Here is a 57,671-nt window from a genome sequence, read left to right as displayed (position 1 = left end):
AGGATATGTCCCATTTCAGGGTGTGAAAGCCCTTGAAGGAGTTTCTCCTGAACAATAGCTCCTGCTCCAATTCCTGTACCAACGGTAATGTACAAGCAGCTGTCCAATCCTTTAGCAGCGCCAAAGGTAGCTTCTCCCAAGGCTGCAGCATTAACGTCTGTATTGAATCCAATTGGTACAGAAAAGGAGTCTTTTAATGCTTGCACAAAAGGATAATCTTTCCATGCCGTTTTAGGCGTCGATGTAATATATCCGTAAGTAGAACTATCTTGGTTTACATCGATTGGCCCGAATGATCCAATCCCAATTGCTTTAACAGGATATTTATTAAAAAAGTCAAACACCTTTGGCATTGTTTCCGCTGGTACAGTGGTTGAAATCTGAATTCGATCTGTAATTATTCCATTTTCATCACCAACAGCACAAACAAACTTTGTTCCACCTGCTTCGATTGCACCTAACATACTTAAATCCCTCCAAATGAAAATATATCCTATAATACTTTCAAATTACCTTATTTCTATATTTCACTAGAACTCACCACGAGTCCCTTTTTTGGTTTTTTCCAGATAAAATATAGTGATGGAATTATTATGACATATACAATAGGAAAGAAACTAAACGAAATAGGTAATAGCGCCTCTATATCGAAGTATTTTTTCATAGCTAGAAACAAAAATACACCGATAATTCTTCCAACACCGAGTGGAATTTCTCGAATAATAATATAGTCCAGTCTCTTTTCCTTATATTGAGGGTCCTTTTCAATTGACTCATAGATCATTGCATTCATTGAGGTGGTAATCATATTCATTGCTACAGGTGAAACGATTCCAAAAATAACCAACGAAATGAACACAGGAAGGGCAGATAGTAAAACAGAACTCAAAAATATACTAACCGAACCAATCGCAAAAATTGCCAGACGATATTTCTGATTAGAGAATTTAGCAAGCACATAGAAAGCAGCAATTGCAACAATCTCAGCTGCTGTATTATAAACACCTAAGCTCAATTCTCCCCCAGCTACTTTGAACGTTATCATCGTAATCAAAAAGGTCGAGTACACTCCAGATACAATTCCATCGGCAAACATAACCTTGTACATCTTCTTCCATTCTTTTGATGGATACTTGATGACATCCCAAAAATAACTTTTTGTTGTAACTGGATTTCCTTTCACTTTTAGTGAGATCAAAAATGAAATAAAAAAGAATACACATGTAGCAATAAAAACGACATAATAACCAATCATACCTTGAAATTGCGAGATTAAAATCCCTGATAGAAGCGGCGCGATTACTCCTCCGATGGTAAGTAATATTCCTTGTACATATAAAAATTGATCCCGTTTATCATTTGTTGTTAAATCTAATACAGCCATATGCACGCCTACATAGTATAGGCTCATTGCAAAGCCAGTTGTGCTTCCCAGCAAAATGATATGATCACTTAATGTGTTGTGAAAAATAAGCATGATTAAATAAGTAATCAAATAAAAGATAAACCCTAAACGCATCGTAATCATCGGGCTTGTTTTTCTGGCAATCCACGCACAAAGCCCAAAAGAAAAGATGATAGCGATTGACCAATATAAACTATAATAGGCAAGCAGTGAATAAGTTTTATCTAGTTTCCACAGAAACACACTTTGAAAGATACCTGATAATGCACCGCCAAAGGAAAAAAAGGTATTCATGAGTAAATAAAACTTTAATTCCTTAGAAAAAGACTTGAAAATTTGAAACATTCTTTTAAACTCCTTTTGCAGTAGAATCAGCCCTTTAGACTGACAACTACTGCAACTAGTGGTTAATGATCGCTTTTGAAACGTTAAGATTTCGGAAGTTAGCCATTTCTTCTGATAACTCTTCAATTGTAAAACGATGAGAAATGAGCGACCCGACATCCACCACTTTTTTCGCAATAAGTGAAATAGCTTCTTCGTGCGTAAATGGGTTCACGAACGAGCCCTTAATGGTAAGCTCCTTTGAAAAAATGTCAAAGGGTGAAACCGAAATCATTGTATTCGGTGCAGAAACCCCAAAAAGTAACACTTGGCCGCCCTTTGCCGCTGATTTGACAGCCAATTCCATGCTCTCCGGCCTGCCCACACATTCAATTACCACGTCTGCCTCTAACTTTCCAGCATTCATTGGATGGATCACTTCATCGGCACCCAACTTATATAGCAGCTCCCTTTTGTTATCAGCAGGTTCACTTACTAAGATGGATTGAACATTTTGCTGTTTTACCAATTGTAAAAATAATTGTCCAATAAAACCGCCACCAATAAGAAGTACCTTACTTAAGGAAGACAAGTGAATTTTCTTAAAACCATGTAGAACACAGCCTAATGGCTCAACAAGAGCAGCTTCTTCAAACGTCATATGGCCTGGGATCTTGTAACAATTAGCTGCTGGTACAACACAATACTCTCCCATTCCACCATCTCTTGTTACACCGACTGCCTGAAGATGATTGCATAAATGAGCTCGGTTGCTGCGACAATACTCACATGTCCCGCAATAAATGTTCGGATCAATTGAAACACGGTCCCCTTTTTGCAAGATAGATACTTCAGTACCTACCTCATCCACTTCTCCGGCTAATTCGTGCCCAAGAACGATCGGTGGATGGACTTCAGCAGAACCAGGATGGCCATGGTAAATATGCTGATCTGTTCCACAAATACCACAGCTTTTTACTCTTACGATTACCTCTTTCGGGGATGGTGATCGATAGTTCCAATCCATCACTTCTATTTGCTTTGTTCCTTGTAAAACCGCTGCTTTCATAATAACGCCCCCTTTGGTTTCACACTATTAATAGCCTTGACTCTCAAAGTCTCCCAAGGAACTTCTTTTCCCTCTGCCTGCGCGACCCTAAGAGTTCTGCTCTCATTAGGAAGTAGGTCAAAGAAATTATCCTCGATTACCAATTGCTCCATATCCATTTCAATCGTTACCATCCGCGATAGCACATTTGCGGAAACGGTCAACTCATTTTTCTCTTGGTCTATGGAGACTGTTAATTCCGAATCACCAAGTTTCAAATCCTTTTGATCGCAGAAATAATAGAAGTTTTCATAGGTTCTATCATTCTTTGAGCGGATGACGAAAACAGCTTCATCTGGTTGAAGTCTGCCTAAAGCATCTTGTTCTAAAACTGCTGCCACTTGTTTCGACACATTTGCCTCAATTGAAACCATCCATTGCTTTGAAAATACTTTTTCACCATTAAATAGATAAACAGCCAGCTCAATTTCGTCCTGATAGGTTTCTAAGCGATCATTAACAACCCAAATAGATAAATCTCTCCCTGGGATATAATCCACTGTCAATAGAACTGGGCTGTAGAATTTTCTGGCATAATGATAGGAAGCCTTAGGCAATAAATAATAGTCGATGACGGACCAGCTTGTACCCGGCCAGCAGTCGTTAAGCTGCCAAAATAGTGCGCCGCTTGTATGTGGTTTATTCCGTCGATAATGTTCGATTCCATATTTCAATCCTTCTGCCTGCGTTAACATTGAAAAAGCAATGTACTCATCTAAATCCTTCGGAACTCCTGTATATCCTTCCATTAACAAAATTCCTTTTGGATGATGGATATCTTTATTGCGGTAAGCCATTTCTTCGCTTCCCCAGAAAAATTGGTCCTTAGGGATATTTCGCTCTAATGTATAGCGATTGGAAGAAGCGTGCATACCAAATTCACTTGCAAAGGTTGTGGTATCATTTTTAAAATTTTTAAACGACAGCCCTTCGATACTATAATCCACCGTCTGGGGCTCCCCAAATGTTCTCGGTTCAATATTACCATGCCAAACTTGCCAATTATGTGTATCTCCCTGGTCTCTAGAATTGTGGTCATTTCCTCCAAATGGGGAACTTGGCCAAAACAAGCGAGTTGGATCGAGTTCTTCTAACAATTCCGGCATTAATTCATGATAGATTTTTTCACCGTAAAAAGGATGGCTAATTTCCCCTGACGAAAACAACGCTTCATACAGCCAGTCATTTTCATTGTTGCCGCACCATAAAGCCAAGCTAGGATGATTCCGAAGCCTTTTAACAACATGAATAATTTCCTCTTTGACATTAGCCATAAAATTCTTATTGTAATCGGGGTAAAGAGCACATGAAAACATAAAATCCTGCCAGACTAAAATGCCAAGTCGATTACACTCGTTATAAAACACATCTTTTTCATAGATGCCGCCGCCCCATACGCGAAGCATATTCATATTCGCGTCTTTGGACATCTTGATTAAATGCTTATAACGAGAATCCGGGACTGCTCCAATGAAACTATCAATCGGAATCCAATTAGCGCCTTTCGCAAATACCTTTTCTCCATTTAAAACAAAGGTAAAACAATGATTTCCTTCCTCATCTTTTCGAAGCACTTCAATGGTTCTAATCCCGAACTCTTTCTGTCTATCATCAACTTTCACACCATCGGCAAACAATTCAACAGTTAGTAGATAAAGATGAGGCGTCCCAATGTCATGTGTCCACCATAGCTTAGGATTTTCCACTTCCAATACAGCTGTTGCTTTTTTGCGATCCACTCTAACTTTGGCTGCAAACCTTTCTTCCCCATAGGAAAGATTTACATAGAGTTCATAATCTTTTAATCTCCTAAAAGAATCGACTTCTACATCCACTTCGACAATCGCTCTGTCTTGTGATATAAATTTTGTTTTCGCAAACACATTATTGATTTTGGCAAAGGTTCTTTTCTTTAAATGAACATCTTTCCAAATCCCTGCAGTAACCAAGCGCGGGCCCCAGTCCCAGCCATAATGACTTTGAGCTTTTCGTGTCCATATCCTTTTCTTGCTGAATCCTGACCAGTAATATTGGACCTTATCTTTTACATGAACATGTACTGGATCAAATTTTATGGCCAGAACATTTTTTCCTCTCTTAAGTTCCCTTGCCACTTCAAAAGTGTGACTAATAAACATATTTTCTGTTGAACCTAGCTCTACACCGTTTAAATAAACCGTAGCAAACGTATCAAGCCCCTCGAAGATCAACTCATAGCGGTCGTCTTTCGTGACGTCATCATAGAACTCAAAGGTGTTGCGATACCACCACACGTTTTCTTCTACCCACTGACATTTGAGATCATTGTGTCCGTAAAAAGGGTCCTCAATCAATTTTCGGTCAATTAAGGTTGAATGAACATCACCAGGTACAGATGCTGTCATCCAAAAATAATCAATATATTCAGGAGAAGCCACTTCCAGGTCACGAGCAGTCCCCACATCAAATTGTTTTATTTTCCAGTTTTCATTTATTTTCATAGGAACGTCACCTGCCTTGATAATTTGCATATAAAAGAAAAGGAGGATGTCTCAATAAGGAACAACGCCTCACCATTCACAATAAAAGCGGTAATTCAGTATATTGTGGGTTGAGGGGTTTGTCCCTTTGCTTTGAGTCATCCTCACAACAAAAGCTCTCTATTTAATATAAGTCAATGAATCAAGAATTTCTTGTAAGCTTAATTCAGCACAAGCCATCGATGTGTCTGCAACACCGTAAAACATTTTGACAACATCGCCTTCAACGATGGCCCCGCATGAAAAGACTACATTTCCAAAGAACCCTTCTACTTCATAATCAGTTTCAGGTTCTAGAATCGGTTGATCGGAGCGAGCAATGACCTTTGTCGGATCTTCTAAATCAAGTAATACAGCTCCCATACAATAGCGATGGTCTTTGGTTGCACCATGGTAAAGCTCAAGCCAGCCTTTTTTCGTTTTAAAAGGAACAGCTCCTCCGCCCATACGCGCACTATCCCACATACCTTCACGTAATCCTAGCAAATGCTTGTGATTTCCCCAGTGTAAGAGATTGGTCGATTCAGCAATCCACATCTCTGGCTCTCCGACACTTTTCGGTACTGGACGATGAATGGCATAATATTTTCCGTTTATTTTTTCAGGGAAGATTAAAACATCTTTGTTTTCCGGCGCAAAAATCATACCATGATGTTCAGTAGTTACAAAATCTTTAGTGGAAACCATTGATTCTCCAACGCCTACTGGTGAAATAGCACTAAAGTAAATATAATAGGTATCTTCTATTTGTGTAATCCGCGGGTCTTCAATTCCAAAGGTTTCTAATTCATTGGATGGGTAAACAAATGGGTTGTCATCAATGGTGAACTGATGACCATCTTTGCTTCGTGCAATACGTAAATACGACAAAGAAGTTAAGTACTTAAAACCTTGTTTATCGCCATTTTCCCGAATCACACGCGGATCAGAGAAATCATAAGCAGGATCATTTAAATTAAAATCTATAATCTCTAGTTCATTCGTTTGCGGGCGATAAATAGGTGCTTTTACAATATTTAAATCATCACTAATTGGTCGTTCAGCAACACGGAGCAGCATAATAATTTCATCATTATATGTTGCAATCCCTGCATTAAAGGCACCAATCACTTCAAAATCAGGTCGATGCGGTTTTACATGTGCTGGTGTGACCAATGGGTTCTCTTCATATCTATATACGTTCATTTTGATTTCTCCTTAATACTGAATTTTTGCTCAAATGGTAAAAACGGATCGGTTATGGTGATTTTTTGAGCTTCAGCATCACTAATGCCTGCATAAAGATCAGCCGTGCCATCTGATTTTCGAACTAACCCCCCACTAAACACAACATCTGCTAAGTCTGGGCGCTTCGATGGACCAGGAAGGAACTGGCTTCTTGTTGCGATTAGCTCCATATCAGAAAATGCACCTGTTTCCGGATCAAGTACAAATACCATTGGATAGTAGTGGCGGTTTCCTTCCTCATCAAAAGATGCAATATGCCCAAGTACGCCTATGAGACCATTAGCTAAAAGGTGCGCTTCGTTCCCACCGCCCCATTGTTCGTCAATAAACTGGTCTTCAAGTAAAGGTGCTTCGTCGATCACTTCAATTGTCAAATCAGATAATGAAGAGATACGGGTCCACCCAATTTTTCCTCTTCCGCCTTTTTCTCCTTGAGGTCTTGTTAATACACCGATACTTCCATCCTCAAGCTCCACAAGTCGAAGGTCTTTCATTCCATCTGGGCCTTTAGCAAACTCTTTTAAGCTAGCAATCGATCGGCCTTTATAAAAAACTGTTCGCCAGCCAAGTTTTCCTTCGAGTGTTGGATGAGGGAAGATTTGAACGCCTCCCAATACTAACTCTCCTGCTATTTTAGTGAAGAAAGGATCTTGCATTTCAAGAACAGGTGCATTTTCTCTTGGCACCCACTCACCGTTTTTCATGACAAAAAAATAAACATTGGAGTGTTCACTATCCCGTGATTCAACTCGTCCTGCAATCACAAGCTCCCCTTCATCTTCAAACGGTGCGCTGATATTATAGACATCATTTACACCAATACCAGAGAATACAATTTTTTCTGGATTGGTTGGTTGAGCTTTAGAAGTGAATTCCTCTACTAGCTGTTCACAAGTTTGAGTGTTTCCTTTACTTAATAGGTTCATCTCTTATATCCCCCTTTAGGATCATTGCTTCATTTGCTAAAATTGTTACCACTTTCCCACTTTCTAAGCTCGTTCGCTTTGATGAAAGCAGCATTTCTATATCCGAGGCAAAGCAGGCAGCTATATTGAGAGATTTTGATTGATCAGAAAAATTCAAGATAACTAATATTTTTTCAAATTGATCTTTTCTTACGAAATAGATCATTCCATTTTCATTACGTAAAAATTCATAATCCCCTAAACTTAATGAAGAATGTACTTTTCGCAGCTTCAGCAGCCTTTTATAAAAAGAAAGCATTGAATTCGGATCACTTTGCTGGTTTTCAACATTAATTTTGTAAGCATGAGTCGGAATTGTAATCCAGGGTGTAGCCTCTGAAAACCCTATATTAGAATGTGAATTCCATTGCATCGGGGTACGTGACTTATCCCTCGATTTCTCATTAGCTGCAGCTAATGCCTTCTCATGCGACTGGTTTAACTGAATTTCTAACTCATAAGCCATTAATCCTTGGACATCCTTCATTTTCACGATGTCATCGGCAACCCAATCTCTCATCCCAATTTCATTGCCATAATAAATGAAAGGAACACCCTTCGCCGTAAGCATCAAAGCAGCAACTAGCTTGGCTCGGTCCTCATCGCCGCCAAACCTTGAAATATGTCGAGATATATCATGACTTGAAAAGAACAAGGTTGGAATTTGGGCTGGATGATAAACTTGCTCCGTTTCCTCTAATTGCTGAAAGATTTTATCCGAATCAAACTCCCCGATACTCCCGATATTAAAATTAAAGACAACATCTAATTTGTTAAGACCAGAATATTGTTTTAGAATCTTCAGGTCCTCGGAACCAACCTCACCAACAAGGAATTTATCGGGAAACTGATGCACAAACTTGGCGATTTCTGTAATAATCCGTAAAATACCTTCTTGGTCTTTATCGTATAAGTGATTTTGTTCATTCTTTTCATGGTCATATGGATTGTCTTTGAAAGAATCATTGACCTTTAAGAAATTGATGACATCAAGCCGGAAACCATCGACTCCCTTTTCAAGCCAAAATTTCATCACATCAAACATAGCTTGCTTCACTTCAGGATTGGCCCAATTTAAATCAGCCTGTTCCTTCGCAAACGCGTGGTAATAATATTGGTTTGTCACTTCATTATATTCCCATGCAGAGCCTCCAAAGAACGATTCCCAATTGTTCGGCTCATCTCTCCAAATATACCACTCACGTTTCGGATGATTCTTTGTCGCCTTTGACTCTTGGAACCATTTATGATCAGTTGAGGTATGGTTCAAAACTAAATCGGCAATCACTCGGATACCACGCTGATGTGCTTCCTTAATGAAAACCTCAAAATCCTCCATCGTTCCATAATCAGGATCAATAGATTTGTATTCGGAAATGTCATAACCGTTATCGACCTTTGGAGAAGGATAAAAGGGAGTGAGCCACAGTCCATCAATCCCTAACTCTTTTAGATAGTCAAGTTTAGAGGTGATTCCAGCAAAATCACCAATTCCATCGCCATTTCCGTCTTTAAAGCTTGGCATATAGATTTCATAAAAAGTCGATTGTTTCCACCAATTAACCATTGTGTAAGAACTCCAGTCTTGGATTACTTAAGTGTAAATTGCATACCTTCTTGGAACTTTTTCGCGAAAAGCAAGAAAATAATTAAGATCGGCATTGTTAATATTACAGATGCGGCATACAACGGGCCTGGATATCCGCCATATGGACCGAACATTTGAGATAAAAGGACATTCAGCGTTAGCATATCGTCACTCTTTGCAACTATCATATCCCATAATAGTTCTGTCCATCTTTCCATAAACAGGAATAAGAAAATAACAGTAGTAATCGATTTAGACATTGGCATGACGACTTTGAACATAATTTGCCATTCGTTTGCACCATCTAATTTTGCAGCTTCAATAAACGTGTCTGGAATCGCCTTGAAAAAGTTCGTATACATAAATACAGCCCATAGACTCATTGCTTTCGGCAAAATCATTCCCCAATATGAGTCATACATTCCGATTTTTTGAATGACAAGGAACGTTGGGATCAGCAATATAATTGCCGGAAAGAACATTTGAAATAAAATAAAGTTATTAATGGTGTCTCTTCCTTTAAACGGAATTTTTGCTAATGCATATGCAACCATTACCGCAGAAACCATCATTAACAAAGTAGAACCAGTAGAGACAATAAAACTGTTAAAAAACGCATTCACCCATGGCCTTGGAATTAGTGCTTCTCCACCGCCTAACAGCCATTGATACGATTTCAAAGAGTATTCTGTCGGAATTAGCTTCTTATCTACTTGATTCCAATCAGCAAAAGAATTTAGCACCATATAAATATACGGAAAGATCATCATCAGTAAGAGAACAATGGCAATTAGGTAACGTAACCATAATCCATTTTTCTTAGCTCCACCCATATCGTTTTCCCCACATTTCTAAGAGTTTTCGAATGATAAAAATCGAAATAAACGTTACAACGGAAGCAATAATCGCAATCGCTGAAGCATAACCTGCTTGAAGATTTGAGAACGCTCTTGTGAAAATCTCCATTTGCCATGTATTGGTTGCAAAATTTGGTCCTCCGCCTGTTAATTGATAAACCTCAGTGAAAATACCAAACGTAACACCAATCGATAAAATTAAAACCGTAAATAAAGCAGGGTAAAGGAGCGGAAAAGTAATCTTCCAAAAACGCTGCCAACCATTTACCCCATCAATCATCGCCGCTTCATATACTTCCTTATTAATGCTCTCAAACCCGGATGTCAAAATCAGCGCATAGTATCCGGTGAATTTCCAGGCGATAATCACCGCTACAACGAAGAGTGCTCCAAATGGTGAACCAAGCCAGTTAATATCCAAGCCAAAGGCATTACGCAAAAATTCATTAATCGGACTGTTGTAAGATAATAGTCCTTTTATGATCAGTGAGGAAACAACTCCGGAAGCTAAGTACGGCAGGAAAAATCCAATTAAAAACAGCCCTTTAAATTTTGGTAATCCCTGAACGATTAGGGCCACAATAATTGAAGAAGCAATAACTAATGGCACAAAAACAGCCATAAATTTAAAGGTCACGAAAAAAGCACTTTGGACACCAGCACTTCGAAAAGCCTCTGCATAATTTTCTAATCCAACAAAACTAAAAGTTGGTGCAATTAAATTCCAATCAGTCATAGATAAAAACAGTGACCACACGAGTGGTATTAGAAAGAAAACGATTGCATATAAAAGATAAGGACTGGCAAAAAGCCAGCCCATCCTTCCTTGTTTTGTGCTCATTATTTGAGAGCCTCCTCAATGGCCGCTTTCATATCCTTCCAAGCAGTTTTGGGATTTTTATCACCCTTTACCACTGGATTGAAAGCATGTTGACCAATAAACGTTTGAATATCATTATATTTAGCGTTATCCATTGGCGGAATTGCATTTGGAACGGCTGCTGCATATGGTTGTAATGCTGGATTTTTATCAAGGAACGGCTTAAATGTTTCATTTGTTGTTAAATCGTCACGTGCTGGCGGTAAGTTCGTCTTTTCAAGCCATTTCAAATCATTTTCAGGGTTTGAGTATACCCAGTTAATGAATTTCATGGCTGCTTTTTGTTGTTCTTTCGTTGCAGAAGCGTAAACGACTATACCTTTTGTATCAGCGAAAGTTTTAACTTCTTTTGTATCCATTTCATCTGGAACAGGAGGTGGGGCTAATGTATAAGTTTCGTTATATTTCATTTCCGGGAATTTTTCTGCCCAGTATGGAATAGTCCAAGGACCAACATCTACGAAAATCCCTAAACCAGATTCAAAAGGATCTTTTGACTGCCTTGTTAATAATGCGTCTGCTTGACGTAAATCATCCATAAACCCTAGTACTTGTACACCTGCATTTTCATCGCCTGTAAATTTAGTACCTTCAACAAACTTGTTACCGTCTGAGGCCGCATTATACAACATGAAGAAGTCGAACCATCTCTTCCAAGCTGTTGGATCAGCAAGGTCTGCTTTTGCCCACACATACTTATCAGGATATTTTTCTTTTAATTTCTTAGCCACATCTAACATTTCACTGTAAGTTTTCGGTGGTTCGTTAAATCCAAGTTCTTTTAAAATGTCTAATCTCCAGCCAAACAACATCGCATTTGAGTAAATTGGCAATACATATTGGCGGCCGTCAGCAAATTCCCAACCCTTCATTGTATTTTCCATCTTACGGCTTTCTTTTACTTTATCCCATCCATCTAATTCATCTAACGGTACAAGGGCTTTACTATCTGCTAACTGAGCGGCAAAACCACGGTTAATGTTTTCAGACATTGTAGGCGCACTTCCACCAGCAATCGCAGATTGAATACTTGCTTCAGAAGTTGGGCTTTCCTTCATTGGACTAACATTAACTTTTATTTCAGGATTTTCTTTTGTAAACTCTTCCGCTACTTCCTTCCAATACACTTGCTGTGTTGGGTTCGGAGCAGCCCAAAATTCAATCGTTGTTACCCCATCTTTTGTGCCGCTGTTTTGTTCTTTATTACCTGTACTACAGGCAGCCAGCCCGGAAACAGTAAGTGAAGCTGCAAACAAGATCGACGCTACTTTTTTTATCTTCATCCCAAATTCCTCCAATTACTAATTATCTTTTCCATACTTCACAACAAATAGTATTTCCCTGAAGGGTAATACTATTTAAGTCAAAAAAACAAACAAGAAAATGGCTAATCTCACACTTGGGAGCGCTATCATTTCTTTTCAAAAATTGTATTAATGCATCTAACCAAATGTAAAAAAAATAAGTTGTTTTTACTAATCACCCGTCTTTCCACAAAGATAGATATAATTACAAAAACAAAAAATAATTGTTAAATAACGTTATTATCAACCTTTCGAAATAATTATTACACCTAACTTCAGTAATGTCAATTACTGTTTCGACAAAATTATAAAGTTTTTCCGTTATACATTGAAATGATGCTATTGTGTTTTCCGTTTTGTAACGTTACAATAAAATTACGAACTTAGATCAAAGGAGAACGTTAATATATATGAAGAAAAAAGTGACGATGCAGGATATAGCGGATCACCTAAATATTTCGAAAAACTCTGTTTCCCAAGCTTTAACTGGAAAACCCGGAGTTAGCGAAGTGACAAGAAGGCTTGTACAAGATACAGCAAATGAATTAGGTTATGACTATTCAAATAGTCGAAAACAAAAACTAGCGGAGAAAAAGATGACCAGAAATATCGCTTTAATCGCTTCTGATTATGCTTTTTCACTTAAAAGCTTTTTTGGTGAAATTTATTTAAGTAGTGAAAAAGAAGTTCGGGCTCGCGGCATGAATTTGTTTATTGAACCGATTGATAGCGAATCAAAAAAGAATCTAACTTTGCCTTCCGTGTTATCGAGCCATGAAATTGATGGAATTTTAATTTTATCTCATATTAGTACAGAATATATTTCAAAAATTATTAGTACAGGCATCCCTACTGTTTTAATTGATCATCACTCACCATATCTGCAGGCCGATTCAATTTTAACAAATAACCGCTTTGGGGCGTTTATGGCCGTAGAACATTTAATCCAATTAGGACATCGTGATATAGCGTTTGTAGGCAATGTTGACATTTCTCCAAGCTATCAAGAAAGATTAGAAGGATACTTACTTGCTTTAAGAAGATATGGGATAAAGCCTAATGAAAACTTTATGTTAACAAACACACAGGAAAATCAAGCTGAAATCAGTTTATTCCTCGATAACCTTCAAGACCAGCCTTCAGCATGGTTTTGTGTGAATGATGGTCATGGTTTCCTTGTTTCATCCGTTTTACAGCAAAGAGGATTCAAAGTGCCTGAGAATGTATCTATATGCAGCTTTGACAATGGACAATTATCACAAATTTTAACCCCAAGGATTACAACAATGGATATTGATTTAAGTTATTATGGTAAAAAGGCAGTGGAACAGCTTTGTTGGAGAATGGAAAACAAAGAGGAGCCGATTCAGGAGATCCTGTTGCCAACGAAGTTAATTATTAGAGAGTCTACTTCGGAAAAACGATAAAAATAGAAAAAAGTAATCATATTATAAAAAATTATGATTACTTTTTTCTATATACTTAATCTTCATCGGGTAGAGTAGGCTCTTATCTCACCAGTTCCCATTTTATTTTTCGATTACCTTTTAAACGGAGTCATCCCATTGTTATCAGAAAGATTTCCAAGATCTTTTGCATCAAATGTTTTGGGGTATCCAAACAGTAATGTTATCTATCGAATGACCTTCTCCAGGATAAACTTCAATTACTGTGTTGCCTACTTCCATCACTGGGGTTTTCATCAAGTGTCGGCTTGGGCGAAGATACCATTAGCTCAATAAGAAAAAGCTGCCTTCATGACAGCCTAGATCAAATCTTCGCCTTTTTATGATAACTATCGAGTTATCGCTTGATTATTCATGAGTTTGAAAAGCTAACTTTAAACCTAAACCAATATAGACGATACCTGCGACTTTCCCAATCCAATTGGAACTCTGTTTAGTTTTAGCTAAGAGTTTTTCACCTATTATACTTGTTAGGAATGCTATGAAAGAGGTATAAATTATGCTCATCAGTACAAATGTTAACCCAAGCATTAAAAGCTGAAATGTTACTGGATAGCTATCGCTTCGGACAAACTGCGGTAAGAAAGCTAAGAAAAAAAGTGCAGTCTTTGGGTTTAGTAATTCAATCAACAGAGCCTGGCGAAAAGATAAGTTAGGATTCACCTTTTCTACAGTAGGTTTCGCAACCTTTTTAGTTTTATTAATCAAAGCACTTATGCCTAAATAAATTAAGTATGCTGCACCTATATATTTAACTGCTTCAAAAGCAAATGCAGATGTCATTAAAATAGCAGAAAGTCCAAGAACTGCCGCAAAAGTATGGATTAAGTCACCAAAGGCAATCCCTAAACCTGTTATTATTCCATTTTTCTTTCCACCTTTAATAGTTTGAGATATTGTTACAAGAACAGCAGGACCTGGGATTAAAAATAACAATAGAACAACTAAAATAAAAGTCATCATTCTTCATTATTCCTTTCCTTTATATGATACAAGTAGTTTTACAATCAATAAAAAATTCTTTTACCATTTTAATATTTTATCAAGTAAGCTGCTTCGTTAGTTAAATAAAAAAGAGCTGCCATAGCAACTCGAAGGATTCAACTAACGCACTCGTTAATAAGGTCTGAATGTATACGCTATTAACCTGTGTTCACAACTTCATTGGTTTTTTTTCTTAAAGAACCCCCCTCCCTATTACAAAAATGAAAAATATAATTGTAAAACAGCTCAATGGAACTTATATTACTACCTCCCATTCATGAAGAAGGTCACAGCTTTTGTTACAGAAATTCGTTAAATAACATTCTCACAAGTTAAAATTCTTCATATATAGCAGGATCTTGATTATTAATCCTGCCTTCAGATCGAGTTAATCCTGAAATAAGACTCATTTCTCCCTCATCTAGAGAAAAGTCAAAAATCGAAATATTTTCAAGTTGTCTTTCAGGAGATGAAGATTTAGGAATTGCAATGGCCCCAAGTTGATAATGCCAACGTAGAATAACTTGTGAAATCGTCTTGTTATGATCGTAGGCTATCTGCTGAATAATGTTATTTTGTAAGACTTCATTTGCCCGGGCTAACGGACTCCAAGATTGTGTCTTAATATTATTCTCTTCATGCCATTTTCTTTGTTGTTCTTGGTTGAAAAATGGATGTAACTCGATTTGGTTTATGCTTGGTTTAACGCCCGTTTCCTTTTCTAAACGCTCAATATGTTCAGGTGAAAAATTACAAACACCAATAGAACGAATAAGACCCTGCTTTTTAGCTTCAATTAACGCTTTCCAAGCTTCCACGTAATTATCTTGTTTAGGATTAGGCCAATGAATTAGATATAAATCATAATAATCAAGATTTGCACGATATAAGGATTCTTGAATGGTAATAACGGCTTTTTCATACTCTTGGTAGCGTCCTGGTAATTTGGATGTAATTCTTAATTCTTCTCTTGGAACAGAACTGCGCCTAACGGCTTCACCTACAGTTCCTTCGTTTTCATAATTATAAGCAGAATCAATTAGTCGATACCCTATATCATCAATAGCATTTTGTATAGCATTGGCACCTTGATTACCCTTAAGTGTATATGTACCTAAACCAAAAACCGGCAAAGTGGTACCATCATTAAGTGTTATTTCAGGAACTGATTTGCCCACAACTAATCACTCCTTTCAGTAATATTCTAAGATTAGCATAATTCTGAATATATTTCATAGTTATGGAACTTTTGGGGTAGCTAAAAGTTCAGGCATTTACAAGTTCGAGACTATATTTGATGAGTCACATTGTCACTCCGTTGAATGAACCATTCACCTTGGGCAATTTTCACTACTCTGCCTCCTACATAAACGTTGATTTTCCCATTATCATCACTTGCTTTTAAAAACAACAAAGAAGGTCTTTTGATTTCATATCCTTGTTCAACACGAATGTTTATTTCACTTTTTTCGAAATATCGGTATTTAACCAAGTAAGAAGCTAAACAACCATTAGAACTTCCAGTAGCTGCATCTTCTGAAATACCATAATACTCTGCAAAGTCTCGAACATTTAAATCATTTACCGTATTATACACTTCAGGAGAAAAAACCATAATTGCTTTTGCATCAGTATATTCAATTAACTCAAAGTATTTTTCTTTATTTATCTGTACTTTTTTAACGGCATCTAAAGATTTTAACGGTACAACAATCACTGGAAGTCCAGTTGAAACCTCTTGGATTGGAAACCTTTCATCTATGTATTCCTTATCTATATTTAAAACTGTAGAAACCTTATTCGTATCTAAGATACTACCAAATGTGGGTTCATTTTGTTTCATCCATAGAATTCCTTCTTGATTATCGAACGAAACTGGAATTTTTCCAGCTTTATATTTTAAAATAAGTTTATCCAAGGGTTCCTCTAATACTTCCTTTTGAATGATATACGCAGTTCCTAAAGTAGGATGTCCAGCAAAAGGAACCTCTTCATTAGGTGTAAAAATACGAACGTCATAACCATTGTCATTCTTTGCATCAGATAAAATAAAAGCAGTCTCAGAAAAATTAATTTCTTTAGCTATTTGCTGCATTTCATCATCAGAAATGTTTCCGGCATTTTTAAAAACAGCAAGTTGATTTCCTGTATATTTCCCTTGCGAAAAAACATCAACAATAGAATAGTTAATTTCCCCCATAATTGTCTCCCCATTTATTTTGGTGATATTTTAAGTAATAACCATTTATTTTATTATAAGTTAAGAAAATCAAGACAATATTCTTCAACAAACTGGCCCAAATGTAAGGCGGCTTCATATTAAAGAATGGCGCCCGATTGTAGAATATTACTTAATCAATTACCTATCAATTGTATAAGGAATAGGTAGTACAATTCCAGTGCTTAGAATTTGATTTTCTTTTACCTTTCCACCCTTTTTTTTGAAGCTCCTTAGCTATAAACATATTAAAAAATCCATGTCCAACCAATACTACCGATATATGTTCTTGAGCATATTCCACTAATATTTCGGATGCATTTTTAGCCCTATCTTTTGCTTCACTCAAAGATTCGCACCCTCTTGAATAGCCACAAAACCATAGGCACCTTAAAATCAATGCCCAAATACTGGGTTCTAATTTTATTTTCCTTAATTTAGTTAAAGGATTAGGTAACTCTGTTTCACGAAACAATGGAACTGAAATAGCTTTTATGTTGGGGTTTAATAACTTTGCTGAATCGACAGCCCTTTTTAAATCACTTGTAATAATAATATTCGCTTTTGTTATTTTATTAAGCGTTTCTGATGGATAAGAGTTTTCCTCAAAAACTCCATTATAATCATACTCTCTAACCCAACTCTCAAACTCTTTACATGTTATTCGATTATTTTCAGTACACTGGGATTTACCATGTCTAATCAAAGAAATTTCCATAGTGTGTCTCCTGTAAGTAGATAACAATATATACTATATTAGTTCTTTCACTATACTACTCATGCGTTTTAACATATTACAGAATTGCACCTACAAAATTAACTATTTATATTCAATAGGCGCTTAATCTCCAAATGCAAATAGTAGTTCAGTCTCGCAAACTAATTCTCCGTCAACAGTTGCGATACCTTTTCCTTTCCCAATAGGGCCTTTTAATCGGGTGATTTCAACCTCAAGACGGAGTTGGTCACCTGGCCTTACTTGCTTTTTAAAACGACATTTATCTATACCTGCTAAAAGCCCTAATCGTCCTCGGTTCCCTTCTTTAGTTAGCATCACAACTCCACTTACCTGAGCTAATGCCTCTACAATCAATACACCTGGCATAACTGGATAACTTGGAAAATGTCCATTAAAAAAATCTTCATTTGCAGTCACATTTTTTATGCCAACTGCTCTATTTCCCTCTTCTAATTCTAGAATCTTATCCACTAAAAGAAATGGATAGCGATGTCGAACAATATTTTTAATTTTTTGAGTATCAAACAAGATCGAAGTCTCCAATACTATATTTTATTTTTTTATATTCCACTTTAAAATAAGTCCTAAATGTGTAAGTCCTCCACCAAAGCCATAAAGCAATAAAGTATCTCCAAATTGGACTTTCCCTTCTTCTATTCCTAGATTTAGTGCTAATGGAATGGATGCAGATGAGGTATTCCCAAAATACTTCATACTAGTCAATGTTTTTTCTATAGAAAATCCTGATTTTTCACATATTGATTCAACCATCCTTAGATTAGCGCTATGTGGAATAAACCAGTTTATATCCTCTACGTTTAAATCTGACTTAAGTAATAATTCTTGTATTCCTATTGGTAAAGTGCGGGCAGCCCATTTGTATACTTCTCTTCCATTCTGAACCATCTTCCCGGTTGTGTTTAAAGGTTTATCTTCCATTGCAGTTGCAAAGGTCGTTCTATATACATGTATACCACCTTCTCCATTAGTTCCCATATGACTAGCCAAGAAACTAGGATTTTCCTTATCATATTCGACTAGCATAGCACCAGCGCCATCTCCGAATAAAATACAGGTTGTTCTATCTTTATAATTAGTTACTTTTGATAAAGTCTCTGTTGCAACAACTAAAATCTTTTTATGTGCCTCAGAAGTAATTAAATTATTTGCTAAGTGTAATGCATATGTGAATCCTGCACAGGTAGCGTTTAAGTCAAAAGCTCCTGTACAAGGGATATGAAAGTGACTTTGAATTTGACATGCTACACTAGGAAACGCATAGTCAGCAGTTGCCGTCGCTACTATAATACAATCAACATCTTCTAAATCTTTATTATAATTTTCAATCAGATTTTCTATAGCATTAAAAGCTAAATGGGAAGCATATTCTTCGTCTCCTGCTATTCTTCTTTCCTTCATACCAGTCCTCTGGACAATCCATTCATCATTAGTATCTACCATCTTTTCTAGATCTTCATTTAATAATTTATTTTGAGGAACATAGGTACCAATAGCTGTTATACGTGCTTTAGATCTAATCATTAAGATTTCACCTCATTTTTCTCTTTATTATATCACTTAGTATTAGTACCTGGTATAAAATTATTGGTGTAAATTGTAAAGTGCAATAAAGTTATTTAACTTTTAAACAGCATAACCCCGTCCTAAGTAAGGACGGGGTTATGATAAAGTTGTTTAATTTTTGATGTTTGGAGGTGCAGTTCAGTTAAAATGATTGGCTTTTTTCTCTCTATTTTAGCACTGGTGCTTTCCGATGCTCTGTCCCTTCTTGGTAAGAATAAGCGAGCTTAATCAAAGTCGGCTCGGCGAATTCCCTGCCAAGCATCTCCATTCCGATTGGGAGGCCGCTATCGCTGAAACCTGCTGGAACAGAGAGTGCTGGAAAACCGGAGAAAGGGCTTAACATTGGCGCAGACCCGGATCCCTGATTTGTTCCTATCACAGCTGGCAAAGAACTTAAAGTTGGATAAACAAGCGCATCCAATTCATTTTCATTTAAGACTGAATTTAGGCTTTCTTTTGCCAGCTTAGAACGATTAGTAATGATGTCCTGATATACAGGATCATTTTCTAAAGATTCTTTATTATTTCTTGCTATCAAGCTGTTTTTAATGCTAGGGTCGTATTTTCCGCTATCAATAATTTCTGCAAGAGACTTCACAGGTGCATTTGATCCAAGGGAAGCCAAATAATTGTTGAGATCGAATTTAAATTCAAAGTTACTGAGGCTTGGATAGGAAATAATTTTATCTAGATTCGGAACAGTCACTTCTACTACATCTGCTCCGAGCTCCTCCATATCCTCAATGGCTTGGTCCATGCCTTTATTAATTTGAGGGTCATTTCCAAACAAGGCTCGCACAACTCCTATACGTGCATTCTTAAGTCCATTCTTCTTAAGATAATGTGTATAGGTTTTGGGAATGTACCCGTTACTTGCTGCGGTAACAGGGTCGGCTGGGTCATAGCCGGCAATCGCATCAAGGACTATCGCTGCATCTTCTACGTTACGCGCAATTGGTCCGCCCACATCCTGAGTAAGGGCAAGTGGAATGATACCATCACGGCTGGCTAGTCCCATCGTTGGCCGTATTCCGACCAGATTGTTAAAGGAAGCCGGAACCCTGATCGATCCTCCAGTATCTGTACCCAATCCAACTGCAGCAAAGTTGGAAGCAACCGCTGCTGCGGTACCGCCGCTCGAACCGCCTGGATACCTTGTCAGATCATACGGATTGTAGGTTTGGCCGCCAAGTGAACTGATGGTTAGGTATCCAAACGCAAATTCATGAAGATTGGCTTTCCCTAAAATAATAGCTCCTTCTTCTCTAAATTTCTTTGTTTGGTAGGAATCGTCCGGTGGAATCGAACCTTCAAGCGACAGAGATCCTGCCGTAGTTGGCATGTCATATGTATCATAATTGTCTTTTAAAATTACAGGAATTCCATGCAATTCCCCACGGACTTTACCCGCTTTGCGCTCCTTGTCAAGCTGCTTCGCTTCAGCAATGACATCTTCATCGATTGTAATAATGGAGTTGATGCTGTCATCGTATTCCTCAATTCGATCAAGATAAAATTTAACCAATTCCTCAGAGGTCAAATCCCCCTTTTGCATCGCATGCTGCAGGTCAAAGATTGATGCCTCTTCAATCTGCTCTGTAAAACGGCCTTCCTCAACCGGATTTGCTGCTTTTGGAGCTGCAGCCGCCGAAGTCGAATATAAGCTTCCCGCCAATACTAAGCTGGTCGCGAAAGTAATCGGCTTCCTATACCACTTTCCCATAGTCTAATCCCCCTTTATTATTAAGACACTATAAATATATCAATAGTTCTTCGTAGTGTGTTAAAAAATGGTAGATTTTCTTACATAAAAAGTGGTAGATTTAGCGTTTTTGAATTTTATCTTGATGAGGGAATAAAAAAACGCGAACTTCTGATAGAAGTTCGCAACTTGTATTTTAGAATTTCGACCAAGTGTATATGGTTGGCAACTTTTGCAGGAACGACATTAAAATGGCTAGCTTTCTGTCTTGTAATTTTATAGCAGTATGTAATTGGATCCCCTAAAAAGCTGTCCACTTCCCTGATTGTTACCACACTTGGGACCGGAATGGAATAGGCTGCATCTCAAAAATCATAGTTTTTAAGAAAACTAAAAAAGAGATGATTTTTATCGTCACTTTGACCGATAATTGTATTAAATGAGGCAATCATTTCTCACTCAAACCTTTCTATTATTTTTTTTCGTCAGTATCACCAATTCAAAAAAGACGATTTTTCTATAGAGTATAGAAAATCGTCTTTTTTATACCATGTACCATATTAACGTGAATTTTTGTCAAAATGTTGGCAGTATCCCTTTATATAGTCAAAACAGCTTCCTTATTTAACATACTCTTCCATTTTCAGTTTTTCTCCATTCGATTCAATCACTTCTTTGTACCAGTCAAATGAATCTTTCTTAAATCGCTTCATTGATCCGTTTCCTTCATTGTCACGGTCCACGTAAATCATGCCGTACCGCTTTTTCATCTCACCTGTTGTAAAGGATACGATATCGATGATTCCCCAAGGAGTGTAGCCCATTAATTCAACGCCGTCATACGTTACAGCTTTTTCCATTGCTTCAATGTGAGACTTTAAATAGTCGATTCTTGATGCGTCATGAATCGAGCCGTCTTCTTCCATTGTATCTACAGCGCCGAATCCATTTTCTACAATAAACAATGGAATTTGATATCGATCATAAAAACGATTTAATGTGTAGCGTAAGCCGATCGGGTCAATTGCCCAGCCCCAATCACTCGATTTGATATACGGATTTTCTACACCATTAGGCAATCCGCCATTCACAATATTACCCAGGTTGTCGTTTTGCACATCACTTTTAACCGTTGTTGACATGTAATAACTAAAGCCTAAATAATCAACTGTTCCATTCCGTAAAATCTCTTCATCACCATCTTCAAATGGAATCGAGTATCCTTCTCGCTCAAATTCTTTCAAAGCGTAGCTTGGGTAGTAGCCTCGAACGTGTACATCAGGGAAGAAGTAGCGCTGTCTCATCATTTCTTCCGCCAGCATCACATCTTCCGGGTTTGATGAATATGGATAAATCGGCACATGCGACACCATAGCCCCGATTTGGAAATCCGGGTTGATTTCTTTTCCTTTTGATACCGCCAATGCACTTGCCAGCAATTCGTGGTGCCCCGCCTGGTACATCACTTCTTTCGCGTTCTCGTTTTCGCCGACAACAACGCCCGAGTTCGTCCATAAAAACAGCGGATTGTTTACATCCATTTTATTGTTGATTTCGTTAAAGGTCATCCAGTACTTTACTTTATCTTTATAGCGGTTAAAGCAAACTTCAGCGAACCGAGCGAAGAAGTCGACTACTTTTCTGTTTCTGAATCCGCCGTATTCTCGTGCCAAATGAAGCGGCATTTCAAAGTGGGACAGCGTAATAACCGGCTCTATGCCATGCTTCAGCAACTCATCAAAGACGTTGTCATAAAACTGGAGCCCTTCTTCATTCGGCTCAGCTTCGTCTCCTTTTGGAAAAATTCTGCTCCATCCAATCGATGTTCTCAAGCACTTTAAGCCCATTTCAGCAAACAAAGCTATATCTTCTTTATATTTATGATAGAAATCAATTGCTTCGTGGTTCGGATAAAATTCATTTTCTTCAATTGTTTCGGTGATTTTTCTTGGCACACCATGAGCACCTGCTGTCATCACGTCTACGACGCTTGGTCCTTTACCGCCTTGATTCCATCCGCCTTCAAACTGGTGGGCAGCCAAAGCACCGCCCCATAAAAAATTCTCTTGTAATTTCGCCATTTTTTCGTCCTCCTTATTTTACAACTGTCATCATTTTCTGATGAAATGCACTTTCTTTAATATCTTCCATAATCACTTCTTCATAAGCTGCTGAATTTGTCACAATGACAGGTGTAATTGTTTGTAATCCTTGATTTTGAATGAATTCTTGGTCAAATTCTATTAGAAGATCTCCTTTTTTGAATTCATCCCCCTCTTTTACGTTCAAACCAAAAGGTATTCCATCCAATTTAACCGTTTCCAACCCAATGTGCACGAGCAGTTCTACACCTGTTTTTGAGCGCAAGCCGATCGCATGCTTGGTCGGCGCGACCATGACGACAGTTCCGTCAAACGGTCCATACACTTTGTTGTCTGATGGAACAATAGCAAAGCCTTCTCCCATCATGCCAGAGCTAAATACTTCATCCGGTACTTCTGAAAGAGGAACAACCTTGCCGATTAATGGTGCTTGTATGATTTCTTCATTCACTTGAGAAACAAAATCTTCACTTTGGCCTTGTGTTTCTTTTGTATTGTTGCTGTCTGCTTCTTTCGCTGTCTCTTCTCCATATCCGAAAAGCTGAATTAAAATAATAGGAAGAAGAATAGCAATGACAGCCCCCAGCAAAATGCCCCAAATAGACATTGGATAATCTGCATTGATGCCGTTTACAATGGTGAGCGGACCTGGCAGCCCAGCATATGCAAAATAATAGGGATGAAAGAAACTTGCGGCAATGGCACCAATCGCACCGGAGATGCAGCCAAAAATAAATGGCTTCTTAAATCGCAGCGTCACCCCGTAAATGGCTGGTTCTGTAATGCCGAATATTCCGGTAATACCTGCAGAAATGCCGACTTTTCGTGTTTCTTGGCTTTTTGTTTTTAAAACAACACCCAGTACCGCTCCGACTTGCGCGATAACGGCGATTGTTTGATACGCCTGGAATGAATCCCGGCCATATAAATCAAAATTCGCTAATACCATAGGTGTGATTCCCCAATGTACGCCAAAAATAACAATGACTTGCCAGAATGAGCCGATGATCGCTCCTGCCAAAGCAGGTGCATTTTCTGCCAAGAAGTTGTATCCGTTTGCAATTCCATTTGCACCCATTGTTGTAATAGGACCGATTAAGCCAATCGTTAAAGGCACCATGATGACCATACATAATAATGGAACAAATAACGGCCTTATGACTTCGTTCATTCTCTTGTTTAAAAACCTTTCAAGATAAGACAAAATCCATACTAAAAATAACGGTGGCAGTACAGAAGACGTATATGTTGTTTGAGTTAAGGCAAGCCCTAAAAACGAAATATTGGTTCCTTCTGCAATTTGTGCTGCCATTTCTGCCCACGTTGGACTCACTAACGCAGCACAACATGCGACTGCGATATAAGTATTGGTTTTAAAATGCTTTGATGCGGTAATCGCAATGAAAATCGGCAAAAATGTGAATGGCGACCAAGAGATAAAACTTAAAACCTGATAAGTCCCTGTTTCGGCAAAGCTGTTAAACAGTAAATTGATTAAGATTAATCCACCTTGCAAAATACCTGCAGCAGCTAAAATGTATATAAAAGGTGCAAACACTGCTGACATCGTTGCAATAATACGGTTTACGATTGTGCCTTTGTTTTCATTTTCTACATCCGAGGTTTCAATATTGACCAAATTTGAAAACTCTTCAAACACTTCCCCTACATGCTGCCCAATAACAACCTGGAACTGTCCGCTGTTTTCTACCACGGTAATAACGCCAGGCATTGACGCTACTTGTTCCTTCGCTTTTGGATTAGAACGCTTCAGCACTAACCGAAGTCTGGTAGCACAGCGTGTAGCTCCAATCACATTCTCTTCTCCTCCAACTGCTTTTAAAATGTCTGCTGCCAGCTTTGAATAATCCCTCACTTTTCCCGACAATTTAAAACCCCCTAATAACTTTGAATATTCACATTATAATTGTACCGGTATAATTTATCAATAACCAAATAAAATATTTATAAGGTATTAATTTAATTGGATAATCTTTGATTTTATTTATGCTATAATGCTCCTAAGGATTGAAATAAGCGAACGAATGAGGATTGTATATGTTAAAGTACCAGCAAATAGCAACGGAAATTGAAAAGGATATTGAAGAGAATGCGCTTCAACAAGGCGATAAACTGCCCGTATTAGAAGCATTAATGACTAGATTTGAAGTGAGTAAGAGTACGATTACCAAATCTTTAGATCTCTTAGAGAAAAAAGGGATTGTGTTTCAAGTCAGAGGTAGTGGAATTTTTGTTAGAAGGCATAAGAGAAAAGGATATATTAGTCTTCTTTCTAATCAGGGGTTTAAAAAAAGCCTTGAAGATTTTCAAATAACTTCAGAAGTGATTGAATTAGACGTACGAAAACCAACAAAAGAAGCGGCTCTTAATTTAAATATGGAACTCGATGACGATGTCTATTATGTAAAGAGAGTTCGTTATATATACGGGCTAACGTTATGCTTAGAGGAATCGTATTTTAATAAATCGATTATTACTTATTTGAATAACGAAATTGTCTCAGAATCGATTTTTAATTATCTTACGGAAGGATTAGGGTTAAAGATCGGTTTTGCAGATACATTTCTTCATGTCAATAAGTTGACTGATGAAGAAGCGAAGTATTTAGAATTGAAAAAAGGAGATCCTAAACTATACGTTGAATCTGTGTTTCACTTAACCAATGGTCAACCATTCGACTTTTCCAAAGTAACGTATAACTATGAACAATCCCAGTTCTTTATCCAAACGAGTAGTCACTTTTTATAAGAATATAAAAGGAAAGGGCTATTTCCGCATTTCCCTGACGCGCTCCTTACTAAAAAAAGACTGTAAGTATTTTTACACTACTTACAGTCTTTTTCTCATTGTTTTGATAAAGATTTCTCTAATTTTATTGGATCAGGAGGGTAATGATCTTTGCCTTTAGTTTTCATAGTAGTAACTTCTCATTAAGGTATATAAGGAAGAATCATCTTGTTTTTTGTAGACAGTCTACAGCTTTTTTGGTAATTAAGGAGCGGTAAAGAAAAGAACATTTATGATGGCTATGACGATTACACTAATGACAACAAAGTATGTATCTTTAAACTTTATGAATAGCAGATTCTAATCCCCCTTTTTATAAGACATATAAGCTATCTATTTGTAGGTCTGGTTTCTAAAATTGTTACAAACCTATTCGTCTATTTACAAAACAAATCAAAGTGAAAACTACATAAATAAGGAAAGTAGAAGCTAAAATGGATATTACTGATCGTAGTAACTTACCCATTTAGCTTCTTTTCTTCAATAACAATTTTATTTGTTACTCCATTTTTTAGTCTATTGGAAATATAGATAGGTGTTTATATAATTCAAAAGCAGGGCAACCCGCTGCCCCTTTTGCTACAGGGCCCTCACGTAGCGAAGAAGATGGGCTCCTTACTTTTTTAGCTTATAGAAATCAAAAAGGAAGAAGCACTTTTGTAAGCTTCAATCTTTTTTTGGTTTTAGAGTGGTGGCTTATGGATTGTTCCTTCCTGAAACAATTCTTTTAGCATGTGACGGGCATAACCTTTAGCCTGTCCAAATGTTACTTTTGCAGGTAACGGTGCTTCACTTGCATCTACGATAACATCAACAATACAAGGTTTTTTTGCAGATATCGCTTTATTCAATACAGGTAGTAGTTCCTCTGGATGTTCGACATGATAACCTATCCCTCCGCAAATATCAGCATATCTTGCAAAATCTGGGTTATGTAAATCGGTACCAAATTCAGCATTTCCCATTACTTCCTGTTCGAATTTAATCATTGCAATTTTATGATTATTAAGAACGATTACTACTAGTGGAAGATCATATTTTACAGCGGTGACAAAGTCATTCATCATCATTTGGAAGCCGCCATCCCCACAAATTGCAAATACCTGTTTATCCGGATAAGCGACCTTTCCGGCAATTGCTCCAGGTAAGCCGCATCCTAATGTTGCTAGCCAGCTTGAGATGACAAACTTTTGATTTGTCATGTTGAAATGGCGAGCCATCCATACAGTAACATTCCCTACATCGACTGAAAGAATGGCATCATCTTCTGCAACTTTCTGCAGGGCATTAATGACACGCTGGGGTTTAATTGGTATTGAATCGTCTTGTTCCTGCTCATGTAATTTTTGCCGCCACTCATTTAAATTTGCCTGACATTTATTAAGAAATGAACCATCATTATGATTTTCAACCAAGGTAATGAGATTTTGTAAAGTTTGATAAGAATCACCTGCAAGTCCAACATCAACGGCATAACGTTTTCCGATCTGAGATGGGTCATTGTCTAACTGTATGGTTTTTGCATTTTTAGGTAGATATCCTGTAAATGGGAAAGATGTGCCAATCATAATTAACGTATCAGCCTCTTCCATTGCCAAAGTTGCTGGTTTGGTTCCAATTAACCCAAGTCCTCCTAAACAAAAAGGATGTTCATCTGGAATAACTCCTTTACCGGGTAGACTAAGAATAATTGGCGCTTTCATTTTTTCAGCAAATGTAAGGAGAGATTGACTTGCACCTCTAGCTCCTTTTCCTGCTAAAATAACAGGTCGTTTTGCTTCATTTAAGATTTCAATTGCTTTCTTTACATCTTTTTCTTGAGGAAGTATATTGGACTGAACATAAAAAGAGCTTGTTAGCCTAGCATGTCGCTCTACTTCAAACCTTGGTATATCATCAGGAATGATAAGAACGGAGACGCCTTTTTTATCATAAGCTGTTCTTATTGCCTGATTTAATACAGCTGGGAGTTGTTCAGCTGACATAACCATTTGACTGTATACGGCAACATCTTTAAAAAGGTTGGCGAGATCGACTTCCTGAAAGAAATCCGTTCCCATTAAATCTGTTTCTACTTGTCCTACAATGGCTAATACTGGAGCTTTATCTAATTTTGCATCATAAAGTCCATTTAATAAATGGATTGCACCAGGTCCAGCAATCCCCATACACACACCCAGCTTACCAGTTAATTTTGCATAGGCCGCTGCTGCTAAAGCACCAGCTTCTTCATGCCTAACCTGTATAAAATTAATTTGGTCTTTTACCTTTCTTATGGACTCAATTAAAGTATTTATTGAATCCCCTGGCATTCCATATATATGATCTACTCCCCACTCTATCAAAAGGTCCATCATATAGTCACCTGCAGATGCTCTAAACATAATATACCTCCTAGCTTTTTTGACTAGTTGGTATTATTACCAATATGTTATAAAATCATTTATTTATGAAACATTAGGGTTATTGACTATAAATTATTCTAAAAATACCCCAAACGAATCCGCATAAAATTTTACTACTAAATACCAGAAATAAAATTAAACTTTTTTATATTTACACATTTAATTCAAACGAAGAGCTGGAATTTTTCGGGAGTTAGGCTTTGTTCCTACCGGAAAGGATCGGATACCTGTGGCTGGGACAATAGTTGGCTTGCGCTGTTTTACAATTCGGATTCAAAAGGGAAAATTACAATTTAAAAAGCAGCCCTGTGGCTGCTTTTTATTACTTATTCTTTTGTCTATCATTCTATGGGTCTTCTGATTTTCGGCTTGGCGGCTTGCCGTATCTGGTGGCCATAAAATGTAAAAGAAGCACTTCCCTTGCTACAGAAAAGCGCCCGATTGTTAAAGATTAAAAGCTGATGAATTCTGCTCAAACTTATTGAACGTTACCATTTCGATTTAACAGGGTAAGAGAAAAATGATTTAAAGATTAAATGACTGTTTATAATACTTTTCCACTTTTCTATTTGAAACATAACTATGCAAAATCATGCCAAGAATGACGAAAACGATACCGAACCAAGATAATGGAGAAGGAAGTGGTATCGACAGAAATAGTAGTTCCCCAGCTAATGCAAAAAGCACTTCCATTGATTGAGTCGCTTCAACAGCAGCTAACTTTTGCATATTTCCTCTTACCATATCTGTTGCCATGAAAAATAAGACAGTCGCAATGACTCCTGAAAAAAGTGCCACCAATAACGATTGAAGACTTTGCCCTCCACTGGGTAACCCGACGGTAAACAAGCCATACAAGGAAAGTAAAAACCAGAATGGAAGACTTGCTAGTGTCATTCCCAACACCCGTTGATAAGCATCTAAACGCCCTTCACATACATCCATCATTTTACGATTCCCTAAAGGATAGGCAAATGATGCAACTAGAATAGGGACAACTCCCAATAATAGATTTTCTACAGAAAGTTGCTTTGCATGTTCCATTTGCATGAGAACAATACCAAACAGAATGATCAATGACATGATAAGACCTCTAAAGGGAATTTTCCCTCTTATCTGTAATGGACCATTCTTTGTGTCTATCGTTTCAAAAAATAACGGTGCTAGTAATGCACCTGAAATAATCGTAATTTGCCATGTACCAGCGATCAGCCAGCCAGGTGAATAAGCAGAGGCAAAACATAATGGAGCATAGAATAACCCGAAACCAACAAAGCTCCATAACATCCATTTTCCTGGTTGTTTTCTCATTTCGTTTAAGAGTGGTCGCAGATTTTTTCTCATGATGACAATACACAAAAGAAATGGGACCATAAAGATAAATCGGAGCGAAGCACTCCAAATCCAACTACCACCAGACAACTCCATAGATGCATTAAGAACAAATGTAAAAGCAAAAAAGAAGGCTGCACAAATACCGATTAAAATTGATTTCAACTGAACTCACCTCGGCTCTCATTTTGTTGTGCTAACAGCTTGCCAAGACTTAGCCAGTTTTCTTCTACAAGACGAACAACTCTTTCATATTCTTGATTTTTACAAGCTGATATAATTTGATTGTGTTGTTCTACCGAATTTAACCCTTTTAGTGTAGTAAATTGTGAAATCTCTAATCGCTGAATTTTAGGTAAGCTACGTTCCAATGCAATTGTAATTTCAGGGTTCCCAGCCACGTCTAGGAAAACCTTATGAAAAGTTCCATCTGCTTCAATTGCTTTAATAGCTTCACCTTTTTCAATGGCAATCTTCAAAGTCTTATTGCTAAATTCTAATTTTTCAATATCCATTTCCTTCAATAAAGGACTTGCAAGGCGAGCAGCTAGAGCATGTAAAGCTGCTACAACAGTAAAAGCATGTTTCGCCTCCTCTAACTTTAATGGCGCTACGCGAGTAGATGACCCTGGAAGTGACTCAACAAGTCCTTCGTCTTCAAGTCTTTTAAGTGCTTCCCTAACAGGGGTACGACTAATTCCAAACTTCTCTGCTAATTCTTTGTCACTTAAGCGTTCTTCTGGTTGTAATTCCAAGTTGATAATCGACTTTTTTAAAGTTTGATACACTTCATCTCTAAATGACAAACGTTTAATTGGTTTTATGGTATCTTTTTTCATAAAACCAATATATCGCATATTGGTTTTTGTTTCAATAATTATTGATTTCTTTTTCAGATTAATGGAGAAGCATCTTGCAATTAATAGTACACTGCCTAACGTGTATTTACGGTTACTTTTAATTCTTTATAACACGCTCCGTGCGAATAATCATGGGCCTTCTTTTATCGTTCTTGATGTTCTCTAAATACTGAACCAAATACGGTTCTGTTATTCTTACAGGGACATAGCCTAATCGCTGTCTAATGATATTTTCAACAACAAACATCTTTTTAGATAGATATATATAATTACTACCTGTTTCTTTTTCTATTTCTTTGAATTGATTTGTATCTTCCTGTTCTCCTGCGCGCTGGAACGTTTTCATATGGTGATACATATCACTTCTTTCTTTCCTGATAAACTTTAATAAATACAGAAGCTCATATGTTGAAAAGTCCATTAATTCCTGAGTGTTCTTATCAATATAATGATCGGCTACAAATTCACGCGTTCTTACTTCCAGCCTTTCATTGTTCTCCATTGCCTTATTTGAATTCACTCTCATGTCACAGAACCCGCAGAAGTACTGAAATTCATTCATTTTTCTAATGTCACTTCCGCAGTATGGACATGTTTTCTTTGTCATACATGCTCTCCTCCTTAAGGGATTTGGGATTTGGATTAAGCTTCGGCAGCAAGATTCTAGTAACAGGCTCGATGCCTGTTTAATTCTTGAAAAAACAGTTGTTTTTTCTTCCTTTCGTATTGCTTTATTAAGTTCTCGATCTAAAAACTCTCATACTATATAAACAAAGGGGCAATGCCCCTTTGTCTTTCTTAAAGGTAACCTTTTTCTTTCAAGCTAATATGATTTCCTTTGTGGGTGACGATAATGTGGTCAAGGAGCTGAATGCCTAACGTCTTCCCTGCTTCAGCAATTCTCTTTGTAACTTCAATATCTTCTATGCTTGGTGTTGGGTCTCCTGAGGGATGCTGGTGACTTACGATAATAGAGGCAGCATTGTTTAAAATAGCTGATTTCATCACTTCTCTTGGATGAACAACACTTGCATTTAAACTTCCCACATGTGCCCGGTGCAGCCCGATAACCTCATTTTTTGTATTAAGCATCATGACGAGAAATACCTCTCTGTCCTCATCTGCAATATAGGATGCCGCAAGCTTTTCTGCATCCATTGGGGATGTTATCTTGTATGCGGCAAAAGCTTCTTTTGCTTCTCTGATTTCCTGTCTGATTCTCACTACTTCAAAGATAGATTCTAAATTCATTTTTCATTCTCCTTTGTAATATGATTTTGGATTTTACTTTTTTATAGTTTTGAGTGTTTTTGAGTTTGTTTCCTATCCCTCCTTTTCTTTTAAATCATGGGTTGTCCATTTTGAAGCCGAAGCGCTGATGTTCCCCAAAGGGGGATGATTTTTCCCCTTTTGCAAGGAGAACGAAAAATACGCATAGGCAATTGGTCAAGGGCGGTTTGAGCACAAAAGTTTTTTTTGCTGCAGGCGCGTCTTTAAAAAAGTTTTGTGCCCCTTGACCTGTTGACTCGCCGTCTTCTTCTCCATCAGGAGAGGTTCGGGTTCCTACCGGATGGAGATGTAGCCGGCTTGCGCTGTTTTACGATTCGGATTCAAAAGGGAAAAGCACAATAAAAAAGCAGCCATTCATGGCTGCTTACCTTGTTGCCTATTATTCTTTTATCACTTCACCTTCTGACTTTCAGACTTTCGGCTCGTTCGGTGTGGCGGCTGGCTGCAAATGGGACAGGAACCTACGGAATGTGGGCGAAAGCCGTACAGACCGTGGTTATCGGGCCATTTAATACCGAAGCGACACGTACAGAATGACAGAAAGATGATTTCGATTTCCCTTTCTGATCAGTCTGTCGTGCTGCCGCCAAAAAAGCTTTTAAAAGAGAAATAAGTCTATGTGCTCCGCGAGAAAAAAGTTAATATTATACTTATTAGTTTTAAACAAACGTTTAATTAAAGCCCCTTCATCAAAGAACTACCTCAACTACTTATATAAGAAGAACAATCAGACAGGAAGAAGACATTTAAGGGAATGAATTGATAGATATTTGGACTATTCGATGAAAGGAGCGTTAATCCTTCTTAAGTTAACGCCACCTATAATTGAACATAGATTAATTATATTCAATGATATTTAGCCATTGACCATCGTGACCTATGGTTATATGGGAATCCTATTCATTTCGAATATTTTATAAATATCACTGTTTTTCTTGTTTATCGTTTGTAAATGCTCAGATACATCTGCTTCGGAAAAAACGATGTAATCCATAGTTGTAGACCGCAAATAAAATTCATATAAAAATTCTTTTTGACTGTACTTTACACTCCAATACCTTCTTTTGTCTTAACAAATCTTTGGTTACGCAAACAGCTCATTATCTTGCGAATCCGTGCCGCGTTTGTACAAACATTTGTAGCGATTGACTCACTGCTAGCCATATAATCTGGTAAATAAGCTAAATAGACTAAACTATGCACTTGCTAGGGAATAGTAAGTTTATCGTTTTATTCCGATATTCTTTTCTTCTTAGCCTACATATGTTAATTGTTTGTTGTAGCGATACACTTTGTCGATTGTCCCTCCACCAAGGCATTCTTCTCCTTGATAGAAGACGACTGCTTGTCCAGGCGTTACGGCGCGAATTGGTTCGTGGAAAGTAACTTTCACTTTGGAGTCCTCCAACAATTCTACCGTCACTTTATTGTCCTTTTGGCGATAGCGGAATTTTGCAGTACATTCAAATGTATTAAGTGTCAAATCCTTTGAGACCCAGCTTATATTATCGGCAATGATGCTGTCTGAATAAAGCATTTCATGATGGAATCCTTGCCCAACATATAATACATTCCTTTCAATATCCTTTCCAATTACAAACCAAGGATCGCCGTTTCCCCCTACCCCCAATCCATGCCTCTGCCCGATTGTATAGTACATTAATCCATCATGATGTCCGACAACTTTGCCGTCGAATGTTTCCATATTCCCCTTTTGAGCAGGCAAATAACCACTTAAGAACTCTTTGAAATTTCGTTCACCAATAAAGCAAATGCCTGTGCTGTCCTTTTTGGATGCTGTAGCCAAATTAGCTTTGGCAGCTAATTCCCTTACTTTTGGTTTTTCCATATCGCCTATCGGGAATAATACCTTACTTAACTAGGGTTGGCTTTCGGAAATATAAGCGACCTATCTATACCAGATGTTTCACAAACATAGGATGCCTCCATAATAGCTGATGGATCTGCTGATAAAACGACACTTTTTAATTTGGAAAAAATAAACCTGTTCGTAATACAATAAATAACCTTCTTTCTTTCCCCTAAAAAACCGCCTTCTCCATATAAAAATGTGATGCTGATATTTAAATAATTGATAATACTATCTCCGACTTCATCCGGTTTTTCTGAAATGATCATGACTGATTTCCCACAATTTAATCCATCTAAAACATAATTAATCATTTTCGTCACTATATAAAAAACCGCCAGAGATAGCATGGCTTGTTCCAATGAATAGATAAACGCTGCAATCGTAAATATGAAAGCATTCACTACTAATAAAAATGAGGCAATCGGAAATCGATAGTGTTGGTTAAACCAAATCGCCAGCATTTCAGTGCCATCTATTGCACCGCCAAACTTTACAACGATACCAATCCCAACTCCTAAGATTACTCCACCGTATAAAACAATTAATACTTCAGATTGAGTAATAGGAGGAATCGATTTTAATAGTACTAAACCAACGGTAGTAATGATATTTGCATATAGAGTTCTAATGACAAAGGTTTTACCCACTTCTTTAGCTGTAAAAATTAAGATAGGTATATTTAAGCCCAAAAATACTACATAAATTGGGATTCCCCATAAAGCATTGGCCATAATCGATAACGCTGTTACACCACCATCTACTAGCCCGTTTGGTGCTAACATCGTTTCTAATCCAATAGCAACGATTGACGCCCCCAAAGTTAAAAAAACATACTCTACAAACTTTTTCATCATCTCACCTTTAAATATGTCTTATTATTGATTCCTTGCTATAAAAAAGTCAGCTAAAATCCTTTACAACACAGGAATATTATTTACCTTTTTCCAGATTGTACTCCTTTATTTCCTTTATGCACTGGATCATTGCAAATAAAAAGACCACAAGTCTTAACTTATTAAAAGTCTACTTGTGGCGGTTACAGCAGGCTACACCTAATATGCAGACGACTCAATATTTAGCAGAAATCTTAAAAGAGCTTTATCATTCATCTGACTTAATCACTGATGAAGAAGCTGGAAAACTCGTCAACTGGATAATTGAATCGAAAAAGGTTTTTGTCGCCGGTGCAAGAAGATCAGGATTCATTGCCATGCGGATGATGCAGGAATTGATTCTAATGTAATCGGTGAAACGGTAACTCCCAACTTTGAAAAAAACGGTAACTCCCAACTTTGAAAAAGAGGATATCTTAATCATCGGATCCGGAGAAACAAAAAGCTTAGTCTCCATGGCTGAAAAAGCAAAAAGTATTGGTGCTGCTTTGAATTAAAGTTTGTTCGAAAATACCTTACAGGCAAGTATTCTACAAAAAAAATAAGAATCCATTTTGAGAAAAGATTAATCAGACACATTGATTTTCTTATGTATTTTCAACAATCCGTATTACAGAGTTTTAATACGAAACTTAACAACATACCAAATATTCTTTGCCATTTCCATTCTTCCCAAATGTATTTCTTGTTTAGGGAGTGATAATCGTAAGTTGGTAATACCTCCTTAATTAAAAACCGACCTTTTCTCGTACGAAGGTCGGTTTATCTACATGATTAATTTTTGGAATTATCTATTTTAGTTTGATTGAGAGTTTGCATTTACAATTTGTGTAAGTGCCTCTTTGATTGGAGTAACTGGGCGACCAAGAACTTTTTCAAAATCATTGCTTTCAATTTCAAGTGAACCATTTCGAATGCTTTCTTGAATTCCTACTACAATCGGAATGACAAATTCAGGTAAACCTAAGCCTTTCATTATTTCGGCATATTCTTCGTCACCAACTTGTTGTACAGGTATTTCTTTGCCTAATACAGCACCAATAGCCTTCACTAATTCTTCTTGAGTTAAAAGAGGGCCAGAAAGTTCATAAACTGTATTTTCGTTCCCTTCACCTAAAAGAACTGCTGCCGCTGCATCTGCATAATCTTGTTGTAGTGCCCAGCCAACTTTACCAGCTCCAGCAGAAGTTACCCATGGAGCTCCTGCCATAGCACCTTGAATGCTACCAATTTCGTTTTCCAAATACCAATTATTACGCAAGAAAGAATATGGGATACCCGTCTTCATGATGGCTGCTTCTGTCGCAACATGAGGAGGAGCCATTAAATTTTTGCTTTCTGTTGCATTTGCGATACTAGTGTATGCAATAAATTTTATCCCTGCACGTTTAGCTGCTTGCACTGCATTTGTATGTTGACGAATTCTTGTATCATTATCACCATCTGCAGAAATAATTAATAAACGATCAATCCCTTTAAAAGCATCATCTAATGTTTCTGGATGGTCAAAATCACCTTTTCGAACCTCTACTCCACGAGCTCGAAGTCCTTCTGCTTTCTCAGGATCTCGAACACTCACCGCCAGCTCACTCGCAGGTATGGATGTTAATAATGACTCCACAACCTTAGATCCTAATTTTCCAGTTGCTCCTGTAACTAATATTTTCATTTATATTCCTCCAGTTTGGTTTCACTTGTAACAAATTTGATTACATGTATTTATTTTAGTTACATGTAATCGTTTTGTCAACAGGTGAGATCCCATCTATTATTTTGTTCGAAATTTGGTATAATAAACTTGTAATCAAATTAATTACACTTATAAATTAGTAAACAGATTTGTTCACAAGGTGGTGACTGAACATGTCCATCAGCAGCAGATTCGCTGTCGGCATTCATATATTAGCTTTAATTGAATTAAATAAAGAAGGGATAACGTCTTCTGAATTTTTAGCATCCAGTGTGAACACAAACTCAGCAGTGATCAGAAAACTCATGGGAATGTTAAAAAATGCTGGTTTAATAGAGGTAAAACCAGGTGTTGCAGGGGCTAAACTCTCAAAAGAATTATATGATATTACACTGTTTGACGTTTATAAAGCAGTGAATGTAGTACAAGAAAAAGAACTATTTAGCATCCATGAAAACCCAAATCCAAAATGTCCTGTAGGTAGGAACATCCAGAATACAATCGAACCATTGTTCACATCAGCTCAGTTAGCTATGGAGAAGATGTTGAGGAGCGTAACACTAGAGGATGTTGTGAAGGATATTGCTACGAATGAGAATAACTAGTAAAAAGGCATTCCAAAAATGGGATGTCTTTTTTAGCCGAGAGTTTGACCTAGATTTGAGCAAGAATACCTGAAATATTCCCCACATCCACCTAGCCAAGTATCCATGTATCACTCTTTGATATATGTTAAACTTCAACTAAAACTTATTTTAGTACAATATAAAGCCCCACAAATAGCAGTGAAAAAACCGCCAGAAATTAATCCCTGGCGGTCTTCGATGTAAAAACTTAATTTGTTTTTACAGGCGATTTTTCAAGATTCACCCACTGACCTTTTTCAGCTGATTCAAGAATCGCATCACTAATAACTGCAATTCGATACCCATCGTCAAAGTTAGGAGAAACGGTTGTATCATCCACTATTGATTTAATAAAGTCATGCGCTTCAATAATCTTTGTTTCACCGTAACCAATCCCTAACGCAGGAATTGGCCATAAGCCCTCACCGTATGGATGAGCTGGTCCAGTGTAAACGGTTCTGAAGCCTTTTGCATCTCCTGGATCGTCTGAGAAGCATACTTGAAGCTCATCACGACGCTCATAGTTAAAATAGATTGAGCCCTTATCCCCGTGAATTTCAAATGTTAGGAAGTTATTGCGTCCCCATGCATTACGAGTTGCTTCTATGCTTCCAACTGCACCATTTTCAAATTTGACTAATGTTGTGATTTCATCATCTACGTCTACTTTACCTTTAGGAACATCTCCTGCACTTTTTACAGTTCCTAATTTGTCTGCGCCTCCTGATTGAACTGGTCTTTCTGGGATCCACGTTTTTGATACGGCATTGACATCTGTGATTTCTCCAACTAAGTAGCGGGCAAAATCAATAACATGTGTACCAATGTCACCTAATGCACCTGATCCGGCAATTTCCTTTTGGAAGCGCCATGATAATGGTGAGTTAGGATCTGCAGACCAATCTTGAAGATAAGTTCCACGGAAGTTTAAAATATTTCCGATTCTACCTTCTTCAATATATTTTTTCGCAAGTGCAACAGCTGGTGTTCTTCTGTAGTTAAAAGCAACCATATGCTTTACACCTGCCGCTTCTACTGCATCTAACATTGTTTTTGTTTCGGCAGCATCTCTAGCTAAGGGTTTTTCACAGATTACATGTTTACCAGCTTTTGCTGCAGCAATGGCAATTTCAGCATGTGAATTATTTGGTGTCACTATATCAATAATGTCGATCTCTGGATTTTCTACTACCTCTCTCCAGTTAGATGAAAAGTTATCAAAACCTAATTTTGCTGCTGCTTCTTTTGCAATTTCATCTGTCACGTCAACAAGTGTGTGACGATGTGGGACAGCAGGTGCCGGCCAAAAAAACATTGGCATTCCTGCGTAAGCAAGAGCATGTGCCTTTCCCATAAATCCTCCACCAATCATTCCTACGTTTAATTTTTTCATATTTATTCCCTCCAATTATTTTGTCTTCTATTATTTTATTTTGCAGCTTCTTGGATCGTATCTGGAGCTTCTTTTGAATAAACAAGTTTCCAAGAATCTAATACATTATCCGGTGTTACCTTTAATGCTGGAACTGCTACATATGCAGGTGCTTCTTTTCCAAGCAAACCATATCCAGCTAAGATCGCTTCTGAGATTCCTTGATCATATGGAAGCTGTGCGCCTAAGCCTTTAATCATTCGATCTGATGCAATATCAATGGCAACTGTTGTTCCTAAGTCAATTGTTGTGATTACTAGGTCATTTCTTCCAGCTGTACGTGCTGCAGCTAATGCCCCTTCAGCAGGAACATCCCAAACGACAAACATACCATCAAGATTTGGGTTCTTTGTTAACATACCTGATGCGACTTTTTCTCCATCATTAGGTGCCACAATTCCCCCACGTTCTACGATTTTAATGTCTGGATATTTTTCTGTTATTGTTTTTTCAAATGCTTCAACACGTTGCTTTGTTACAAAGTAATCTGCATCATGATAAATAACCCCAATGTTACCCTTGCCACCTAATTCTTCTGCCATTATTTCGGCTGCTTGTACCCCATTACCATAGTTATCAGCAGATACAACGCTTACATAACCCTTACCAGCTTCTAAATTATTTGGCTTATTATCCATAAATACGACTTTTACTCCTGCATCAGCCGCTTTCTTAAATGCCGATGCTGTAGACACAGGGTCAACAGGGATCCCAACAATGACATCTGGATCTTTAGCTAATACTGTTTCAATATCTGATACTTGTTTTTCTGCTTTGAATTGCGCGTCTGTTACTGCTACTACCTCAATTCCCATTCTGGCAAATGTGGCTTTCAACCCTTCAATTTGTGCTGTAGCCCAGTCATTTCCAGCATAGTGCATGACAATGGCTGCCTTATAATTACCTTCTTTAATCTTTTGAACTTCCTCTTCTGTTAGCTCTAGTGTTTTTGCCGACACAGCCGACTCTCCATCAGGCCCTTTACTTAAGATTTCTTGATCAGGAATTTCCTGGTTAATGACGATAGGACCAGATGCTTCTGTTGCGACTTCTTCTGTTGAACCTTGATCTTGATCACTTGTTTCAGAGGTAGTAGAACTTCCTTGGCTGCATCCTGCGAGACCTAGCATTGTTGCTAACAAAACCATAGTTATAATAGAAAGTAACTTTTTCATATTTGAGCCCCCTAGATTTGGACAACCCTTATATTGATTTAATAGATTCAAATTTTGTAAGGTAATTACGGCTAATTTCTGCTCCAGCTTTTGGATCATAGTAACTATCAAGCTCAACTGTTAGCCAACCATCATATTGAGCTTCTTCTAACACTCTTACCATTTCATCAAATTCTTGGTTTCCTTCACCTAATGGTAAAAACTCTCCATTTTGAAAATCCTTAAAATGAACATATTGAATACGATCAATATATTTTTTAATGACGCCTACCGGATCCCCCCCGCCTGCTTCAATGTGTGCAGTGTCAGGACATAAGTTAATGACAGTTAATGGCATTAATTTATCTAATTGTTCAGGTGACTGAACACAAGTACCTAAGTGTGGATGGTAGCTTGCAATAAGGCCATATTTTTCAGCAATATGACTGACCTTATTTAATGCTTCACCTAAATCTCTGTAATCGCTCTCTAAAATACCTTTAGCTCTAACGGCTCCTCCACCAACAACTAGGTGTTCTGCTCCTAGAGTAGATGCTAGAGCAGCAACTTCCTCAATTTTCACTAATTCATCTTCTAAAATGTCCGGAAAGATAAAGTTCCCACCAGTATAAACTCCGATAAAGTCTAACGAATGTTTTTCAATCAGTCTTTTAAACTCTTCTTCTTTCCCTTTATATTGCATCATATTTCCATCAAACAGTTCAAAGCCTTCATAACCAGCAGCTTTAATATCTTCTAATGCTTCTTCTGTCGAACCATGTGCAAGATAATAGGAATCTTTTACTGAAGTAACACCAGCAGGGTGACCAACAACGCCTCCCCAAGTATTCGTTTGGTAGCCTAATTTCATCATTTCCCCTCACCTTTCTTATTATTTTTATTGATTCATCATTGCATTACTACAGAATCGACGCCTCGAACAACTCTGCCTGCAACGGTTCACATAAAAACTTGTCAACCTTGCTTACAAATCCTTTAAAATGGGACGTTTCTTCATGTATCTGAATAGCAGTTTGATCCTTCCACTTTTCTACAAAAACAAACGTATTTGGCTGCTCTGGATTTTCATAGTACTGATAAGTAATATTTCCTTCTTCAGCTTTAGAATGTTTCGTTACTTGTCCAGCTATTTCAAGGAACTCATTACGTTGTTCTGGGTCAACCTTGAAATAAGCATGAATAATTATCATTGGTAAACCTCCCTTTGTCAGACTAAAATCAATTAAATTTACTGTTAACTTGAAAATTAAAAGTTTTCATTTATTGAAAATTTTTAACAATTTTTTTCATGTGCTGGATTGATTGTCTAGTAAAGTCGTCAAAAATATTGCTTTCTCCGGTGAATTCAGATGCTAAGTATGGATTTGAAACAGCTGGTAAAAATTCCATCGTTATATATCCTTGATAATTTCTGTCTTTCAGGAATGAAATAACGGGTTTAAAATCTGTATGCCCAAGACCAGCAGCTTCACGTGTGTTATCAGCTATATGGACATGTGCTAGATAATCAGAAATTTTCGTTAAAGATGCTTTCATGTCGCGTTCCTCTATGCTCATGTGAAACAAATCAACCATTATTCCAACGCATTCTATATTAACTTCCTCAACAAATCTTAAAGCTAATGAAAGGTTGTTCACTAAATATGTTTCATAACGATTTAATGCTTCAATAGCAATTGTGATTCCTTGTTCATCTGCATATTGTCCCGCCTCTTTAACACTTAAAATAGCATTATTCCATTCTTCCTCAAGAGTCGTTTCTGAAGAAAGCTTACCAACACAGGTTGGGACAACAATCAATGTTTGGGCATTTAAGGCTTTCGCTAAATCGACCGATTTTTTTACATATTCAACAGCATTTTTCCGAATAGCCTCGTTCGATGAGGATAGATCTCTTTCCGGAGTAAAAATGCCACAAATCGAACTGCACTCCAAGTTATACTCATGTAAAAGTTTTTTTGTTTGCTCGATATCAATTGAATCCGGTTCACCAGCTAATTCAACTCCCTGGTAACCAAATTTTTTCAATCTTTTCAAACTGATTTCTAAGTCTTCATTTCCATATATCCACTGGGTAGTACTATACTTATACAGAAGAAATCACTCCTAACCAAGAGAATTATTACACCTTACCTGCTAGAATAAGATTTAAAGGAAATATATCCATTTAAAATTAGTCCTGATTGACGTTCACTAAAATTTTTATTGTATCTTTGTTTTGATCTGCCTCTTTGATTCCCTCTTCTAATTGATCTAATGTGATCGTTTTACTGAATATATCTTTAGGATTAAATCTTTTTGATGAAATAAGTTGGATTGCTTTCGTCCATGTTCCGTAAGTACCTGCATAAGAACCTACGATTGTTAGTTCCTTGCTAAAGATGTCAAATGGTTTAATTTCCATCACTTTATCAGCAGGTGCTGCTCCGTAAGCAACCAGCGTTCCTCCCTTTCTAACCATCTGTAAAGCTTGCTGATAAGTCGGGATCGCTCCAACAACTTCAAATACAACATCAGCGCCTCTTCCTTCAGTAAAATTAAATACTTCCTGGACAGGATCTGTTTCTGATGCGTCAATAACAATATCTACTCCTAGCTCCTTAGCCTTTTGAAGACGTGTTTTATTCATTTCAGATAGAATAACCTTGCTTGCACCATTTAGTTTTGCCATAATCGCATGGGCCAGCCCCATCGGCCCAGCACCGATAATAGCTACTGTATCCCCCATTCCGACATTCGCCCGCTCCTGGCCTCTGATAACACATGCCAGTGGTTCGATATATGCGCCTTCCTCCCAGGACATAGCTTCAGGTAATTTATACACATTATTTTCAGGCGCTTTTATGTACTCTGCAAATGCACCATTGATATGGACACCTAGCTGTGTGATCTTCTCGCAAAAGAGCTTCTGACCTGTCTGGCAATAATAGCAATTGCCACAACTAATATTGATATCTGCTGTTACACGGTCACCTTCCGATACACTAGTCACTGATGATCCTATTTTTACAATTTCACCAGCAAATTCATGGCCTTGGATGAGAGGCTTAGGAGCTGGAAAATGTCCGTTGTATATATGTGGATCGGTTCCGCAAATCCCGCAAGCTTTCACTTTAATCAGAACCTCATTATCCTTTATTTCCGGAACAGGTACGGACTCGATTTTTAAATCTTGAGTTCCATAAGTAACAGCAGCCATCATTTCTTTTTTATCAAAACTGCCTTGTGGTTTTTTAAGTACAGCATCTTTTGTGTTTTGTGTCATCATACTTCCTCCTTAAATAATTTTTTCAGGAAAACGATTGACTCCTCTGTGTATTGATCATAGAACTCTTCACATCTTGTTCCATTAAATGGGTCAGCAAAAGCAGGTAATAATTCCATTGTTAAATAACCACTGTAGTTTATATCCTTTAATGCTTTAGCGATTGGTTTAAAATCAATATGCCCTCTTCCAGGTGCCGCACGATTACTGTCAGCAATATGGAGATGATATAATTTATCCCCAGCCAGCCGAATCGCATCAGCAATGTCTACCTCTTCAATATTCATGTGGTATGTATCACCCATACACCCAACACTTGGTAAATCAATACGATGGACGAGTTCAAGAGATTGTTCCATTCGATTAATTAGGTAATTTTCATACCGATTCCAAGGTTCAACTGTTAATCTGACACCATGTTCGCCAGCAAATAAACCAGCTTCTTTAATTCCTTCAACAGCCCAATTGAGTTCAGTTTCTCTATCTGATTCTTGATAAATTTTCATACAGGCAGTAGGTGTTAATGAAATACCTTGCGCCCCAATTATGCTTGCAAAATCAACGCAGCTTTTAATATACTCAATTGCATTCCTCCTAATTTGTTTATCACTAGAGACTACGTCTCTTTCAGGATTATAAATAGCACATATTGTAGAGGCGGAGATGTTATACTTATTAAGTAGTTCCTTGATTAAACCAGTATCCATTTGTCCTGGTTCCCCAACAAATTCAACACCGTCATATCCGAATTTTGATAATCTCGCAATACTCGTTTCAATATCCTCACCAGCATATACAAGTGTGTTATAACCGTATTTAATCATTCTCATCGCTCCTTTTGCCCATTTAGAATATACTCTTGTGAACATCTTTTTTATAATCGCTTACATTATTTTTAAAAGTTATAAAACAATTTAATTGTTAAATTATTGTTTTGCAGCCTTTTGAATTACTTCCGGAGCTTCCTGACGGTATGCCATTTTCCATGCCTCTAAAACATTTTCCTGTGTTACAGCTAAACCTGGTACAGCGACAAATGGAGGCACTTCTTTTCCAAGTAAAGAATGCCCGGCTAAAATCGCCTCTGCAACTCCCTGATCAAATGGCAGCTGTGATCCAAGACCTTTTACATTTCCACCAGAAGCAATCTCTAAGGCAACGTTAGTACCTAAATCTACTGTTGTGATAATTAAATCTTCCTTTCCAGCCGTTCTAGCAGCTGCTAAAACACCTTCAGCAGGAACATCCCAAATAGCGAAAATTCCGTCTAAATCGTTGTATCTCGTTAACATGGCTGATGCTACTTTTTCAGCATCGTTCGGTGTTGTTATTCCGCTGCTTGTGACAATTTCAATTTCTGGATACTTTTCTTTAAGTGTTGTTTCAACTGCTTCTCGACGTTGGTTATTTACAAAGAAGTCAACATCGTGGTAAATGATACCAACTTTCCCTTTTCCACCAAGCTGTTCACCTAAAATATCTCCTGCGGCTGTACCATTTCCATAGTTATCAGAAGCGACAACGCTTACATAATCCTTGCCTGGTTCTAATCCCACAGGTACGCTATCCATAAATACCAGTTTAATACCAGCATCTGCAGCTTTTTTAAAAGCCGGAGCAGTTGAAACAGGATCAACCGGTAGACTGACGATAATATCTGGAGATTTTGCCATGATTGTTTCGATATCAGCTACTTGTTTTTCAGACTTAAATTGCCCATCTGTAACAGCAACCACTTCAATTCCCATTCTTTCAAATGCTGCTTTTAAACCGTTAATTTGTGCAGTTGAATAATCATTACCAGCATAATGCATGGCAATTGCAGCTTTGTATTTACCTTCTTTAATCTTTTCAATTTCTTCTTCTGTTAGTTGAAAATCCTTTGCTGAAATAGCTGTTTCTCCATAAGGACCTTTACTTAATATTTCTTGTTCACTTGAAATTTCCGGGTTAATCGTAAGTGGACCTGAATCAGGAAGTTTCACCTCATTTTTATCGCTCTTTTCACTTTCGTTTCCAGATTGAGAAGAACTACTTTGACTACATCCAGCAATTGCTAGACCACTAATTAATAGAATCATCATCATTTTGGAAAAAATCTTTTTCATGAAAATCCCCCTATTTTTTATGAAATAAAATCTTATACTTGAACATCTTTTCTAGAATCCAAAAAGATGTTCAAGGTATATATGATCTGTTTTATTTTCTTTATTTAACTTCTGCTAGTTTCTGTTTCAAATAGTCAATTGAAGTTTTTGCATACCAATCTGGATCTGCTTTTCTTGTATGAAATCCAACTTCCATTGATAGATAGCCCTGATAATCAATTTCTTTTAACGCTTTTAGTAAGGAATCAAAATTCACACTTCCTTGACCAGGAGGCAAACGATCATCATCTGAAATATGAACGTGATGCAGCTTTTCCTTCATTCTATATACATAATCACTTGGTACCTCGTTTCTATATAAGGCATGGAACGTGTCAAACATTACTTTTACGTTGGATTCTCCCGCCTCTTGAGCAAGCATTAAGGCATCATCAGCTGATTCGATTAGATTGCTGTCGGCTGCTTGAGGCTCAACAACTATTGTAATTCCAAGATCTTTTGCGTATTTTGCAACATCTTGTAAACCTTCTAAACTATATTTCCATGCATCCTTCTGAGTTGTTCCAAAGCCAAACCAGCCCGCAAGCCACATCACAGTCGGGCATTCCCAATCGTGGGCAAGTCGAATAACATCTTTATATTGTTTAATTGTAAATTCTCGTTCTTCTTTTAATGGAGAGCATGGATTTAAGCCAGGTCCGCCCCCTGGAGCAGGAAGCATAGCAGCAACATTAAGATTGTTTCTTTTTAAATGTTTAAGAATTTCTTTACGTCTTTCATTCGATAAAAAATCTGGATACGCATGAGGACTTGCACATCCAATTTCAATTCCGTCATAACCCATAGCTGATAAACGACTAATGACCTCTTCTAATGGATACGTTGGAAGCCAAGATGGAAAAGAACCGTAAACCCAGGTATTAAATGAAATTTTCATCATGAACAACTCCGTTTTTTAAATGATTTTGAATCTTACATGGACCATAAAAATGGGATTTTACCTAATCATGAGTAGCAAAATACAAAGCTCTGTTTTCACCAAACAAACACAGCTTTTTCTGTCTTTCTTTCATCGAACATACGGAATGCATCTGCTGCTTCTTCAAGCTTGAACGTATGTGTGACTAGTTTTTCAACAGGTAGATTTTTTCTCACAATAAATTCTGTAATTTCATCAAATTCTTGAATTGGGAAATACCATGAACCCATAACAGTAATTTGCTTTCGAATTAATTGCTGGCTTGGTTTAATGGTTGTTTCTTTACTTTCACCGATGAACGCTACTCTTCCATGAGCCTTCACACAATCTAATGCATCATTTTCAGCATAAGGATTTCCAGAGCAATCGATTGCTGCATCAGCACCTGCTCCATTTGTAATGCGATTAATCTCTTCTTGTACATTTAATTCTTTTCCATTAATTGTGTAATCAGCACCTAGCTCTTTTGCTAATTCTAGGCGTTCATCAAGCATATCAACGGCAATAACAGTCGCGCCTAAGCCTTTTGCAATCATTACGCCAGCTCCACCCATAGGACCCATCCCAAAAATAACGAGCGTATCTTTACCAGATATGTTCATTCTTTTTTGAGCATGGTAGAGCGTTCCGACTGCATCCGTCGATACAGCGGCAGTAACAAAGCTCATGCTATCAGGTAATCTCATGCAATTTTCAGCTGGAACAACCATGTAATCAGCGTCACCACCGTGAGAGTCAAAACCAATACATTTAAATTCCTTACAGAACATTTTATAGCCACTCTTACAATGTGCACATTCACCACAGCCTAGTGCTAAGTAAACTGCTACGCGATCTCCTTCTTGGAATTTTGTCACTCCTGGACCTACACCTGTAATCACACCCGCTGGCTCGTGACCTGGAACCGTACAACCTGTTTTTGTTCCTTCAAATACTGACGTACCATGGTATAAGCTCATATCACTACGGCAAATAGCGGATGCTTTTAACTGAATTAACACTTCTCCCTGTCCAGGAGTTGGAATGTCCACCTCACGAATTTCTACTTTTTTATCTCCTGGGAAAAAAACTGCTTTCATTGACATTGTTGTTCGCCTCCATTGTTGAATTGTTTGCTTTTATTAAGCCCACCACATTTCAGTTAGCTCTTCTTTAAACATGGCTCCTTTTAATAGAGAGATTGCTTTTTTTAGACCTTCATCAGTCGAAGCCAGCATATCTTCATGCTCAATTGAGATCACGTAATCATAACCAACTGCTCGCAATGTACTAATCATGTCTTTCCATAATTTCTCATCATGTCCATATCCAACTGATCGGAATGTCCATGATCGATCTAAAATCTCACTGTAGTGCTTCGTATCTAATACACCGTTTACTTTTATGTTTTCTTTATCCAAATAGGTGTCCTTTGCATGGAAATGAAAGATCGCATTTTCACGTCCAAGCTTTTTAATCGCTGCAATTGGATCGATTCCTTGCCAAACTAAATGACTTGGATCAAAATTTGCTCCGATGTTTTCCCCTGCATGTTCTCGTAACTTTAGCAATGTTTCAGGGTTATAAACGACAAATCCAGGATGCATTTCAAAAGCAACTTGAATACCACGTGATCTGGCAAACTTCGCTTCTTCTTTCCAGTAAGGAATCACCACTTCATTCCACTGCCAGTTTAAAACCTCTGTAAATTCGGGCGGCCACGAGCATGTTACCCAGTTTGGATTTTTTGCTTCATTATGATCTCCAGGACATCCGGAAAATCCATTTACAACAGGTATTTCTAATTTTTCAGCTAGGAGAACTGTTTTTCTCCACACCTCATGAGAATCATTGGCTAACTTCTTATTAGGGTGCAAAGGATTCCCATGGAAACTAAGTCCACTAATGGATAATCCTCTGCTTTCAATCGCTCTCATGAACGACTTTGCTTTTTCAGGTGATTGAAGTAATTCATCTGGATCACAGTGATGGTTACCAGGATAATTTCCTGTTCCAAGCTCAACTGTTTCTAATCCCATTTCCTTCACTTTATCTAGCATCGTTTCAAACGGGAGGTTTTGATAAAGTGGTGTAAAAACACCTAGTTTCATGAGTAGACCTCCTTTTCTTGCTTGACCTTCACCCATTTCTGCTGTTGGTGACTTTTTAAGATAGCATCAGTAATACACATTGATAAGTGACCATCTTCAAATGTGGCAAAGTTAGGCTTATCTGTTTTAAGACTTTTTTCTTCTCTAACAAACGTATAGAAGTTTAGCATCATATTTTTTAATGCATCAGGCCAGCCTTCATTATGTCCACCCGGATGATGAATGGCCGATTTTGCTTCTACCGAGAATAAGCTCGGATCTGCTAATAGAATTTCGTTTGGTTTATCGCGGTGGCCAATCCACAATTTTTCCGGTTCCTCTTGATTCCAAAATACTGAACTCTTACTAGCATCTATTTCAAAACTCAGTCTATTTTTTCTTCCCGCACTTACTTGTGAAACGGTGAAAACACCTCTTGAGCCATTCTCAAAACGAACCAGTACTGATGCATAATCCTCTGTATTGATGGCAACATCCTCATACTCCTGCTCCTCATGATTGACTGCGCTGAACGTATTACTGCCAGATATTGCTTTCTTTCTTACAGGGATAACCGTGGCAAGGTCAGCAAAAACTTCTACGATTTTTTTCCCTGTTACATATTGAACCGTGTCACACCAATGTGAGCCGATATCTGCAATAGCACGGGATTTCCCCCCTACCTCTGGGGCTAATCTCCAGTTAAAATCCGTTTCATATAACAACCAATCTTGTAGATAGCTTCCATGCACCAAGTTGACTTTTCCTAAATCTCCGCTTGAAATCATCGCATGTAAATTTTGGACACTTGCATGCTGTCTATAATTGAAATTCACACCATGAACAACATCTTTTGTTTTAGCTAGAGTCAACAATTCTGCTGACTCTTCGCTGTTCATTGCTAACGGCTTTTCAGATATCACATGTTTACCGGCTAAAATGATGTCCTTATTTATCGCAAAGTGAACATGATTTGGCGTACAGTTATGCACAACCTGGATCTCATCATTTTTAAGCATTTCGCGGTAATCTCCATAAGCAAGTGGAATACCAAGTTCAGCAGCTTTTGTTTCCGCTTGCTCCTGGCTTGTTTCTGCTAAAGCAACCACTTCTACAAATCCAAGTCTTCTAATTGCTTCGATATGAGTTGGCCCAATAAAACCTGTACCAATAATCCCGACCTTTATTTTTTCCATGTTTCATCCTCCTGCTCTGTCATTTTCTTCTTGATGATTTCTTTTCTCTATTTATCTCTTAATTGCTTTTTTACCGAAAGCTACAGCTAAAATGATGATGATTCCTTTTATAATCATTTGCTGACTAACATCCAGCCCCATAATGATAAGTCCATTATTAATTGTCCCAATCATTAAGGATCCTATGAGTGTTCCAATAATTGTCCCGACTCCACCAAAAAGACTTGTTCCACCTAAAATGACAGCAGCAATAACAGAAAGCTCATCTCCTTCACCGAATGAAAATCTTCCTGCGTTCATACGCCCTGCATAAAGTAAACCCGCTAAACCAGCCATTGCACCTGTTCCTAAGAAAACGAGCAACTTAATTTTCATCGTCTTTACACCTGAGAAACGTGCAGCGCTTTCATTACCACCAGTTGCTAATACTTGTCTTCCAAAAGACGTCTTACGTAGTAAAACATGAGCAATGATTGTAAAGACAACAGTCCATAAAAGTAATACCGGAATTGGCCCAATATCACCAGAACCAAAGATAAAGTTGAAATTTGAGTTAACAATTGGAACTGGAGCTGTATCTGTTACCCACATCGCAACACCTTTTATCGCTCCCATTGTCCCTAGTGTTACTAGGAAGGATGGAATTGCTACTTTTGTAACAAGTAAACCGTTAATTAGGCCAACAACAATACCTGTACCAACACCACCGATTAATCCGCCAATGATACCGTAGCCTGCCTGTAGTGCTAATGCCCCAACTAATGAAGATAAAGCGGCTATCGAACCAACGGAAAGATCAATTTCACCTGTACTGATAACAAATGTCATTGCAAGTGCCATTAAAGAAATGGTTGCTGTTTGTCTCACAATGTTTAATAGATTGCTTGAAGATAAAAACCCTTCATCATATAAATTGATAGAAAAGTAGATTAACACTCCTACGAAGGCAAAATAGACGATATAGTTACGCCATTCAAATTTCTTAAACATAGGTAATGCTGGTTTTTCTACTTTAGAAACCTTGGATTGCATATTGTAGATCCTCCTCTGATTTAATCTCAGTTCGTTGTAGTTCCTTTTTTATCTTGCCTTGATGCATCACAAGAACACGATCACTCATAGCAAGAAGTTCAGGTATTTCTGATGAAATGACAAGTATGGCCTTGCCGCTAATAGCTAATTCTCTAATAATGTCGATAATTTCTGTTTTTGCTCCAATGTCTACACCAATTGTTGGTTCATCAAGCAATAAAACGGTTGGGTTATTTGCTAACCATTTTGCAAGAACAATTTTTTGCTGATTTCCACCTGACAATAGGCCTGATTTTTTAAAGATATCATCCGTTTTAACATTTAACTTTTTGACAAGTTGATTGCTTATTTCATTTGCTTTTTTGTTATCAATAAACAATCCTTTGTTCACTTTAGATAAGATTGGTAGAATCATATTGTCTTTCACACTATGTTCTAGAACCAATCCTTGCACACGTCGATCCTCGGGAATTAATGCAATCCCTGAGTCTATTGCATCCTTAGCCGAATTAATTGAACGTTTTTGACCATCAACGTAAATTTCACCACTGTCTATTGAGTCAATTCCAAATAAGCAACGAACTAATTCCGTTCGTCCACTACCCATCAATCCAGCAATTCCTACTATTTCTCCAGGTTGTATTTTAAGATTAATATTTTGAACTTTATCTCCAGCGCTTACATTTTTCACCTCAAAAATCGGCGGTGCTTCTTTCGAGTATTCCCTCTCCTGATATTCAAAGGCTTGGTCAAATTCTTGTCCTACAATATGCTGAATAACTGTATCAAGATCAGTTTCACTACAATCCTCGGTTGTAATATATTGACCATCACGCAAGATCGTGATGCGATCACAAATTTCGAAAATCTCATCCATTCTGTGAGAAATATAAATAATCGCATAACCCTTTGCTTTTAATTGATTGATGAATTTGAATAATACTTCCGTTTCCGTTTGAGTTAACGAAGAGGTCGGCTCATCCATAATCAATATTTTCGCTTCCTGAGATAGTGCTTTTGCAATCTCAGTCATTTGCCAATAGCCAACTCCTAGATTTTGAACAACATCAGATGGTCTGATATCAACCCCAAGTTCCTTTAATAGAACCTCTGTTTTCTTTTCACATTCTTTATCATTTAAAAGCCCAAGTGATGTCTTATCTTCTCTCGTTAAAAAGATATTTTGGGCAACTGTAAGGGTTGGTACTAAGCTAAACTCTTGGAAGATCATTGAGATCTTATTTGCCTTTGCGTCATCAAAGCTTTTAATGCTTACAGGTTTTCCTTCAATTAAAATGTCTCCACTATCTGCTGTATAAACGCCAGTAAGGATTTTCATTAATGTTGATTTTCCTGCACCATTCCCACCCATTAAGGCATGTACTTCTCCTTTTTTCACTGAAAAGTTGACCTGGTTTAGGACCGTAATACCATTAAACGCTTTATTTATATTCTTCATTTCAAGAATAGGTTGATCCATTGTTTGTTCACCTTCCTTTGGTTATAGAGGCTATAAGAAATTGATAGCCTCTATACACTTGTTTACTAATCTGTTATTTCCATGCATCTTTAACAGTTGAAGGAACTTCAACCCCATATATTAATTTCCAAGCATCAAGAACATTTTCTTTTGTTACTTCGATAGCAGGAGAAGCAACATAAGGAGGAGCTTCTTTATCTAATAGGGCATATCCTGAAAGAATGGCTTGTGCTACACCTTGATCATAAGGTAATTGAGCACCTAGTCCCTGAACGATTCCATCAGATGCGATTGAAATCGCTACATTTGTACCTAAATCAACTGTTGTCACAACTAAGTCATCTCTTCCGGCTGTACGAGCCGCTGCCATAACACCCTCAGCTGGTATATCCCAAGGAGCGAAAATACCATCGATGTCTGGGTTTCTTGTCAGCATCGCTGAAGCAACTTCTTCTCCTTTATTCGGGTCCGTTATTCCACCTTGTGCAACGATTTCAATGTCAGGATATTTCTCTTTGATTGTTGCTTCAAATGCATCTGAGCGGTTTTTTGTAACAAAGAAGTTCACATCGTGATAAACGATACCAACTTTCCCTTTTCCACCAATTTTTTCTGCCATAATCTCCGCTGCAAGTGCACCGTTTCCATAGTTATCTCCTGAAACTATACTGATATAATCCTTACCTGCTTCAAGACCTTCTGCTGCTCCATCCATGAATACTAGCTTAACGCCTTGTTCTACTGCTTTTTTATAAGCTGGTGCAGTTGATACTGCGTCAACCGGAACCGAAATCATAATATCTGGTTTTTTTGCTAAAACTGTTTCAATATCGTTAACTTGTTTTTCTGCCTTAAATTGTGCATCTGTAACAGCTACAACTTCAATTCCCATCTTTTCAAATGTATCTTGCATCGCTCCAACTGCCGCATTCATATAATCTGTACCTGAATAGTGCATAACAATGGCTGCTTTATAATTACCATCCTTAATTTTTTGAAGCTCTTCTTCGGTTAACTGTAAAGACTTTGCAGAAACGGCTTGTTCTCCATTTGGTCCTTTATCTAGAACTTCTATATCTGGAATCTCAGGATTTATTGTTAGTGGCCCTGATTCAGAAAGGTAATTTTCATTTTTTTCTGTGCTTCCTTCCGTTGTCTGTGCTTCTTCCTTATTTCCACATCCGATTATTACGCTAAAAACGAGTAGCATTAATACGGAAAATAATAGATTCTTTTTCATTTCAGAACCCCCATGTTTTTCATGTAGTTTAATCTTTTGTATGGTACAACTAACGTTTTTTACAACCACCTCCTTTAAAGTTCAATTGGCAGAAGTTTGTAATCGTTTACAAATCAACCGCAATTCGAAGCTATAAATTAGCGCTTCTTAACTTATAGAGAAAATGAATGAAATCTAATTTCTTTCTTAATTTTGTAATCCATTACATTTTCTTTATAAAAACAAACTTTTCATCCCTTTTTACTGAGTTTAAAAGTTATGAGTGAACTGATATTTGTAACCGATTACATTAAGGGTGTAAGGATTTATTGATCTTTGAGCACGATTCTCTTATGACAAGACTGTCATCTAAAATATATTGATTTTTCTCGATTTTCATTTTATCCATTAGCATGATTAATAGTTCCATCGCTTTAGAACCTATTTCAAAAGCTGGTTGTGAGATTGTGGTCAAAGCAGGCTCGAAAATAGACGAAAAATGAATATCATCGAATCCAATAACCGAGATGTCCTCAGGTACTCTAAGGTTCATTGTTCTTATGGCTCTAATGGCACCCAAAGCCATTTCATCATTCGCTGCAAATACTCCGGTTGGCATTCTATTGAGCGCTAAAAACTTCTTCATTAAATTAAATCCGCTTTCATAATTAAAATGACCTTCTTGTACTAGTACTGGATCTATTGATAAGCTATGCCTTGCCATCGCCTGGTAAAAACCCTTTAATCGATCTTGTCCTAATACACTATCAAGTGGCCCAGAAATAGTTCCTATTCTTCGGTGTCCTAACTGAATTAAATAGTCTGTTGCCTTTCTTGCACTGCTGACATTGTCAATTGAAATGGTTGGAATAGAAGAGCCTTCAATATATTCACAGGCAAGTACTACAGGAAATTCATTTGCCATTTCTTCGACAATCTCTGCTTTCATCTTTGCTGTTAATAAGATCATACCGTCTGCTTTTTTCTGACGGAGCATATCTAAATACCGACTTTCCTGTTCACTATCATTCCCAGCATCACCAAGTAAAACTTGATATCCATTAGCTGATGCAAGATTTTCTATTCCTCGTAGAACCTTTGAAAAGAAAGGATTAGATATATCTGGAATCACAACAATCACTGTTTTAGTTTCTGACGTCCTTAGCTGCCGAGCTAAAACATTTGGATGATAGTTTAATTCTTTAATGGCTCTTAATACTTTGTTAATTGTTTCCTCTCTTACAGTATCAGGCTTACTTATGACTCTAGAGACTGTAGCAGTGGAAACATTTGCCTTCTTTGCAACATCTACGATTCTAACCATTTAAGACTCTCTTTTCTATTAACTTATTAATGTGAAATTGTAAACGCAATCATTTTCGTATTGAAGAAATGTATTGCTTGTTTACTTCTTAGTTATATCTTACCGGTTATTGAAAATCGAAAATACATGGTTAAATTAATCTTTCACCATGCATTTTTAGTGTAGATGTAGGGATGAGTGTTTACACTTTCTCGGTTGGAAATTATAGGTTTTAAACAACAAAAAACCCTCAGAAATCTGAGGGAAGAGGAAAAATTATAATTATCTCAACAAATTATTTACAGCCTCATCAGCCTTCGTTAATGCTTCTTCAACTGACATTTCCCCTAGTTGGGCATCGTGTAAATAACCGGTTACAACACTTTCCCATTGTTCTTCCTGTGGGAAAAATGGACGAGCTTTTGCTGTCTTCATTGCTTCATTTACTGCTTTGTATCGGCGAAATTTCTTAACATCAGTTCCCGCAACTTCCACTTGCTTAAGAGTTGGAACTAAATAGGAAGAGAATCGGACTGGATCTCCCCCACCCATCTGAGCTTGTCTGACATCATTTTGTTTACTTTCTAACCAAACCATAAATTTAAACGCTTCTTCTGGATACTTTGACGTTCTAGGAATAACAATTGACCAGCCAGCAAGATGTGGAACAGATGATTTCATTGCAGGCGTTTGGACAAATTCCCATTGGCCAACAGTATTAGAATTGGCCCGATCGTCTACCTTATCAGCTGCCCAAGACCAGTGAATAGCCATTGCAACGTTTCCTTCTGCAGCATCAGCTGATACTTCTGAAAAGGTATAATCATTTATACCTGGAGGAGAGAATTGCAGTAGGTCAATCCACGTCTTTGTCGCCTCTATGACTTCTGGAGTTGATAATGATGAGGTCATCTTATTCCAATCAATGACATCTCCGCCGTTAGAATAGACAAATGTTAACCATGTATGCACATTGCCAAACCCTTCACTAGCTTGTCCAGCCCAGCCATAAATTTTTTTCCCGTTCACCATTTTTCCATTAAAAAATTTAGCCATATCACGAAATTGTTGCATTTTTTTGGGTGGAGATAAGTCATACCCGTATATCCCTTTAAACTCTGATTTCAGTTTTTCATCCTCAAATAAATCGGATCGGTACCAAAGGATATGAGGGTGTATCGTCTGTGGCAATCCATATATATTGCCGCCCTCACCATATCCACCGTTTTCTCCATTCCATTGTGTAAGAGCTAGTGCTCTTGGCAAAAAATCTTCCGTATATACTTTGTTTTTTTCTATATAGGTTTCTAAGGGTAGTAAGCTATTTGTAGAGACTAGTTCCGGCACCCAGTTGTAATCAACATTAAAAAGGTCATAATTAGCATTACCAGCGATCGAAAGAGCTAATTTTTGAAAAATCATGTCACGCCCAACTAACTCAATATTGACAGATACTCCTGTTTCGTTCTCATATTCTTCCGCTAACTTTTGGGTTAACTCTCCCCATGTCGTATTAAGAAAAACACCATTTAAGGATATCTGTTCTTTCACTTCGACTTCTTTATTTTCTTCTATAGCCTCTTCTTGCTTTCTTAATTGTTGACTGCAAGCGGTTAAAATAATAGAACTCACAATAATAAAAATCAAGAGAGTATAGTGCTTAGTCAATTATCTCCCCCCTTTAGCTAATTATTATTCCTCATGTACTGGATGCCGCACGATCACTCTAAAGCCTTCATGATGCTCTTCATCAACTTTTATTCCATACTCAGTTCCAAAATGAAGTCGAAGTCGTTTATGAACATTTTTTAATCCAATTCCATGATGCACATGATTTGAATTTCTTTCTTTGTCCAATTTGTTACTATTCAGTCCTGATCCATTATCTTCAATAATAAAGATAATGTCCTGTTCAATGCGTTTAACTGTTAACAGAATTTTCCCCTTACCTTCTGGCAAGTTACTAATTCCATGCTTAATACAATTTTCTACGATTGGCTGAAGGATTAACTTAATTACTTTTAATTTTAAAATCGTTGGATCTACCTGAACAAATACCTTAAATGAACGATTACTTCTTAGCTTTTCAATGTCTAAATAATTCTTAGCATGCTCAATTTCTCTTTCAACCGTTGTCCACTCGTTATTATTATTTAAACTGAATCGAAGTAAGTTAGCTAATTTCGTTACCATTAGTGCAATATTTTTTTCATCTACCTTTTCTGCTCTCCACTTAATTGCATCTAATGTATTATAGAAAAAATGTGGATTTATTTGATGATTTAATGTTTGAAGCTCAAAATTTCGCTTATCTGATTCCATCTTTTTTGTTTGTACAATAAGTTCAGACATTCCAGTAATCATTTGGTTAAACCCGCCAACAAGCTGACCAATCTCATCTTTTCTAGACCTTTCCATTCGGAAATGCTTCAATACTCCACTTCGTACTTTTTCCATATGTGAGACGAGATCCTTAATAGGTAATGTAAAATTACGAACAATAATAACAAGATAGGTCGAAATAATGAATATACTGATCATTACAATCCACAAAGTAAAGTTTTTTATTTGTTCAATATTTCCTGTAATCTCTTTGTTTGGCAGGGCAGTGATTAGTTTCCATCCCTGCTTATTTAATTGAGTTTCAGCTGTATTCCAATCCTCTTCTGGTACAAATTTTTCATTATAAAGCATTGAGTTTTCATTTGAAATAATGTTCTTATCTTGATCAACAATTAATGTTTTATAGTTTTTAAAAGAAGAAGGGAAGGTTAATTCCTCTCGAACAAATGAATCAGGAATTTTTAAAACAATAACACCAAGTGGTTCGTAATAATAGGATGAACGAACCGCTCTTATATAAGTAAAAACTGGCTTCTTTGAAGATTCATCCCAATAATGGTACCAAACCCCTTTTTCTTTCAAATCAAAGGCTTTTAACATCAATTCCGTACTTGGCTTAAAATCATTTCCATTTATTAGCTCCAAATAATTTGGATAATACTTCATTTGTTTTGGAAAGACATATACTCCGTACGTCCCTTTTAACTGGGCAATAAGTTGACTGATCCGATTGATAAAAGCTTTTTCTTCTTCATAAGATGTTGGCGGATGACTTTGCAATAGCTTCTGTAACTGGATAGATGTTACCATTTTTTCTGATTCAACTTCTGCATCTTTTAATAAACGATTAACCTGCTTTTTATTCAATTCTATATTGTCTTGAAGAAGCTTAGAGGTAACCGTTTCTAACTGAGACTTAGATCGATCATATGATAAATAACCTAACAATGCTAATGGAATAATGATGGATAAGGCAATAAAGACAAACATTTTGTTAAATAAATTATCTTCTATTCTTACCTTTCTAAATTTCATTTTCCGTACCTATACTCTTTGGGTGTTTGACTTGTTCTTTTTTTAAAAATAGTACCGAAATGCTGTAGATTTTGATAGCCTACAGATTCCGCTATCTCATATACTTTCATACTTGTTTCTCTTAGGAGTGTTTTCGCTTTGTTAATCCTCGTCTCTGTTAAAAAATCCATATATGTTTGTCCCGTTACTTTTTTAAACAACTGACTTAGCCAAACTGGATGTAAGGATAGCTCGTCTGCGATTATTTGTAAGCTCAAATCCTCCATGTAACTAGAATGAATCATTT

At 37.3% G+C, this 57,671-nt stretch carries 48 protein-coding genes and 3 pseudogenes (2 of these 51 cut by a window edge); 4 read left to right on the top strand and 47 right to left on the bottom strand.

All coding sequences use genetic code 11. The features are described from left to right. The 10 genes from K8L98_RS25345 to K8L98_RS25300 all read right to left on the bottom strand — a co-directional run. Positions 1 to 464: the 5' portion of an ROK family protein gene (locus K8L98_RS25345; RefSeq protein WP_243551534.1), read on the bottom strand. The gene continues 409 nt to the left of window position 1, outside the view; only the first 464 of its 873 coding nucleotides appear in the window; its start codon is at positions 462 to 464; its stop codon lies off the left edge, out of view. A 56-nt stretch (positions 465 to 520) separates the two neighbouring features. After that, positions 521 to 1,750 (bottom strand): MFS transporter, encoded by a 1,230-nt coding sequence (locus K8L98_RS25340; protein ID WP_243551532.1) that lies wholly within the window; start codon positions 1,748 to 1,750, stop codon positions 521 to 523. 55 nt (positions 1,751 to 1,805) lie between these two features. Beyond that, positions 1,806 to 2,798: a zinc-dependent alcohol dehydrogenase family protein gene (locus tag K8L98_RS25335; protein ID WP_243551530.1), complete on the bottom strand. Its 993-nt coding sequence runs from the start codon at positions 2,796 to 2,798 to the stop codon at positions 1,806 to 1,808. Continuing rightward, positions 2,795 to 5,317, bottom strand: a complete 2,523-nt coding sequence (locus K8L98_RS25330; RefSeq protein WP_243551528.1) for a beta-mannosidase — start codon at positions 5,315 to 5,317, stop codon at positions 2,795 to 2,797. The genes K8L98_RS25335 and K8L98_RS25330 overlap by 4 nt, the downstream gene beginning before the upstream one ends. A 159-nt stretch (positions 5,318 to 5,476) precedes the next feature. Continuing rightward, positions 5,477 to 6,541: a BtaManbiosPhlase gene (locus tag K8L98_RS25325; RefSeq protein WP_243551526.1), complete on the bottom strand. Its 1,065-nt coding sequence runs from the start codon at positions 6,539 to 6,541 to the stop codon at positions 5,477 to 5,479. Beyond that, a complete protein-coding gene (locus K8L98_RS25320) occupies positions 6,538 to 7,509 on the bottom strand; it encodes an MTP-1 family protein (RefSeq protein ID WP_243551524.1) in 972 nt (323 codons plus the stop codon). Before K8L98_RS25320 ends, K8L98_RS25325 begins: the two co-directional genes overlap by 4 nt. After that, positions 7,493 to 9,115 carry a glycoside hydrolase family 13 protein gene (locus K8L98_RS25315; RefSeq protein WP_243551522.1) on the bottom strand — a complete coding sequence of 541 codons (1,623 nt, stop codon included), beginning with the start codon at positions 9,113 to 9,115 and terminating at the stop codon, positions 7,493 to 7,495. The genes K8L98_RS25320 and K8L98_RS25315 overlap by 17 nt, the downstream gene beginning before the upstream one ends. A gap of 23 nt (positions 9,116 to 9,138) precedes the next feature. Continuing rightward, positions 9,139 to 9,969 (bottom strand): carbohydrate ABC transporter permease, encoded by an 831-nt coding sequence (locus K8L98_RS25310; protein WP_243551520.1) that lies wholly within the window; start codon positions 9,967 to 9,969, stop codon positions 9,139 to 9,141. After that, positions 9,956 to 10,834 carry a carbohydrate ABC transporter permease gene (locus tag K8L98_RS25305; RefSeq protein ID WP_243551518.1) on the bottom strand — a complete coding sequence of 293 codons (879 nt, stop codon included), beginning with the start codon at positions 10,832 to 10,834 and terminating at the stop codon, positions 9,956 to 9,958. Before K8L98_RS25305 ends, K8L98_RS25310 begins: the two co-directional genes overlap by 14 nt. Then, complete coding sequence (locus K8L98_RS25300) at positions 10,834 to 12,156, bottom strand: extracellular solute-binding protein (RefSeq protein WP_243551516.1); 1,323 nt, start codon at positions 12,154 to 12,156, stop codon at positions 10,834 to 10,836. The genes K8L98_RS25305 and K8L98_RS25300 overlap by 1 nt, the downstream gene beginning before the upstream one ends. 431 nt (positions 12,157 to 12,587) lie before the next feature. On the opposite strand from K8L98_RS25300, the gene K8L98_RS25295 reads away from it, so the two are divergent. Next, positions 12,588 to 13,604, top strand: a complete 1,017-nt coding sequence (locus K8L98_RS25295) for a substrate-binding domain-containing protein (protein WP_243551514.1) — start codon at positions 12,588 to 12,590, stop codon at positions 13,602 to 13,604. Between the two features lie 387 nt (positions 13,605 to 13,991). On the opposite strand, the gene K8L98_RS25285 is transcribed toward K8L98_RS25295, so the two are convergent. The 9 genes from K8L98_RS25285 to K8L98_RS25245 all read right to left on the bottom strand — a co-directional run bounded on the left by K8L98_RS25285 (position 13,992) and on the right by K8L98_RS25245 (position 24,860). Then, positions 13,992 to 14,606, bottom strand: coding sequence for a LysE family translocator (locus K8L98_RS25285; protein ID WP_243551512.1), 615 nt, complete (start codon positions 14,604 to 14,606; stop codon positions 13,992 to 13,994). A 353-nt stretch (positions 14,607 to 14,959) separates the two neighbouring features. Next, positions 14,960 to 15,805: an aldo/keto reductase gene (locus K8L98_RS25280; RefSeq protein ID WP_243551510.1), complete on the bottom strand. Its 846-nt coding sequence runs from the start codon at positions 15,803 to 15,805 to the stop codon at positions 14,960 to 14,962. A gap of 110 nt (positions 15,806 to 15,915) precedes the next feature. Continuing rightward, positions 15,916 to 16,827, bottom strand: coding sequence for a PhzF family phenazine biosynthesis protein (locus tag K8L98_RS25275; RefSeq protein WP_243551508.1), 912 nt, complete (start codon positions 16,825 to 16,827; stop codon positions 15,916 to 15,918). A gap of 166 nt (positions 16,828 to 16,993) precedes the next feature. After that, on the bottom strand, positions 16,994 to 17,563 hold the full coding sequence (locus tag K8L98_RS25270) for a phosphoglycerate mutase family protein (RefSeq protein WP_243551506.1): 570 nt from the start codon (positions 17,561 to 17,563) through the stop codon (positions 16,994 to 16,996). A 123-nt stretch (positions 17,564 to 17,686) separates the two neighbouring features. Continuing rightward, complete coding sequence (gene fabZ / locus K8L98_RS25265) at positions 17,687 to 18,112, bottom strand: 3-hydroxyacyl-ACP dehydratase FabZ (protein WP_243551504.1); 426 nt, start codon at positions 18,110 to 18,112, stop codon at positions 17,687 to 17,689. A gap of 24 nt (positions 18,113 to 18,136) precedes the next feature. Next, complete coding sequence (locus K8L98_RS25260) at positions 18,137 to 19,123, bottom strand: ketoacyl-ACP synthase III (RefSeq protein WP_243551670.1); 987 nt, start codon at positions 19,121 to 19,123, stop codon at positions 18,137 to 18,139. Positions 19,124 to 19,334: 211 nt separating this feature from the next. Continuing rightward, positions 19,335 to 20,891: an amidase family protein gene (locus tag K8L98_RS25255; protein ID WP_243551502.1), complete on the bottom strand. Its 1,557-nt coding sequence runs from the start codon at positions 20,889 to 20,891 to the stop codon at positions 19,335 to 19,337. A 599-nt stretch (positions 20,892 to 21,490) separates the two neighbouring features. Beyond that, entirely contained in the window at positions 21,491 to 22,951 is a 1,461-nt protein-coding gene (bglA, locus tag K8L98_RS25250; RefSeq protein ID WP_243551500.1) for a 6-phospho-beta-glucosidase BglA, read from the bottom strand. A gap of 13 nt (positions 22,952 to 22,964) precedes the next feature. Further along, positions 22,965 to 24,860, bottom strand: coding sequence for a beta-glucoside-specific PTS transporter subunit IIABC (locus tag K8L98_RS25245; protein WP_243551498.1), 1,896 nt, complete (start codon positions 24,858 to 24,860; stop codon positions 22,965 to 22,967). Between the two features lie 170 nt (positions 24,861 to 25,030). Between K8L98_RS25245 and K8L98_RS25240 the strand changes: the two genes are divergently transcribed. Further along, positions 25,031 to 25,741: a GntR family transcriptional regulator gene (locus K8L98_RS25240; protein WP_243551496.1), complete on the top strand. Its 711-nt coding sequence runs from the start codon at positions 25,031 to 25,033 to the stop codon at positions 25,739 to 25,741. Between the two features lie 722 nt (positions 25,742 to 26,463). Here the strand turns inward: K8L98_RS25240 and K8L98_RS25235 are convergent. The 8 genes and pseudogenes from K8L98_RS25235 to K8L98_RS25200 form a co-directional block, all read right to left on the bottom strand. After that, entirely contained in the window at positions 26,464 to 28,164 is a 1,701-nt protein-coding gene (locus K8L98_RS25235) for a pyruvate oxidase (RefSeq protein WP_243551494.1), read from the bottom strand. A 546-nt stretch (positions 28,165 to 28,710) separates the two neighbouring features. Continuing rightward, on the bottom strand, positions 28,711 to 29,682 hold the full coding sequence (locus tag K8L98_RS25230; RefSeq protein ID WP_243551492.1) for a DMT family transporter: 972 nt from the start codon (positions 29,680 to 29,682) through the stop codon (positions 28,711 to 28,713). Beyond that, positions 29,679 to 30,356, bottom strand: coding sequence for a GntR family transcriptional regulator (locus tag K8L98_RS25225; protein ID WP_243551490.1), 678 nt, complete (start codon positions 30,354 to 30,356; stop codon positions 29,679 to 29,681). The genes K8L98_RS25230 and K8L98_RS25225 overlap by 4 nt, the downstream gene beginning before the upstream one ends. Positions 30,357 to 30,474: 118 nt before the next feature. Then, positions 30,475 to 30,984, bottom strand: coding sequence for a hypothetical protein (locus tag K8L98_RS25220; RefSeq protein WP_243551488.1), 510 nt, complete (start codon positions 30,982 to 30,984; stop codon positions 30,475 to 30,477). A gap of 191 nt (positions 30,985 to 31,175) precedes the next feature. Next, positions 31,176 to 31,628 carry a JAB domain-containing protein gene (locus K8L98_RS25215; protein ID WP_191567400.1) on the bottom strand — a complete coding sequence of 151 codons (453 nt, stop codon included), beginning with the start codon at positions 31,626 to 31,628 and terminating at the stop codon, positions 31,176 to 31,178. A gap of 1,089 nt (positions 31,629 to 32,717) precedes the next feature. Continuing rightward, positions 32,718 to 32,870: pseudogene (locus tag K8L98_RS25210) on the bottom strand (transcriptional regulator); the annotation flags it as partial. A 49-nt stretch (positions 32,871 to 32,919) separates the two neighbouring features. Further along, a pseudogene (gene mnmA / locus K8L98_RS25205) lies at positions 32,920 to 33,546 on the bottom strand (tRNA 2-thiouridine(34) synthase MnmA); the annotation flags it as partial. Beyond that, positions 33,543 to 34,391, bottom strand: coding sequence for a YitT family protein (locus K8L98_RS25200; protein ID WP_243551486.1), 849 nt, complete (start codon positions 34,389 to 34,391; stop codon positions 33,543 to 33,545). The gene K8L98_RS25200 and the pseudogene mnmA, both read right to left, overlap by 4 nt. Positions 34,392 to 34,597: 206 nt before the next feature. Here K8L98_RS25200 and K8L98_RS25195 point away from each other — a divergent pair. Continuing rightward, a pseudogene (locus K8L98_RS25195) lies at positions 34,598 to 34,924 on the top strand (phosphoheptose isomerase family protein); the annotation flags it as partial. Positions 34,925 to 35,229: 305 nt separating this feature from the next. Here K8L98_RS25195 and K8L98_RS25190 read toward each other — a convergent pair. Beyond that, complete coding sequence (locus K8L98_RS25190; RefSeq protein ID WP_243551485.1) at positions 35,230 to 36,102, bottom strand: SDR family oxidoreductase; 873 nt, start codon at positions 36,100 to 36,102, stop codon at positions 35,230 to 35,232. A gap of 194 nt (positions 36,103 to 36,296) precedes the next feature. Here K8L98_RS25190 and K8L98_RS25185 point away from each other — a divergent pair, with 194 nt between their 5' ends. Next, the gene (locus K8L98_RS25185) at positions 36,297 to 36,728 is read left to right on the top strand and encodes an Rrf2 family transcriptional regulator (protein ID WP_070875615.1); all 432 of its coding nucleotides are present in this window, start codon (positions 36,297 to 36,299) and stop codon (positions 36,726 to 36,728) included. A 229-nt stretch (positions 36,729 to 36,957) separates the two neighbouring features. Here the strand turns inward: K8L98_RS25185 and K8L98_RS25180 are convergent, their stop codons facing one another. The 19 genes from K8L98_RS25180 to K8L98_RS25090 form a co-directional block, all read right to left on the bottom strand. After that, positions 36,958 to 38,142 carry a levoglucosan dehydrogenase gene (locus K8L98_RS25180; protein ID WP_243551482.1) on the bottom strand — a complete coding sequence of 395 codons (1,185 nt, stop codon included), beginning with the start codon at positions 38,140 to 38,142 and terminating at the stop codon, positions 36,958 to 36,960. 35 nt (positions 38,143 to 38,177) lie between these two features. After that, positions 38,178 to 39,356: a substrate-binding domain-containing protein gene (locus K8L98_RS25175; protein WP_243551481.1), complete on the bottom strand. Its 1,179-nt coding sequence runs from the start codon at positions 39,354 to 39,356 to the stop codon at positions 38,178 to 38,180. Between the two features lie 28 nt (positions 39,357 to 39,384). Beyond that, a complete protein-coding gene (locus K8L98_RS25170) occupies positions 39,385 to 40,206 on the bottom strand; it encodes a sugar phosphate isomerase/epimerase family protein (protein WP_243551669.1) in 822 nt (273 codons plus the stop codon). 49 nt (positions 40,207 to 40,255) lie between these two features. Next, complete coding sequence (locus K8L98_RS25165) at positions 40,256 to 40,546, bottom strand: putative quinol monooxygenase (protein WP_066323692.1); 291 nt, start codon at positions 40,544 to 40,546, stop codon at positions 40,256 to 40,258. Positions 40,547 to 40,616: 70 nt separating this feature from the next. Further along, a complete protein-coding gene (locus tag K8L98_RS25160) occupies positions 40,617 to 41,384 on the bottom strand; it encodes a sugar phosphate isomerase/epimerase family protein (protein ID WP_243551479.1) in 768 nt (255 codons plus the stop codon). A gap of 145 nt (positions 41,385 to 41,529) precedes the next feature. Next, on the bottom strand, positions 41,530 to 42,621 hold the full coding sequence (locus K8L98_RS25155) for a zinc-dependent alcohol dehydrogenase (protein WP_243551477.1): 1,092 nt from the start codon (positions 42,619 to 42,621) through the stop codon (positions 41,530 to 41,532). Further along, a complete protein-coding gene (locus K8L98_RS25150; protein ID WP_243551475.1) occupies positions 42,621 to 43,445 on the bottom strand; it encodes a sugar phosphate isomerase/epimerase family protein in 825 nt (274 codons plus the stop codon). The genes K8L98_RS25155 and K8L98_RS25150 overlap by 1 nt, the downstream gene beginning before the upstream one ends. 102 nt (positions 43,446 to 43,547) lie before the next feature. After that, positions 43,548 to 44,729, bottom strand: coding sequence for a substrate-binding domain-containing protein (locus tag K8L98_RS25145; RefSeq protein WP_243551472.1), 1,182 nt, complete (start codon positions 44,727 to 44,729; stop codon positions 43,548 to 43,550). Positions 44,730 to 44,829: 100 nt separating this feature from the next. After that, positions 44,830 to 45,666 carry a sugar phosphate isomerase/epimerase family protein gene (locus tag K8L98_RS25140; RefSeq protein WP_338037055.1) on the bottom strand — a complete coding sequence of 279 codons (837 nt, stop codon included), beginning with the start codon at positions 45,664 to 45,666 and terminating at the stop codon, positions 44,830 to 44,832. A gap of 98 nt (positions 45,667 to 45,764) precedes the next feature. Next, positions 45,765 to 46,793: a zinc-dependent alcohol dehydrogenase family protein gene (locus tag K8L98_RS25135; RefSeq protein WP_191556739.1), complete on the bottom strand. Its 1,029-nt coding sequence runs from the start codon at positions 46,791 to 46,793 to the stop codon at positions 45,765 to 45,767. 36 nt (positions 46,794 to 46,829) lie between these two features. Beyond that, a complete protein-coding gene (locus K8L98_RS25130; RefSeq protein ID WP_243551469.1) occupies positions 46,830 to 47,798 on the bottom strand; it encodes a sugar phosphate isomerase/epimerase family protein in 969 nt (322 codons plus the stop codon). Next, a complete protein-coding gene (locus tag K8L98_RS25125) occupies positions 47,795 to 48,973 on the bottom strand; it encodes a Gfo/Idh/MocA family protein (RefSeq protein ID WP_243551467.1) in 1,179 nt (392 codons plus the stop codon). Before K8L98_RS25125 ends, K8L98_RS25130 begins: the two co-directional genes overlap by 4 nt. A 51-nt stretch (positions 48,974 to 49,024) precedes the next feature. After that, the gene (locus K8L98_RS25120; protein WP_070875622.1) at positions 49,025 to 50,005 is read right to left on the bottom strand and encodes an ABC transporter permease; all 981 of its coding nucleotides are present in this window, start codon (positions 50,003 to 50,005) and stop codon (positions 49,025 to 49,027) included. Next, a complete protein-coding gene (locus tag K8L98_RS25115; RefSeq protein ID WP_070875623.1) occupies positions 49,986 to 51,485 on the bottom strand; it encodes a sugar ABC transporter ATP-binding protein in 1,500 nt (499 codons plus the stop codon). The genes K8L98_RS25120 and K8L98_RS25115 overlap by 20 nt, the downstream gene beginning before the upstream one ends. A gap of 73 nt (positions 51,486 to 51,558) precedes the next feature. Beyond that, positions 51,559 to 52,725 carry a substrate-binding domain-containing protein gene (locus K8L98_RS25110; protein ID WP_243551465.1) on the bottom strand — a complete coding sequence of 389 codons (1,167 nt, stop codon included), beginning with the start codon at positions 52,723 to 52,725 and terminating at the stop codon, positions 51,559 to 51,561. A 289-nt stretch (positions 52,726 to 53,014) separates the two neighbouring features. Further along, on the bottom strand, positions 53,015 to 54,028 hold the full coding sequence (locus tag K8L98_RS25105; RefSeq protein WP_243551463.1) for a LacI family DNA-binding transcriptional regulator: 1,014 nt from the start codon (positions 54,026 to 54,028) through the stop codon (positions 53,015 to 53,017). A 261-nt stretch (positions 54,029 to 54,289) separates the two neighbouring features. Further along, positions 54,290 to 55,675, bottom strand: coding sequence for an ABC transporter substrate-binding protein (locus tag K8L98_RS25100; protein ID WP_243551461.1), 1,386 nt, complete (start codon positions 55,673 to 55,675; stop codon positions 54,290 to 54,292). Between the two features lie 24 nt (positions 55,676 to 55,699). Further along, entirely contained in the window at positions 55,700 to 57,385 is a 1,686-nt protein-coding gene (locus K8L98_RS25095) for a sensor histidine kinase (RefSeq protein ID WP_243551459.1), read from the bottom strand. After that, on the bottom strand, positions 57,382 to 57,671 hold the 3' end of the coding sequence (locus K8L98_RS25090; RefSeq protein WP_243551457.1) for a response regulator. Its footprint extends 1,258 nt past the window's final position; the window shows 290 of its 1,548 coding nt (coding positions 1,259-1,548); the start codon falls outside the window, past its right edge — the gene reads right to left on this strand; it ends in the stop codon at positions 57,382 to 57,384. The genes K8L98_RS25095 and K8L98_RS25090 overlap by 4 nt, the downstream gene beginning before the upstream one ends.

Origin of the sequence: Metabacillus dongyingensis (assembly GCF_019933155.2) — a bacterium.
GTDB classification, from domain to species: Bacteria; Bacillota; Bacilli; order Bacillales; family Bacillaceae; genus Bacillus_P; species Bacillus_P dongyingensis.
This window is presented reverse-complemented; position numbering and strand designations above follow the sequence as displayed.

Bases quoted from the DNA above. Each gene is read 5' to 3' on its own strand.
- K8L98_RS25340 (WP_243551532.1), bottom strand. From the start codon at position 1,750: ATGTTTCAAATTTTCAAGTCTTTTTCTAAGGAATTAAAGTTTTATTTA.
- K8L98_RS25335 (WP_243551530.1), bottom strand. From the start codon at position 2,798: ATGAAAGCAGCGGTTTTACAAGGAACAAAGCAAATAGAAGTGATGGAT.
- K8L98_RS25330 (WP_243551528.1), bottom strand. From the start codon at position 5,317: ATGAAAATAAATGAAAACTGGAAAATAAAACAATTTGATGTGGGGACT.
- K8L98_RS25325 (WP_243551526.1), bottom strand. From the start codon at position 6,541: ATGAACGTATATAGATATGAAGAGAACCCATTGGTCACACCAGCACAT.
- K8L98_RS25320 (WP_243551524.1), bottom strand. From the start codon at position 7,509: ATGAACCTATTAAGTAAAGGAAACACTCAAACTTGTGAACAGCTAGTA.
- K8L98_RS25315 (WP_243551522.1), bottom strand. From the start codon at position 9,115: ATGGTTAATTGGTGGAAACAATCGACTTTTTATGAAATCTATATGCCA.
- K8L98_RS25310 (WP_243551520.1), bottom strand. From the start codon at position 9,969: ATGGGTGGAGCTAAGAAAAATGGATTATGGTTACGTTACCTAATTGCC.
- K8L98_RS25305 (WP_243551518.1), bottom strand. From the start codon at position 10,834: ATGAGCACAAAACAAGGAAGGATGGGCTGGCTTTTTGCCAGTCCTTAT.
- K8L98_RS25300 (WP_243551516.1), bottom strand. From the start codon at position 12,156: ATGAAGATAAAAAAAGTAGCGTCGATCTTGTTTGCAGCTTCACTTACT.
- K8L98_RS25295 (WP_243551514.1), top strand. From the start codon at position 12,588: ATGAAGAAAAAAGTGACGATGCAGGATATAGCGGATCACCTAAATATT.
- K8L98_RS25285 (WP_243551512.1), bottom strand. From the start codon at position 14,606: ATGATGACTTTTATTTTAGTTGTTCTATTGTTATTTTTAATCCCAGGT.
- K8L98_RS25275 (WP_243551508.1), bottom strand. From the start codon at position 16,827: ATGGGGGAAATTAACTATTCTATTGTTGATGTTTTTTCGCAAGGGAAA.
- K8L98_RS25270 (WP_243551506.1), bottom strand. From the start codon at position 17,563: ATGGAAATTTCTTTGATTAGACATGGTAAATCCCAGTGTACTGAAAAT.
- K8L98_RS25255 (WP_243551502.1), bottom strand. From the start codon at position 20,891: ATGGGAAAGTGGTATAGGAAGCCGATTACTTTCGCGACCAGCTTAGTA.
- bglA (WP_243551500.1), bottom strand. From the start codon at position 22,951: ATGGCGAAATTACAAGAGAATTTTTTATGGGGCGGTGCTTTGGCTGCC.
- K8L98_RS25240 (WP_243551496.1), top strand. From the start codon at position 25,031: ATGTTAAAGTACCAGCAAATAGCAACGGAAATTGAAAAGGATATTGAA.
- K8L98_RS25235 (WP_243551494.1), bottom strand. From the start codon at position 28,164: ATGTTTAGAGCATCTGCAGGTGACTATATGATGGACCTTTTGATAGAG.
- K8L98_RS25225 (WP_243551490.1), bottom strand. From the start codon at position 30,356: ATGAAAAAAGATACCATAAAACCAATTAAACGTTTGTCATTTAGAGAT.
- K8L98_RS25220 (WP_243551488.1), bottom strand. From the start codon at position 30,984: ATGACAAAGAAAACATGTCCATACTGCGGAAGTGACATTAGAAAAATG.
- K8L98_RS25215 (WP_191567400.1), bottom strand. From the start codon at position 31,628: ATGAATTTAGAATCTATCTTTGAAGTAGTGAGAATCAGACAGGAAATC.
- K8L98_RS25200 (WP_243551486.1), bottom strand. From the start codon at position 34,391: ATGAAAAAGTTTGTAGAGTATGTTTTTTTAACTTTGGGGGCGTCAATC.
- K8L98_RS25190 (WP_243551485.1), bottom strand. From the start codon at position 36,102: ATGAAAATATTAGTTACAGGAGCAACTGGAAAATTAGGATCTAAGGTT.
- K8L98_RS25185 (WP_070875615.1), top strand. From the start codon at position 36,297: ATGTCCATCAGCAGCAGATTCGCTGTCGGCATTCATATATTAGCTTTA.
- K8L98_RS25180 (WP_243551482.1), bottom strand. From the start codon at position 38,142: ATGAAAAAATTAAACGTAGGAATGATTGGTGGAGGATTTATGGGAAAG.
- K8L98_RS25175 (WP_243551481.1), bottom strand. From the start codon at position 39,356: ATGAAAAAGTTACTTTCTATTATAACTATGGTTTTGTTAGCAACAATG.
- K8L98_RS25170 (WP_243551669.1), bottom strand. From the start codon at position 40,206: ATGAAATTAGGCTACCAAACGAATACTTGGGGAGGCGTTGTTGGTCAC.
- K8L98_RS25165 (WP_066323692.1), bottom strand. From the start codon at position 40,546: ATGATAATTATTCATGCTTATTTCAAGGTTGACCCAGAACAACGTAAT.
- K8L98_RS25155 (WP_243551477.1), bottom strand. From the start codon at position 42,621: ATGACACAAAACACAAAAGATGCTGTACTTAAAAAACCACAAGGCAGT.
- K8L98_RS25150 (WP_243551475.1), bottom strand. From the start codon at position 43,445: ATGATTAAATACGGTTATAACACACTTGTATATGCTGGTGAGGATATT.
- K8L98_RS25145 (WP_243551472.1), bottom strand. From the start codon at position 44,729: ATGAAAAAGATTTTTTCCAAAATGATGATGATTCTATTAATTAGTGGT.
- K8L98_RS25140 (WP_338037055.1), bottom strand. From the start codon at position 45,666: ATGAAAATTTCATTTAATACCTGGGTTTACGGTTCTTTTCCATCTTGG.
- K8L98_RS25135 (WP_191556739.1), bottom strand. From the start codon at position 46,793: ATGTCAATGAAAGCAGTTTTTTTCCCAGGAGATAAAAAAGTAGAAATT.
- K8L98_RS25130 (WP_243551469.1), bottom strand. From the start codon at position 47,798: ATGAAACTAGGTGTTTTTACACCACTTTATCAAAACCTCCCGTTTGAA.
- K8L98_RS25125 (WP_243551467.1), bottom strand. From the start codon at position 48,973: ATGGAAAAAATAAAGGTCGGGATTATTGGTACAGGTTTTATTGGGCCA.
- K8L98_RS25120 (WP_070875622.1), bottom strand. From the start codon at position 50,005: ATGCAATCCAAGGTTTCTAAAGTAGAAAAACCAGCATTACCTATGTTT.
- K8L98_RS25115 (WP_070875623.1), bottom strand. From the start codon at position 51,485: ATGGATCAACCTATTCTTGAAATGAAGAATATAAATAAAGCGTTTAAT.
- K8L98_RS25110 (WP_243551465.1), bottom strand. From the start codon at position 52,725: ATGAAAAAGAATCTATTATTTTCCGTATTAATGCTACTCGTTTTTAGC.
- K8L98_RS25105 (WP_243551463.1), bottom strand. From the start codon at position 54,028: ATGGTTAGAATCGTAGATGTTGCAAAGAAGGCAAATGTTTCCACTGCT.
- K8L98_RS25095 (WP_243551459.1), bottom strand. From the start codon at position 57,385: ATGAAATTTAGAAAGGTAAGAATAGAAGATAATTTATTTAACAAAATG.